We start from the raw sequence: 57,671 nt of genomic DNA, 5'->3' as shown, positions 1-57,671 counted from the left end.
TGTTCTTGGATCTCTTTTTTGAGTATGGATGAAATCAGGGAATTTATAAGCATCACGGATGAAGAATGTCGGAGTGTTATTTCCTACCAAGTCCCAGTTTCCTTCTTTGGTGTAAAATTTAATAGCAAAACCTCTCACATCGCGTTCAGCATCTGCTGCACCTGCTTCACCTGCAACAGTAGAAAAGCGTAGGAAAAGAGGAGTTATTTCTCCTTTTTGAAATATTTTTGCCTTAGTATAAGCAGATAAATCAGCGGTGATTTTTATTTCTCCATAAGCCCCACTTCCCTTGGCATGAACGGTTCTTTCTGGAATTCTTTCTCTATTTTGATGAGCAAGTTTTTCAAGCAAAAGATAATCTTGCATAAGCAAAGGTCCTTTTGCGCCTGCACTTAATGAATTTTGGTTATCGGCTATAATGTTTCCAAAATCGTTAGTTAATTTTTTCATTGTTTTCTCCTAAATAATAAATTTTATTAATTGGTAAATTATATCTATTAAAAATTAAAATTAACTGAATAATTGCATTTTATTGATAATAAATTTCAAAATAAATTTAGTTTTTTTATATTATAATAATAATTATCAAAATATATTTTAAAAATCACAAAGGAGAATTTATGTCAGTTTTGGTTATTGGTGCAGATGAAATCACTCCTATTAGAGCTGTTTTACATGATTTAGGTGCTAAAAAAATAGAACACTGGGATGCACGTAATGAAAATAGAGTTAATCGCAAGCCGATTCCTTGTGATACAGAATGTATAGTAATGTTAACAAGCTTTTTAAATCATAATACTATGAAAAAAATCAAAAATGAAGCTAAAAAGCGCAAAATTCCATTAGTATGTGCAAAAAGAAGTGTAAGTTGTGTGTATTGTGAATATTGTAAAATTTTTAATCTTAATAAAGAATTTTCTTGCTATAAAGGTTAAAGATGTTATTTGGATTTGATGATAAGCGAGAATTTATACCGCAAATTTATCGCTATTTAAACAATCAAGAGCTTATGTTGACTTTTTTAACTCAATATAATGCGAGCGTTGATAGTGCTCTAAAAATTCCTCTTTTATATGCAAAAAATACCAAGAGTTTAAAAATGATATTTGGAAATTTTTTGCATAATATAATGCATGTTTCATTTGGTAAGATTCAAAATATAAATATCAAGCTTAATACATACGCTTTTTACTTTCAAAAAAGAAAAAGCTTGATTTTTAATACTAAAATATCTAAGAATATCGATCTTTTAAGACTTTTAAGAATTTATCTTTATGGCATTTGTTTTGATGCACAAATTTTATTTAGCTCTTATGTTTATGATAAGGTTTCTTTTCAAAATAATGGAAAAAATATAGATCAAGATGGTGATCTTATTATAATAGATAAGAAATTTGCAATTTTACCACTTTGTAAAGAGATTAATGCACATAATTTAAAAATTGAAAATGAAATTCATGGATTATTGAATTTAATAAAAGAAAACAATTTTGAAAAATTTTATATTGTTTGTCCGCGTAACAAAAATTTCACACATTTTATTGAAATAAAACATTTTTTGTGTGATTTAAACAAAACTATGTTAAAATTAGTTCCGTATAAAATATCAAATCAAATTATAAGGAGAAAATAATGTCAGTAGCAGTAATCTATGGTAGTGCTATGGGAAATACAGAAGGAGCGGCTAATACAATTGCTTCAAAACTTGGAATTAGCGATGTTTTTAATATCTCAGATATTGATGCGGCTAAAATGAATTCTTACGATAAATTAATTTGTGGAACTTCAACTTGGGGAAGTGGTGATTTACAAGATGATTGGGATGGTTTTGATTTTTCAGGGCTTAGTCTTGGTGGAAAAACTGTAGCTGTATTTGGTATGGGTGATAGTGAAAGTTATTCTGACACTTTTTGTGGCGGCATGGGTAAATTAGCTCAAAATTTAAAAGATGCAGGTGCAAATTTGGTAGGAGAAGTTTCAACTGATGGTTATACATTTGAAGCAAGCGATGCGGTTGTAGATGGTAAATTTGTTGGACTTGCTCTTGACAATGATAATCAAGAAGATCAAACTGAATCAAGAATTGATGCTTGGGTAGAACAAATCAAACCTTATTTTGCTTAATAATTCTTAAAATCAAGAGTTTTTATACTCTTGATTGTCTTTTCTTAAAAATAAAAAAAACTCACTATTTGATTTATAATTTTATTTTCTAAAGATAATTGACAGCGTTCTTTATTTCCAAGATAAGCTGTTCTTGCAAGAAGACTTGTTTTTTGAGAATTGTGATTTTTAGAGTTGATTTGTAAATTAACTTGCATAGTATAGTAGTTTTCTACCATCCATTCTCCATCACTTTCCAAAGGATCAAAATCATAAAAAAATCTTGCTGAAGTTGTGATTTTTTGAGCATAAGAATGCTTTTTCATATCTACAAGATTGATTAAAATTTCATAATCTGCATTCTCTTTTACTTCTTTTAAGCCTAAATTTTTAAGTTTTAAAGCCAAATCTCTATCCAAAGTAGTTCGAAGTTGGCTAGGATTTTGAAAGGAAATTTTAAAACTTTGTTGTTTTTGTGATCTGATAAAAATGCCTTCATTGCTTGTTTGAATAAAGCTTTGTATGAAAGTTGCATTGGTGCAAGCACTCATAAAGAGTGCTATAAAAAAGCTTAAAATTAAAGTAATTTTAGACATTAGGTTTATTTAATAATAGTTGGAGTAGCGCTAAGACCTAATGAGCGATATTTTTCATATAAGGAAAAAACTTCTTTTAATTCTGTATCGCTTACTTTTGGATAATTTTTGATATTTGCATCATAGTATTTGTTTAAAATTGCGATTTTTTCTTTGTCATTTTTTGCTTTTTTTGCTTCTTTGTAGATTAGAGCGGATTTTTCAAAAGCAGATTTTCCATGTACTGGAGTTAAAATATAATTAACTTGATAGTTTTTAAGTTCATCATCAATTTGAGCTAAATGTTCTCTACAATAAGGACATTCAGGATCTGAAAAAACATAAATCGCAGGTTTATTTTTATCTCCCAAAGCTATTACCATGGTTTCTTTTTGTGCTACAGCTTTAGCATTTTTTGTAAAATTTTCTCTTGCTTCTTGAAATTTTTTCATTTCATATTCTTGAGCATAAGAAATTCCCGTTTTCAAGTCGATAAGATCAGGGGTAATAAGACTATCTTTTGTAAAAAGAATGTTTTCTTGTTTTTGCCCATTTAATTCAACGCTTACAATAACACTTTCAAAACCCGTATTACCAACCTTTTGACGATTTGATACACTAACGGTAGCATTTGGAAATTGTGCTTTAATGCTTTTTGAATAAAAATCACTAATTTCTGAATTACTTGCAGCAAACAAAGATGCTGAACAGGCAAGAATTAAACTTAATTTTTTCATAGTTTATAAATCCTTTAAATAAATTATGTTTAATTCTATAATGATTTTCTAAATGTTTGTTAAAAATCTTTTTTCAGCTTCTTTGTTTACTTGAGGAAATTTGTCTAAGTATTCTAAATAAGCAATAGCATATTTTCTTGAAAGATTGAAATATTCTTTCATACTTTGCACATCAAGACTTTGATTTTTTAATAAATTTAAACATTCTTGCATAAGTTTTTCAAGAGCTTGTTTTTCTATAAAAAGATTGTGTGAAAGTCTTACAACCAAGCCTTTTTGGGTAAGTTTTTTGAGTATATTATCTCCGCTTTTTCTGTCAAGTTCTAAAAAATCATAAAGATTATAAGGAGCTTCGGGTTTAATACCTTGTTTTTTTAAAATTTCATACATTTGGTTATTGTTTTTTTCTTGAAGTTTTTCAAAATCTATACCTTTTTTAAAATAAATTCCATTTTGAAAATCCAATAAATTTGACATTTCTTTAAGCCCAAGTTCGCAAAAATTTTCACTTGCCCAAGTAATCCTTAAAGCTAAAGAATGTGCTGAAAGCATGGCATAAGGATTTTTTTCAAGTATGAATTTGATGAAATTTTTAATTTCTTCTAGACTTTGTAAATGATATACATTAAGATTTTTTTCATCGACAAATACTTGATTTAATTCTTTCGCTAATTTCAATGCTTTTTGATGAGAGAGTTTAAATCTCTGATAGCTTGAAAGCAAACCAAAGCCGTATTTATGTGCGTCTTTTAAGAAAGAAAAAGCTGCTTTAAAATCTTTATTTTTCAAAAACATTAAAAATTTATTTTTTTGTTCTTTTTTTAAAGGTTCGCTTAAAGGATTTAAAACCTTACCACCGCCTATAACACGATTGTTTTGTAATAAAATAAAAGCCTCATCAAAACTTAAAAATACATTTTTATCAAAACTAAAATGCACAAAAAATTCATCATTTTCTAGTTTTTTTAATATATTTATTTTGCATTCTATTTGTCTTGAACCCACGCAAAAAATCATTTTGCTATTTTGTAAATTTTTTGCTTTAACTAAAGCATCGCATTCTTTAAAGGCTTTAAAATAACCTTTTTTACTTAGCAAATAACCTTTTTTCAACTCTTTATAATCACAATTTAAACTTAAAGCCACACGGTTACAAGCTTTGATTTGCTCTAAATTAGTATCGTGATTTTGTATATTTTTAACAATGAGTTCTTTTTGAGTGTCTAAACAGATGATTTTTTCATTTAAAGTGATACTTCCTTCATTCAGGCTACCTGTGACGACAGTTCCTATGCCTTTTAGAGAAAAAACTCTATCGATATAATAATGAAAAATCAGTTCTTCATTGTTTTCTTTGTTTTCTATGGTATAAAGATAATTTTTTAATTCTTCTATGCCTTGATTATTTTTTATACTGGTGTGAAATACTTTTAAAATGGGATAATCTAAATTTTTTAACTCTTCTAAAATTTCTACACTTTTTTGCTCTATATTTTCACAAAGATCACATTTGCTAAGCACTAAAATGATATTTTTAATATCAAGAATTTTTAAAATTTCTAAATGTTCTAAACTTTGTTCTTTTAAACCCTCGTTAATATCTACGACAAATAAACAAATACTAAAGCCAAAAGCTCCACTTACCATAGTTTTAACCAAATCTTTATGCCCTGGAACATCGATAAAAGAAATGTTTTTATCTTTTAATTTAAGATTTGAAAAACTTAAATTAATGGTGATTTGTCTTTCTTGTTCTTCTTTTAAGCTATCGCCTTCAAAACCATTTAAAGCTTTAATGAGTGAAGTTTTTCCATGATCAATATGTCCTGCGGTTCCTATAATAACAGATTTCATAAGTTTTCCATTTGATTGATTATAAGAATAAGTTTTTGAAGTTCATTTTCTCGTATAGTTCTAAAATCAAGAACAAATTCATCATTTTCAATGCGTCCTATGATATTTTCTTTTCTAAATCGAGTTTGTAGTTTTAAAGCATCTCCTTGAAAAGTCAGTATATAAGTATCTAAACTTTTATCAGGCATAGAACCTCCTCCTACTAAACTTTTGCTTTTTTTAAGCTGGGTTTGAAATTTTAATTCTTTTTGCACTCTTAAAGCTTTTTTTTCTATAAAGGATAAGTCATCATTTAAAAGTTTTAAGGTAATAATTTTTTCATAATCTTTTTGCAAATAAGCTTTTAAGCTTTCGTTTAAAAAAGATAGAGTTAATTTATCCACTCTTAGCATTCTTAAAAGTTGATTTTGTTTAAGTTTTTCTATGAGTTCTTTTTTTCCAAGTATAATGCCTGCTTGCACACTACCAAAAAGTTTATCTCCACTAAAACTTAAAATATCACATTCTTGTACGAGTTTTTTGATTTTAGGTTCATTTTTAATCAGTTTTTCATTTAAATTTTCACACCAGCCAGAACCTAGATCATAATAACTCAAAAGCCCTTTTTCTTTTGCTAGTTCATGTAGATCTTTTATATTTACTTCACTGTGAAAACCCATAAGAGCGAAATTAGACTTGTGGGTTTTTAAAATTAGAGCGGTATTTTCACTGATAGCTTGTTCATAGTCTTTTAAGTGTGTTTTGTTGCTAGTTCCAACTTCGCAAAGCTTTACACCTGCAGCTTTTATTACTTCAGGCACGCGAAAACTGCCACCAATTTCTACAAGTTCTCCTCTTGAGCTTATGATTTCTTTATTGTAACAAAGAGAATTAAGTACTAAAAAAACTGCCGCAGCGTTGTTATTGACCACTAAAGCATCTTCGCATTCAAAAAGCATTTTAAGTTTTTCTAGCACCAAAGCATAGCGAGAGCCTCTTTTTCCATTTTCTAAATCAAACTCTACATTAGAATAATTACAAATGATATCTTTACACGCTTCATAAAGTTCTTCATGGATTACACTTCTACCAAGGTTTGTATGTATAACCACTCCGCTTGCATTAATCACACTTTGTAAATCTTTGCGGTAAAAAGTTTTGATTTCTTTTTTGATTTCTAAAAGTAGTTTATCTTTAGAAATTTCATCTTGGGAAAAATTTTCTTTTAGTTTTGCGACAACTTTTTTACAAAAAAATGCTTTGATATAAAAAGGATAGGATTTTAAACTCTCATCTTCAATAAGAGTGTTAATTTGTGGAAAAGTTCTAAATTTGTTCATCTTAAGCCTTAAGAAAATATTTGGTTATTTTAACATAGAATTTATAAAATGATGTTTTAAAGAGATTAAGGAAGACAATGCAAGATTTTGTTTATATAAAAAATGATGTTTTAATCCCTTTGCCCGATGCTATTGAAATTTTAGATCAGGCAAATGATAAAGAAGTATTAGTTTGCAATGATAAAAATCAAAAAGCACAAATTTATGCCCCTGAGATTAATTTTTATCTTAAAAATTCTCAAGATGAAATTTTAGAGCAAAGTAAAAATGTTTTAACGCTTTATAAAGCAAGAGCTAGTGTTTATGATTTAGGGCTTGATTTAGAACAAAGCAAAGAAGTGCAAAATCGTTTGATTTTAGCAGACAGCGATACTCAAACCGTAGAGTTTTTAAAAGAACATGGATTTAAGGTTATTGCTTTAAGCAGTGTAGAAATTTTAGCTGTTTTTGGAAGTGTAGGGGAGCTTTGTGCTGTGGTTAAAAATCAAGGCGAAGAAGTGGAAATAGATTTTGATTTTTTACTTTTTAAAGCTGAGGATTTAAGCGCTGTGCGTAAAGATTTTACAAGACAAAGTGGATGTTATAATCTTTTAAATTTTGAAAATCTTGAAGTATTGTTAGAGTTTTTGCAAAGCAAAAGTCCAAAATATCATTATAAAACTTATATTAGCTATAATGCTAGCGTGTGTCAATACCACGAAAGACGCAGTGAGCATTGTGCAAAATGTGCTGAAATTTGTCCTACTGTGGCGATTTTAAAAGATGATGAAAAAAAGCATTTAGAATTTTCTCAAGTGGATTGTTTGGGTTGTGGAGGATGTATTAGCGTGTGTCCTAGCGGATCACTTGATTATGCTCCTATGCCAAGAGAAAGTTTTTTTACCCTTTGTGAGTTTTATAAAGATAAAAAAATTTTAATCATTCCTAAAAAAATGTCTTTAGAAAATTTAAATCTTGCTTTACCAAAAGATGTTTTACCCTTTATGATAGAGGGTGAAAAATGGCTTTCTTCTATGCATTTTTTAGCCCTTTTGCAAAATAGTGGAGCAAATTTAGTTTTTTATACGGATTTTGTATCTCGTGGTAGTAATGAGGCTATTGTGCTTTTAAATACTTTTTTTGAGAGAAAATTTCAAAAAAAAGCTATTTTTGTTGCTAAAGATGAAAAAGAATTGCAAAATGTTTTAAAAGAGCAAGAATTCATACAAGATTTAAAATATGATTTTCATAACAACACCTTAACTACAAGAGAAAATTTTGCCAAAAGAATGCAAGAAATGATAAAAAATGAAGATTTTGGCAGTATAGAAAGTGGCGAATGGTTGCGTTATGGTAAGGTAGAAATCAATCCTAACACCTGTACGCTTTGTCTTTCTTGTGTGGGTGCCTGTAATGTAGGAGCTTTAATCGCTGATAAACAAGAAAATGCTTTGAAATTTAATGCCTCTCTTTGCACGACTTGTGGGTATTGTGAGTTAAGTTGCGCTGAAAAAGATACTTTAAAATTATTTCGTAGTGGAATGGAGTTTAGAGCTTCTTATTTTGAATATCAAACCATGGCAAAAGATGAGCTTTTTGCCTGTATAGAATGTGGTAAAGAATTTGCCACCAAAAAAGCTGTAGAAAAAATAGCCAATTTAATGAAACCTAAATTTGGTAATGATGAGAATAAAATCAAAACACTTTATTGCTGTGCAGATTGCAAGGCAAAAGTGATGATAAAAGCAATGGGTTTTGCGGGGCAAAATTAGATTTAGATCTTAATTTTGCCTTCTAATTCTTCTTTATTTATAAGTTTGCTATCAAATTTAACAACAAGATTTTTAGAGTTTTTATAAATATCTACAACCCCTAAATTTTCACTAAAAGTACTGAAACTTAAAGGCGTTTCTAAAGGTAGATAAAGGTTTTTAAAATCAGCTGGATTTTTTAAGAAAAATAATGCCACAAGCCAAATTAGAGCTAAAATTACTAAAATAATAGCCAAAAGATTTAAGGCATCTAGATGTAAAAATATCCCTCCGATAATACCACCTATAAAACTTCCACCATATCCAAAAGCATTAAACAACCCTAATGCTGCACCTTTTTCATGAACTTTACAAAATTTTGATGCACAACTTTGCATAATAGGTTCGTGTAAATTAAAACCTATAAAAAAAATCACAACTGCTATGATAAAAAAAACTATAGAATTACTAAAAGCAAAAAAAAGATAAGAAAGTATGAAAAAAACAATTCCTAAGAGTAAAATTTGTTTAGCTAAACCTCTTTTTTCGCCTAAACTTCCAGCAAAGCCCATAGCGATAAAACCTGCCACCATAGAAGCGCTATAAACAATCCAAAGTTTATCAGAAGCAAAGCCTAAATGTTTTACTAGAATAATAGGAATACTTAAAAATGCTATACTCATAAGCATTTTTTGCATGAAATTAGTAAGATTCATAAGGGCTAAATTTTTTTGTTTAATAAGATGAAAAAAAGGAGTTTTTTCATTTTCATGAGTGATTTTGTTTTCTTTAGGTACAACGGTATAAAGTAAAATTATACATAAAAGAGACAAAGCTGCACTAAGATCAAAAAGGCTAGATAAACCCCATTTTGCACTCATTAAAGGAGAGATTACCATAGAAGCTGCAAAACTAAGTCCTATAAAAGAACCCATTACTGCCATGGCTTTACCACGATTTTCTTCTGTGATAAAATCACTTATCATTGCTGTAGCCACAGCTCCAATAGCCCCTGCACCTTGGAGCATTCTCCCTAAAAGCATGGTGTAAATATTTTCTGCAAACGAGCAGATTAAAGAGCCTATTATAAAAATAATCAGTCCAATGAGCATGGTTTTTTTACGACCAATTTTATCACTTAAAATCCCAAAAGGCATTTGTAAAATCATTTGGGTTAAGGCGTAAACACCAACTAAAAGTCCCACTAAAAATTCATTAGCACCTTCAAGTTTTAAAGCATAAAGACTTAAAACTGGCAAAACTATAAAAAGCCCAAAAAATCTTGTTCCAACTATGAAAGATAAGGGTAAGACATTATTTAGCATTATCAATTTCCTATTAAATTTGAAATTTAAATTAGGATAATTTTACTATGAAATGGATTAAGCATTGATTAACATCGTTTTATCATTTGATATTTAAAAGCTACGCACAAGGATAAATTTTATAAAATCATATTTTTGTTTTTGATATTATTTTGGAGCTTTTGTTATGAAGATTATCCTAGCTACGAGCAATAAACATAAAGTTTTAGAACTTAAAGAAATTTTAAAAGATTTTGAAATTTATGCTTTTGATGAAGTTTTAATGCCTTTTGAGATTGAAGAAAATGGAAAAACTTTTAAAGAAAACGCCTTGATTAAAGCAAGAGCGGTTTTTAATGCTTTGGATGAAAAGCAAAAAAAAGATTTTATCGCTTTAAGTGATGATAGTGGCATTTGTGTAGATGTTTTAGAAGGAAATCCAGGAATTTATTCTGCTCGATTTAGCGATAAGGGCGATGATAAAAGTAACCGTGATAAACTTGTCAATGAAATGATAAAAAAAGGTTTTAATCAAAGCAGGGCACATTATGTTGCTGCTATTGCTATGGTGGGTTTGATGGGGGAATTTAGTACGCATGGAACCATGCATGGAAAAGTAATAGATACAGAAAAAGGTGAAAATGGTTTTGGTTATGATAGCCTTTTTATTCCAAAGGGTTTTGATAAAACCTTAGCCCAGCTTAGCGTGGATGAGAAGAATAATATCTCTCATCGTTTTAAAGCTTTAGAGCTTGCAAAAATCATTTTAAAGATTTTAAATAAAGGATAAAAATGAAAAATTTTTTAAAATATATAGCTATTATTGTTTTAATATATGCTCTTTATATTGGTTTGGAAACTTGGTTTTCTTAGAATAAATAGTGATTAAAAAGCTTGGTAATAAGAACAAACTTCCACTTAAAAGCAAAATCATTACAAAAACGGTTAAAATTCCAAAATAAATTGTTGGAATAAAATTGCTACTCACCATAACACTAAAACCTAAAACTATGCTAATTGTGGTATAATAAAGTGCTGAACCTATACTAAGGTGAGAAATCATAATGGCTTCTTCTAGGCTTTTGTTTTTAATTTCTTCTCTAAAACGATAAATATAATGTATAGCATCATCAACACCTATGCCTATAGCAATAGCAGCTATAGTAATACTCATCATATCCAAAGGAATACCTAAAAGCCCCATAAGAGCAAAAACCACACTTAAAGGAATAACATTTACCAATATAGCCGCAACTGAAAATTTTAAATCTCTAAAAACAATGATAAAAAGTATAAAAATAGCTAAAATTACAAATATAAGAGTATCAAATTGCGATGAAAAAAGACTTTGGAGCATATTATTATAAAGCACCATTATGCCTGTGATTTGAACTTCTACTCCATCGTTTTTTACAAGCTCGTTGAGCTGTTTTTTAAGATCTATTAAAAACTCATTACGTCTTAAATTCGGATCAGAATCAACAATACGCATGCTAAATCTTAACTCGTTATTTTCTATGCTTACAAAAGGTGAAAGCAAGTCTTGTTTAAATTTAGCAGGTAAATTCTCATTTAAAAACGCAAGGGCAAAATCATCTAACTCTTTTCCATCGTTGATATTTTCCCCTAGGGTTAAAAGACTATTAAGACTTAAAACCGAGCCTACAAATTCTTTGTTTTCTAAAAATTCATGAACTTTTTTTGCAATACGTGTTTTTTTAGAGTCAAACCAATAAGTTTCTTGTGTGGCTAAATTTTCAAATTCACTTTCAAAACTATCAAGAGTATCACTTGTATTTTGATCGTTTTTATTATTTGGAAAACGAATGATGACTTCTAAAGGCAAGGTTCCACCTAGATTTTTATCAATAACCAAAAGTCCTTTTTTGATTTCACTACCATCTTTGAAATAATTGACAAAAGAATTTTCAACTCTGAGTTTTAAAATGCCTATTAAAGCTAAGATTATAGCAAGAACTGAAATTCCATAAATCATGCGACGCTTTTTAGGATCAAGAGCGGTTTTGGCGCAAAAGGCTAAAAGATTAAATTTAAACTCTTTTTTATGATAATTTTTTGGTTTTAAAAGAACTAAGATACTTGCTAAAAACAAATAACTAAAGATAAGAGCTAAACCTATACCTATACTCATCATAATGCCAAGTTTTATGATAGGTTCGATATTTGATAGGATTAAAGAAAAAAATCCTATCATCGTTGTAACAATGGCATAAAGGCTAGGATTTGCTTTGGCTAGTAAGGTTTCAAGCACTATGCGCTCAACTTTAGCTTTGGGATGATTTTGGGTGCTTTCGATAAAATGCGTGATCAAATGAACAACTACACTTAAGGTGATAATTAAAACCAAAGCAACATAATTTGATGAAATAACTGTGATTTGAAAATTTAAAAGTGCAAAAACTCCGCTAGCTGCACTTAAGCTTATAAAACAAATAAAAAGAGGTAAAAAAACAAAACGCCATGAACGGAAAAAATAATAAAGTGCAAGTCCTAGTAAAAACACAAGAGAAACACCATAAAGCACAAGATCAGATTTTATATAAGCTATCATATCATCAGCGATCATGCTTACGCCACCAAGGTAGAGCGTATCTTTATTTTTTTCATAATTTCGAACTATGCTTTTAATAGTATCTAGACTTTGTTTCGTGATAACTTTTTGCTTGTCTTGATGTTCTTTTATGGCAAGACGAATTTGATCTTTTTCTTTTTCATCACTAGCAAGATCGCGTTTTTCTATAAGATTATTATAAACTGTATCAGGCTTTAAGTAAATAATAAGCCCTGTTACTTTTCCATCTTTTGAGATGATATTATTTTTATAAAAGGGACTATTTAAAATTTCATTTTGGGCTTTTGTGCGGTTTATATCTTGGCTTTCTATATTTGGGATATTTTTTAAAAGTTCTTTTAAATCCGTATTTTGCGAACTTTGAAGCAAAGGGGCATTGATGATACTAAAAACGCGTTCTACTAAAGGGGCTTTTTCTAATTCTTCATGAAGTTTTTTTAATTTGGCTAAATTTTCATTTGAAAAAGGTTTTTCATCATAGGGTTTGAAGGCTAAAAGTAAAAAATTATCACTTTTATAATGTTTTGAAATTTCTCTAAAAGTTTTTAAATCTGCATCATCTTCTAAAAGTAAACTTTCAGCACTTGCATCTACACTAAGCTTAAAAGCAAAAAAGCTTAAAAACAGACATATAAACAAGGTTCCAAAAAAAGTACTTTTTGGACGAGAAATAAAAAACTTTAAAAGCTTTGCAAACATTATTCTATGACAATACTTTCAAGTTTTTGAAGTAGGGCATCAAAGCCTTGGTTGGCTAAAATATCTCCAAATTGTGATCTATAAGTTTGTACTATACTCACACCTAAAACATCTACATCATAAATAAGCCAGTTGTTATTATCATTGTAAAATTTGAAAATGATATTTTTTTCTTCCCCATCTACTACCGTAGAAGTGGTTAAAAAATAACGTTTTTCATTTTTTAACTCACCATTTTTGACCTTTAAAACCTGATCTTTATAAAGACTGAGTTTATCGGTAAAACTTTTTTTAAGACTTGTTTCAAAGGCTGTGGTAAATTTTTCTTGTTCTTTTGGGGTTAATTTAGAATAATTTTTCGAAAGACTCAGTTTTGCCATGAGTTTATAATCTATTATGCTATCAAAAAGTTTAAAAATTCCATTAGCAGCTTGTTTTTTATCTTCTTTACTATCTTGTAAAAGTTTTAAGCTTGCATCAATGTTTTTTTGCATAGTGCTAGAAATTTCATCTAGTTGTAAGGCAAAAGCATTAAAAAATAAAGTCAAGATTAAAAATATTTTTTTCATTAATTTCCTTTATTTGCTAAGTTCATTGCGTCTTTGCTCGTAAGCATCACGCAAGAATGGATATAAATTAGGCGTGTTGTGATAAATTTCATCAATTTCATCAAGCCTAAAACTAAGTTCATTACCAAATCCATAAGCACTTATAGCTATACTTGCCCAAGTAGGATCAATGTAAGCGGTAAAACTTGTATACCAAGTTGCAGGTAAAGTAAGAGTGTCTCTAAGATTACTAGGGCCGAGTATAGGTAAGACAATATGAAAACCGCTTCCTACACCCCAGTGAGCCAAAACAGTTCCTAAGTCCGCGGGATGTTTTTTAAGACTCATTTTTGATGCCACATCCATAAGTCCACCAAAGCCCATAATAGTATTGGCAGCAAATCTTTTAAATTCTTCTCCCGCTTCTTCAAATTTAAACTGCAAAACATTGCCTACAAAACGCAAAGGAGCAAGTAAATTATCAAAGAAATTTCTTGCCCCTAATCTTATAAATTCGGGAGTGATAGCGTTATAGCCCTTAAGAACGGGACGCAAACCATAATCATACAAAGCCACATTAAAACTTGTCATAGCTTTGTTATATCCTGAAAGTGGATCGTTTACTTGATAGTTTTGGTATTCTTGTTCAAAATCATCTAAATTTTGTTCTTTAGCAAAAGCAAAAATAGTAAAAAAAATTAAAATAAAAGATATAAATTTTATTCTCAAGCAAAAACTCCTAAAAATTTTAAAAGTAAAATTATAGCAAATTTTTAATCAAGATTTATATCCCAGTAAAAATCCACCCATTCAGTAGCTTCTTTTACTTTAAAATCAGGCTTCAAAAGAGCAGTTTTTTTATAAAAAATGGTTGCAATTTTAAGTTCTATATGAGGAAATTTTTCAAGCAAAACTTTTTTTATTTCTGCTAAACTTTCTCCACTATCTACTATATCATCAATGAGTAGAATTTTTTTGTGCTTGCTTAAATCAGGAATGTTAAAAATTTCAATTGTATCAAGTTTTTTTGTATCATCGTAATGAATTGAGTTTAAAGCAAAAAGCTGACGCGTTTTTAAAGCCACTGCTAAAGAATGCCCCAAACTCATCCCTCCTCTTGCTATAGCTAAAAGTGCATCAGGATTAAAATCTTTTTTAATTTCTTTAGCAAGAATTTTTACATCTTCTTTAAATTCTTCATAGGAGTAAAATATCATTATATATCCTTATTTATTGTAGTGCCATAAGTAAAAAATTACCCAAAGATAATAAACTTAAAACTATAATGCCAAGATTGATTTTATCCCATTCGCGTTTAAAAATTCTTACAAGTAAATAAGAAAGAAAACCAAAAGCAAAACCTGTGGTGATGGAGTAAGTAAAAGGCATCATGATAATAGTAAAAAAGCTTGCTACAGCTATAGCACTATCTTTAAAATCTATATTTTTAACTTCCATAAACATTAAAATTCCAACCATTACAAGTACGGGGTATATTGCGTTTGCAGGAATGGCTTTAAAAAGTGGCAGTAAAAAAAGTGTAAAAGCAAAACAAATAGCTACAACTAAAGCTGTAAGTCCAGTTCTTCCCCCGCTTTCAACCCCTGTAGTGCTTTCTACAAAAGCTGTAACTGTAGAAGTGCCTGTCATAGCTCCTAAAGCCGATCCTGTTGCATCTGCCATTAATGTTTTGCTTAGTTTTTTTTCTCCATTTTTTGGATCATCAAAAATCTTTCCTCTTTCACCCACACCTGTGATAGTTCCTATACTATCAAAAAGTTGAGTGATAAAAAAAGTAAGAATTATAGGTATCATAGTAATATTTAAGGCACTTTTGATATCAAGTTGTAAAAAGATGGCTCCTAGGCCATTTTCCATGCTAAAATTTGGCAAAGAAAAGATTTGCACAGGAAAACTTGCATTGTCTAAATGGAAAATCCAAGCGATAATAGAGCTTACTAATACCCCAAAAATAAAAGCTCCGCGAAGTTTTATAGCCCAAAAAAAGATGATTAAAGCTAGAGTGAAAATTCCAAAAAGCACATGAGGACTTTTGAAATTTCCTATGCTTACTAAAGTATCTTTATTATGCATGATCACACCCATTTGACTTAAGCCTAAAAAAGCTATAAAACAACCTATACCCGCACAAATTGCAAGGCGTAAATCTTTTGGGATATTGCGGATTACCCAAAGGCGAAAATGCGTAAAAGAAAGTATGAGAAAAATAATACTTGAAATAAAAACAGCTCCTAAGGCACTTTGCCAAGCTATGTTTTGACCTAAACAAACCGCAAAGGTAAAATAAGCATTTAAACCCATTCCTACACTCATAGCTACAGGAGTATTGGCAAAAAAAGCATTAAAAGCACTTGCAACTATGGTGATTAAAGCTGTTGCGGTGATTAAAGCTTCTATGGGCATTCCTGTATTTCCTACTATGCTAGAATTTACGGGGATAATGTAAACCATAGCCAAAAAAGTAGTAAGCCCTGCTATAACTTCGGTTTTAAAACTCGTATTGTTTTCTTTGAGTTTAAAAAAGTCCATTTTTTCTCCTTAGTAGGTTTTTAGCTCGTTATATAAACTATCGCGTTCTACAGGAATAAGATTTGAAGTTTTTATCATATCGATAAAAGTTTTTAAACTTGTGCCTTTAGCAGATTTTGCACCACCTGCACTTTGTATGCTTTCTTTTTCTATGGTACCGTCTAAATCATTAGCTCCAAATTCTTGTGCTACCATGGCTAAATTTAAAGTCATTGTTGCCCAGTAAGCTTTGATATTTTTAATATTATCAAGCACTAAACGAGCAATGGCAATGGTTTTTAAAATTTCTTCACTATCCATGATTTTATCAGTTTGTATAAAGCTATTATCCCTTTGCCAAACTAGAGGGATAAAAGCATTAAATCCACCGGTTTGATCTTGAAGATCACGCAGTCTTAACATATGATCGATCCTGTGATGTCTTTCTTCTATATGCCCAAAAAGCATGGTAGCATTACTTTGTTTGCCTTTTTCATGCCAAAGTTTATGAATTTTAAGCCAATTTTCACTGCTAACTTTTCCATGACAAATTTTCTTACGCACTTCTTCATCAAAAATTTCAGCCCCACCGCCTGGCATGGAATCAACGCCGTATTCAAGCATTTTTTCTATCACTTCTTCATAGCTCATTTTAAAACGACGATGTAAAAAATCAATCTCAGCAGCAGTCATAGCTTTTACATGAAGATTAGGATATTTTTCTTTTATCATTTTAAAAATTTCTAAATACCATTGCCAAGTTGTATCTTTGTTGTGAGCTGAAACGATATGTACTTCTTTGGTTTCTCGTTTTACGGTTTCATCGACAATTTTCATAATCTCTTCATGAGTCATCAAATAAGGATTAGGATTTTTACGGTGTGCTGAAAAGGCGCAAAATTTACAGGTATCTGCACAGATATTAGTTGGGTTGATATGACGATTGATATTAAAATAAACTTTTTTTCCATGAAGTTTGGTGCGTTTTTTGTGAGCGTATTTGCCTAAGGTAAAAAGATCTAGATCCCAAAGTGCATTGGCTTCTTCTTGGTTTAATCTTTCTTCATTTTCTAGTTTGGTAATTAAATTTTTCATTTTAATTTTACTCTTTTGCTGTTTTTAAATAAAGCATTATAATTTTTGCTTACTGAAAAAGAGTTTATAGAAAAAGCCAAAATAAAAGATATTTTTGTTAAGATTATTATTAAAATATTAAAATTTAAAGAGAGTAGAAATTTTGTTAAATAAAGAATTAGAAATTTTTAAAAAAAATCTTAGTTCCTATACCCAAAGTTGTAGAAAATTTTTTCTTAAGCAAGGGGCGTTTAGCTTATATCATTCTAAAAATATGGATAATTTCATAAAAAAAGCTTATGATATAGTTCTTAAAGATTATTTTGATGATTTTTCACCTCCAAGTGATAATATCCCTTTTTGTGTTTTAGCAAGCAAAGCATATGCAAATAATAGTCTTTGTTTTAATGAAAGTATTTCTTTGATTTTTGTTTATAAAGATATTAAGGCTTTTCATTTAAAACCTATGATTAAGGCTTTTATCGAAATTTTAAATGATGCGCATTTGCAAATTGACTCTGTTATCTTAGAATTTAACGGACTTTATAATGCTAGCAATGAGCTTAAGACTTCTATAATACAAACTCGTTTCATATGTGGTTCTAGGATTTTATTTAAAGGGATTAAGACAAAATTTGAGAGTATTTTAAAAGAAAATAAAAATGATTTTGCCAAGCTTTTGCTAGAAAATTTTAAAGAATTTGATATTCCATTTATAAAGCAGGAATTTAATATCTTAAAAGATTTTGGCGGATTAAATCATTTAAGATCCTTAGAGAGTTTGCTTGTTCTTTTTAAGACTTCTCCAAAAAATTATGCCTTAAATTTTATAGATGAAAAAAATTTAAGCGAGTTGCGTTTAGCTGGAGATTTTTTACTTTCTTTAAAATCAGCGATGAATTTATTAAGCGCTAAAGATGAGGATGAGTTTTTACTTATTAATGTTCATGATTTGAGTGAATTAATGTATAAAAAAGCTAAAAAACATTTTGGAGCAAATGAGTTGTTGGTTCAAAAGGCTTTGCAAAGTATGCATACTATAGGTTTTTATACGCACTTTCTAGCAAAGCAAATTCAAGATGGATTAAATCATACTCTTAAACAAGAATATAAATTTAAAACTCTTGTGGAAGTTTTAGAATACTTATTAAAACTTGAAGATAAACAGGTTATTTTCGATCTTAACTTGGTTTTTGCCCTAAGAAGATTGAAATACAGTAAAAAAGATATAGAAAAAGCTTTAATACTTTTTGAGAAAATTTTTTATAAAAGGCATAGTTTTTGTGTTTTAAAACTTTTGCTTGATAGTGGAATTTTAAAAGATTTATGCAAGCCTTTTTGGACAGTTCGTTTTTTAAGCGATGAAGAAGGAAATTATAGTTTTGATGAGCAAGTTTTTCTTATGTTAAGTGAATTTGAAAAATACGAAGATGAGCTTGAGATACTCCAAAAACTTAAAACCGATGAAAAAATGATTTTAAAGCTTGTGATACTTTTAAGCGCTATAGAAAGTGAAAATGAAATTTCTTTAGCAGGCATATATAGAGCGTATTGCTCCAAATTTGATTTAAAGAATGAAATTTTAGAATGGGGTCTTAAGATATTTAAAAACAATAATGCCTTAAAAGATCTTGTAGAAAAAGAAGATATATACAATCCTATTGTTGTAAGTAGCTTGGTTTCTAAGCTAGAAAATTTAGAAAATTTAGAGCTTTTATACACTTTAACTTGGCTAAAGGCTAAGGCTTTAAATTATAATGCTTTTTATTTTAGAGTTCTTGATAAACTTTTAGAAAATGCAAAACAAGGTTTTGAAGATGAAAATCTACTTGAAGAAAGCGCAAGAAGAGTAAAAAAAGAATTAACACTTAAAAGAAGTAAGATTTTTTTAGAGCAAGATGAAATTTTGCAAGATAAAATCATACATATCAAATCAAATCTTTTTATTATAAAAAATACTTTTGAAGATATTGTTATGATTTCTAAATTAGCCAAAGAAAATGATTTTAAATTTTGGTTTAGCAATGAAACAAATCTTAGTTTGCAAATTGTTGCACCACTTCATTTTAATATTGCCATTATTTTAAGTTCTTTAACAAATTTAAATCTTGTTTTCATGAATTTTTTTGAACTTTTTGATGATAAAATTTATTTAAGATTTGAATATGATAATATTATTAGTGATGAGCAAAAACTAAAACTTTGCGAGCTTTTAAATTCAAATCTTTCTGGTTTTAATTTGAAAAAAATTAAAAAGCCAATCATTAAAAAAGATGAGTTAAAATTAGACTTAAATTATTCTAAAATGTATGCCAAATTAGGTCTTAATACTAAAGATCAGCAAGGTTTAATGGCGTATTTGATGAATGTTTTTAATGAACTTGAACTTGTTTTATGTGCAGCAAAAATTCAAACCATAAGACAAAGGACGCGTAATATTTTTATTTTTCAAAAGAATGAAAAATTAGAACATAGCGAGCAAAAGTTAGTTAATTTATTAATAAGTGAGTAAAAAAATGTGTGGAATCGTAGGCTATATAGGAAATAATGAAAAAAAACAAATTATACTAAATGGACTTAAAGAATTAGAATATCGTGGCTATGATAGTGCGGGTATGGCAGTGATGCAAGAAGGAGAGCTTAGTTTTTTTAAAGCTGTAGGAAAACTTGAAAATTTGGCGAATAAATGCACGGATTTTGAAAGTCAAGGTTATGGTTTTGCTATAGGTCATACAAGATGGGCAACTCATGGTAAGCCTACTGAAATCAACGCACATCCTCATTTAGGACAGTATTCTTGTGTGATTCACAATGGTATTATAGAAAATTATAAAGAAATCAAAGATAAACTTGAAAAAGAAGGCGTGAGTTTTTTAAGTCAAACGGATACTGAAGTTATTGTCCAGCTTTTTGAATTTTATGCAAGAAATTTGGGAGTTTTTGAAGCTTGGCAAAAAACCATCAAAGAACTTCGCGGTGCTTTTGCTACTTTGTTAGTAACAAAAAAAGATCCCAATCATGTGTATTTTGCAAAAAATGCTGCCCCTTTGATTATCGGTAAAAATGCAAATAAAGAATGGTATTTTTCTTCAGGTGATGCACCTTTGATAGGAAGTTGTGATGAGGTAATGTATCTTGAAGATTTAAGCTTGGGATACGCGAGTAAAGATGAGCTTGTCGTTTATGAAAATGATGTTTTAAAATCACTTTCTTTTTCTAAGCTTTCAGGCGATAAGGCTTATGCAAAAAAAGACGGCTTTCGTTTTTTTATGGAAAAAGAAATTTATGAACAAAGTCGTGTGATGAGTGAAGTGTTAATGGGACGTATTCAAGGCGATGAAGTCGTTTTTGATGAGCTAAATAATGAAGATTTAAGTCAAGTAGATGAAATCACGCTTTGTGCTTGTGGAACAAGCTATCATGCTGCAATGGCAAGTGCTTATTTGTTTGAAAGAATTGCTAAAGTTAAAGCTAAAGTAGAAATTGCAAGTGAATTTCGCTACCGTGAAGCAATTATAAAAAAAGATTCTTTATTTATCGTTATTTCTCAAAGTGGAGAAACAGCAGACACTTTAGAGGCTTTAAAGATTGCAAAAGAGCAGGGCGCTAAGACTTTTGCAATTTGTAATGTGGATAATTCTAATATAGTGCGTTTAGCACACCTAAGTCTTTTAACTCGTGCGGGTATAGAAAAAGGAGTTGCTTCAACTAAAGCTTTTGCCACTCAGGTTTTAACACTTTGGATGCTTGCTATTTTTATGGCACAAAAAAGAAATTTAAATGTTTTTGCTGAAATTAAAGCACTTTTGCATACTCCAAATTGCGTGAGTGTAAAACAGGCTTTACATGAAAAAATTCATCGTTTATCTAAGCGTTATTTAGATGGACATGGCTTTTTCTTTATAGGCAGAGATGTGTTTTATCCTTTGGCTTTAGAAGGAGCTTTGAAACTTAAAGAATTATCTTATCTTCACGCTGAGGGTTATCCTGCAGGAGAGATGAAACATGGCCCTATTGCTTTGGCTGATTCTAAGCTTTATACTATAGCTTTAATGCCAAAGCACATGCTTTATGAAAAAACAAAATCAAATGTTGAAGAGCTTATTGCTAGGGATTCTACAGTGCTTAGCATTTCACCTTTAGAATTTGATTTAAGTGATGATTTTATAAAAACCAATGAGCAAGATCATTATATGTGTGAATTTTTTGAAATGATGATCATTACTCAACTTTTGGCGATGGAAATTTCCATAAGACTTGGTAATGATGTGGATATGCCAAGAAATTTGGCTAAAAGCGTAACAGTCGAATAATCCGTGCAGTTTAAATAAACTGCACATAACTTTCAAATACTTCAAAAAAATATAAATAAATTTTAAATTATAAGCTAACTTTATGCTTATTTTTGTTTAAATAATTCTAACAATATTTCTAGAAAGGAAACACTATGGAATATAGAGTTGAACACGATACTATGGGTGAAGTTAAGGTCCCAAATGACAAATATTGGGGAGCTCAAACTGAAAGAAGTTTTGAAAATTTCAAAATCGGTTGTGAGAAAATGCCAAAGGTTTTAATCTATGCTTTTGCAAATCTTAAAAAATCTTTAGCTTTAGTCAATAACAAACTTGGCAAACTTGATGATGCTAAGAAAAATGCTATAGTTCAAGCTTGCGATGAGATTATCGCAGGTAAATTTGATGATAATTTTCCACTTGCGATTTGGCAAACAGGTTCAGGCACACAAAGTAATATGAATATGAATGAAGTTATTGCAAATCGCGCCACTGAAATCATGGGTGGAGATTTTCGCAAAGAAAAGCTTGTACATCCAAATGATCATGTTAATATGAGTCAAAGTTCAAATGATACTTTTCCAACTGCTATGAGTATCGTTGCGGTTGAGCAAGTAGAGAAAAAGCTTATCCCTGCGCTTGATGAGCTTATTGCAACTTTTGAAAAAAAAGTAAAAGAATTTGATGGTATTATCAAGATAGGACGCACGCATTTACAAGATGCTACGCCACTTACTCTAGCACAAGAATTTAGTGGATATCTTTCTATGCTTTTGCATTCAAAAGAGCAAATCATCGCTTCTTTACCAACTTTAAGAGAACTTGCCATAGGAGGAACTGCAGTAGGAACAGGGCTTAATGCACATCCAGAATTAAGCCAAAAAGTAAGTGAAGAGCTAACTCAACTTATAGGTACGAAATTTGTTTCAAGTCCAAATAAATTTCATGCTTTAACAAGTCATGATGCGATTAATTTTACTCATGGAGCTATGAAAGGTTTGGCTGCAAATTTAATGAAAATTGCAAATGATATAAGATGGTTAGCTTCAGGCCCAAGATGTGGTCTTGGTGAGCTTATCATCCCTGAAAATGAGCCAGGAAGTTCGATTATGCCAGGTAAGGTAAATCCTACCCAGTGCGAAGCTGTTACTATGGTTGCTGTACAAGTGATGGGAAATGATGCAGCTATCGGATTTGCAGCAAGTCAAGGAAATTTTGAACTTAATGTGTTTAAGCCTGTGATTATTTATAATTTCTTGCAAAGTCTTGATTTGTTGGCTGATTCTATGCATTCATTCAATATCCATTGTGCTGTAGGTATAGAACCAAATCGTGCAAAAATCGATCATAATCTTCATAATTCTTTAATGCTAGTTACTGCTCTAAATCCACACATAGGTTATGAAAACGCTGCTAAAGTAGCCAAAAATGCTCATAAAAAAGGTATTTCTTTAAAAGAAAGCGCAATGGAGCTTGGTTTGGTTGGCGAAGAAGATTTCAATAAATTTGTTGATCCTACTAAAATGATAGGCCCAAAAGCCTAGAACATAAAACTTGCCTTTTTTAAGGCAAGTTAAATTAAATTCTTATCTTTTAAAATCACATACATTCTTAAAGTTGATACAAAAAAGGTTAAAATCGCAGGACCTAGTATAATACCCCAAAAACCAAAGGTTGAAATTCCTGCTATCATAGCCAAGAAAATTAAAAGTTCGTTGATTTTGGTAGGGGTTTTTACAAGTTTTTTGTTGATCCATTTGATAATTAAAGGTTTGATTAAAGTATCTGCTATAAAAGAAATTACAATTACAGAATAAATAAAAATAACAAGAGCTGAGTTAAGATTGTTTGAGGCAAATTCATAAAGACTTACAGGCACATAAATTAAAGCTCCTCCTATAGCAGGTATGAGAGAACTTACAGCAAAAATTACTCCCATTAAAATTCCATCATAACCATAAAACATTGTGATTAAACCAAAAAGTGCACCTTGAAATATTGCTACAATTACCATAGAGTAAAGCACAACAGCCATAACATTACCCACTTCGCTTAAAACATCATCGAGTTCTTTTTTATCAATGGGAATGATGGATTTAAGATAGATAACAAGTTCTGTTCCATATAGATTTGCAAAGAAATAAAACACACAAATTAAAACCATATCTATAAGAAATTTAGCTCCTGATTTTGTAAAACTTGAAGCATAACTTAGAATTTGTTTAGAAATGCTATTTAAATCTATAGAAGCTAAAAATTCTTTGATTTTAGGTTCTAAAAAATTAAAGCTTTCAGGCAAAGTAAATTGATAGTTTTTGACATAATCAAGTGTTTGTGTGACTAAATTAATATCAAAATTTTTTAAAGCTTTGGCAAGTTCTATCATAGCATAAACAAAAGGTGCAAAGAAAAGCAAAACCATACAAGTTGTTGTAAGAATGGAAGCTAAAAATTTATGCCCTTTAGTAAGATTTAAAAATTTCGCATTGATATTTGAGGTAGCTACCGCCATTAAACTAGCTATGATAATTACAAGTAAAAAACCTTTAAAAAGGTAAAGCAAAAGAAATAAAATGACTAAAATAAAGCTTATAAGAAAGAATTTTCCATTTTGCAAAATTTACTCCTCAAATAAAGTTTTTTCATAGTTTAGTTTTAAAGCACTATAGCTTTTTGCACTCGCTATACGCCCTTTTGCAGTGCGTTCTATATAGCCATTAGCTAGTAAATAAGGCTCGATTACATCTTCTATGGTATTTTCATCTTCGCTTAAAGCCGCAGCAATACTTGCAAGTCCGATAGGTTTTTGCTTAGCAGCGGTTAAAAGTTCAAGATATCTTAAATCCATCGCATCAAAACCAAGCTCATTAACTCCTAAAGAATTTAAGGCCTCATTAGCTCTTTTTTCTGTGATAATCTCTTCATCATTAACATCAGCAAAATCTCTAACTCTTTTTAAAAGCCTTAGAGCTATTCTAGGAGTTGAACGACTTCTTTTAGCGATCTCAAGTGCGGCTTTTTCTTCACAAGTTTTATTAAGTTTTAAAGCTGCTTTTTGCAAGATTAGGGCAAGTTCGCTATCTTTGTAAAATTCTAATCTAAATTGCATACCAAAACGATCACGTAAAGGATTGCTAAGCATACCTGCACGCGTTGTAGCCCCTATAAGAGTAAATTTTGGTAAATCGATTTTTATAGTTTGAGCAGCTGGGCCACTACCTATAATGATATCAAGGCGGTAATCCTCCATTGCAGGGTAAAGCACTTCTTCGATAGCAGGGCTTAAGCGGTGAATTTCATCGATAAAAAGTATATCTCCTTCGCTAAGATTGGTTAAAATGGCTGCTAAATCTCCGCTTTTTTCTATCATAGGAGCGGCGGTTGTTTTGATATTTGCACCCATTTCATAGGAGATGATATTAGCTAGTGTTGTTTTTCCAAGTCCTGCAGGACCGCTAAAAAGTATATGATCTAAACATTCATTGCGTTTTTTAGCTGCAGCTATAAAGACATTTAAATTTTTTTTAATGCTTTCTTGACCTATATAACCATCAAAATTTGAAGGACGCAACGAAGTTTCGTAAGTTTCATCAAAGGAGTATTTTTCTATTTCTACTATTCTATCCATATCTTTGCTTATATTTTGGAAAAATTAAAATAAGATTTTAGCTAAAATTTGCTAGAATTTACATTAAACTTTAATGATTATGGTTTAAAAATGGGAATTTTAACAAAATTAGAATTAGATTATGAAATTGACGATATAGAAAAATTTTTGCAATTTTTTAGAACCATGTGCGATAGGTTTGAACCTTTAATCATCAAGCTTGGAAGCGATAGTGTGCGTTATAAAGAAGCCATAAAAGAGCTTGAAACTTTAGCACACAATACCGCTTGGGCAGCAAGACGCTTAAATCTTGAAGAAGTGACTGATTTTTGTGTATTTTGTGAAGAGATGATGGCGCAAGCAAATCGCTTTAATGGGCCTGCTAGTGATGAATTTACGGATTGGATGCTTTTGATGAGTGATCAGTTTGAAAAATATTGTCGTTCATATGAAAATGATGATTCTGTTTTAGCGGTTTTTAATCCTTTAATTGTTAATGTTCCAAATATTATTTCTAAATAAGGGAGCGACTTGGCTTCGACAGGAGTAAGTCTGCTTAGATGGCATGTCGCTTTGGGCAAAGCGTAAAAAGCCCAAATAAAATTAAACGCAAACAACGTTAAATTCGCTCCTGCTTACGCAAAAGCTGCGTAAGTTCAGTTGAGCCTGAAATTTAAGTCATACTATCTAGCTTAATTTTCGGTCATTTTTGATAGTGTAGCCTTGCGTTTGACAAGCGTTGAGGTGAAATAAAGTCTTAGCCTTGCTTTTGAGTTTTGGAAGATGAGCGAAGTAGGGTGAAGTAGTCATCTTTGCTAAGCATGTAGAGGTCTTTGTGGGATTATTTTTGGACAGGGGTTCGATTCCCCTCGCTTCCACCATCACGCTAATTTTAAGTAAATCATAAGTTTATTTCAAATTTTTAGAATTTTTTATATGAAGTTAAGATCGATTTATTACCCTTAAAGCTTTGATATATTAGGTTTTATAATTTTTCATTAAAAATTTATAGTTTTATTTTTAAGCTTATTTTTAGGGGGGGGGTATAATTTTTCCTTCAGTTTAAATTTATTGAAGGAGAAACTTATGAAGAAAAATGCTTCGAGCAAGATATTGCTAAGCTTAGGTGTAGCAACTTTGCTTTATTCGGGTGCTTTTGCAGCAGAGATTACTTTTAATGGCGATAGTGATTTAGACAAATATTTTGATATCAATGAAAAAGACAATGTTGCTACTTTTAAAAATGAAAATTATAAAAACAAGCAAGATGTAACTTTTAATATCAGCACTTCAGCTTTTGATGATGCCCCTGAAGATACTAAAATCAACATTGATTTAGGCAATAATTCTTTAACTTTGAAAAACCAAATGGATTATCAAGGCAAAACAGCTGCTTTAGTAAAAAATTTCAATGTAGATGCCAAAGATTTTAAAACTACTGATATAGGACTTAGTTATTTTAATGCAGGAATTATTAATGCTAATTTTACAATGGAAGGTTCAGGTAAAGATTTTGATCTTGGCAATATAGATAAAAATAAAGCTTCATCTTTGTTAATTTTTAATGGTAGCAGAGAAAATACTAACGATACTGTAAATGGCAGCTTAACTGTAAATGGAGACTTTAGCACAACAAATAGTGCTATTGTTTCAATGAAAAGCGATACTTTTAAAGTCAATGGAACAGCAACGCTTAAAGAAGCAGGTCTTGGATTTTTATCTCAATCTTATTCTAATTTAGATGTAAATGATTTTATTGCTTTAAGAGCGAAAGACATAAAAACAGATACACTTAATGAAGACACTAACGCAGGAGCTTTGATTTTAAAAACTGCAAGTTCTTATATAAATGAAAACTTGCTAAATGGCGATGATTATGCTGCTTATCTTGATGTTACAGATGATAAGAAGTATGGAGGTGCCTTTGTGGATTATAAACTTAGCCTTAAAAACTGTGGTGGTGATAAATGCTTAGTGATTAATGGAGGTGCTACTGCAGCGGCTAAAAATTTAACTAATCAAATCGCAGTAGATCTTGAAGCTATCACTAGAATCATAGATGGTTTAGATAATGAGCAAGCCAAAAAAGCCCTACAAGAACAAAAAACTGAACTTGAAAAACTTCAACAAGAAGCTATGCAAAACGGTGGCAAAATCGATGATGAAAAATACATTGATTTAGTAAATAAAAATTCAAATTTAAATCTTAGTGCTAATGATAAAGCTTCTATTCTAGTACTTCGTTCTATCACAGAACAATTAGGAAGTATAGGCGCAGATTTAGCAAGTAGAGAAGGTGTAAAACTAGCCCTACAAATCAAAAAAGACACAGACAATACAGGTAAATCTGTATCTAATTTCAATTCAGCTTCTAGTGCAGTTAATACCACTATGAATATTTCTAATGATGTTTCTATAGGTTCTCGTGTAGCAATGTTAAACAATCCTTTTGGAACTTATGCTTCTAAAATGAATGGCCTTAAATTTGCTGCTTTAGATAGTGATATGAGACCAAGCTATGTAAATGAATATACCAATAGTGTTTGGGCTAATGCTTTTGGTGGTGCTAACATTATCGATGGAGATAGTGGTGCAATGTATGGTGCTACCGTGGGAGTAGATAAACAAGCTAATGATAATGTTTTATGGGGTGCTTATTTTACTTATGCAAATGCTAAAATCAAAGACAATAATCTAGAACAAAAAAGCGATAACTTCCAATTAGGTATGTATTCTACTATCAATATAGCTCCGCAATGGGAACTTAATCTTAAAGCTTATGCTCAAGTTTCTCCAACTAAACAAGACAATGTTCAAGTAGATGGTGCATATAACTCAGATTATACAAGTAAATTCTTAGGACTTAGTGCTAATGCAGGTCGTGTATTTGATCTTAGTGATAATACTTTATTTATTAAACCTTTTGCGGGAGTAAATTATTATTTTAGTTATACTCCATCTCATACAGAAAATGGTGCTATTGCCAAAGATATTGATTCTATGAAAAATAATTCTGTAAGTGTTGAAGTGGGTGCTGAATTTAGAAAATATATGAATGAAAACTCTTATATTTTTGTAACTCCAAAAATAGAACAATTTGTTATCAATAGTGGTGATGATTACACAGCTAACCTAGCTGTAAATAATGCTTTCTTTACTAGTGTAGAAGCTAACAACAAGAAAAAAACATACGGACAAATTATCGTAGGGGGTAATGTAGATTTTACAAATCAACTCAGTATGAATCTTGGCTTTGGTGCTAAACAAATACTAGCAGGTAAAGTAGATAATAAAAATGAAACTTACTTAAGTGGTCAAGTAGGACTTAAATATAAATTTTAATCTTAAAAATCATTTCTAAATCTTTTTATAGTTTAGAAATGATTGTTTATTTCTATGGGAAATCTCCTAGGGCTTTATCTTAAAGCCCTTTTTTATAACAAACAAGTAAATAAGTCTTTAGAGTAAAAACCCTAAAAACTTTTAGTTTTCTTTGAAAAGTTTGGAAGCTAAGTGCGTTGCACGACTTTGATCTGTATCTTTTTTAAGTGTTTTATAAATTTTACTTACATATTCTTCTAAGGTTTGTTGAGAATCTATGATTTTTTCAGAAGAAGGAATTTTTTCATACTCTCCATTGTTTTTAAGCTCGTAAGCTAAAACATTATCACTAAGTTGCAAGCGTAAAAATTGAGCTAATTTAGCTTTACTTCTTTCATCATATATAGGAGTCATAAGTTCTAAGCGACGCTCTAAATTTCTTGGCATCCAATCTGCACTCGATATAAAATAATTTGGCTCACTATGTTTAAAATAAAATACTCTAGCATGTTCTAAGTATTTTCCTATGATGCTTCTAACGCGTATGTTTTTGCTGTATTCTTCATCAGGTTTTAAGCAACAAATTCCGCGTATGATAAGATCGATTTGCACTCCTTCCATACTTGCTTCATAAAGCGCTTGTATGATATCACTATCCACAAGAGAATTCATTTTAGCTACAATCACACCTTCATTTTTCTTGCTTGTTTCAATGCGTATCATTTCTAAAACTTTTTCTTTGATTTGATTTGGGCTCATTGAAAGAGTTTGAAGGCGACGATTTTTACTAAAGCCCGATAAGATGTGAAAAAAGCTTGTCGTATCTCTTGCAAATTCTGCTTTGCTTGTAAAATAACTCACATCAGTATAGATTTTAGCACTGCTTGCATTATAATTTCCTGTGCTTAAATGCATATAAAATTTAAGTTTATCTCCTTGTTTGCGTATGACTTGAGAAACCTTAGCGTGGACTTTAAAACCTGTAATGCCATAAATAACATGAGCTCCGGCATTTTCTAAAGCTTTCGCCCAATGAAGATTATTTTCTTCATCAAAGCGTGCTTTTAATTCTACCATCACAGTTACTTGTTTTCCATCGCTTGCAGCATCAATTAAAGCTTGAACTATATTGGAATTTTTTTCAACTCTATAAAGTGTCATTCTTATGGAAATTACTTCAGGATCTTTGCTTGCTTCTTTGATAAATTTATAAACTGGATCAAAACTTTCAAAAGGTTGTATGATGAGTATATCTTCTTTTTCTACAGCATCAAAAATAGATAAATTCTCATCAAAAGGTGGTAAAGTTTTAGGTGTGTAAAGTGGGCTTAAAAGATGCGTAAAGGTTTTATTTCCTGCGATTTGCCAAAGGCTAGGGAGATTGAGTAAAATAGAATATTCATAAACATCTTTATGAAAAATTTTCATGTGAGTATTAAGAAATTCTACGATTTGTTCATCTGCATCTTTTTGAATTTGTAATCTTACAAAAGCTCCTTTTCTGCGAAGTTTTAAGCCTTGTTCTAAAATCATCATAAAATCATCAGCTTCTTCCTCTTCTATTACCATATCTGCATTTCTAGTCACTCTAAATGCTGCTGAAGCTAAGAGTTTATAGCCTGGAAAAATTTCTTCTGCGTGTTGATGGACTATACTTTCTATAGGAACATAAATATTTGCACTTACTTCATAAAAACGAGGTAAAACTCTTGGAATTCTAATCATTCCAAATTTTACAAGTTCAGGATGCGCTTTATCGCAAATTTTAACCGCTAGTGAAAAAGATAAGTTGTTTAAATGCGGAAAAGGGTGAGTAGCATCAACAGCTATTGGAACAATAACAGGAAAAATATTGGAGAAAAAATACTCATCACATTTTTGTTTTAAATTTTCATCTAAATTTTCATAATGTTTTATGAAAAGATTTTCTTTTTCTAATTCACTTGTGATTTCATTAAAATAACGCTCCAAAAGCTCTTTTTCTTGATGTAAGTATTTGCGTATGGCTTTTAATTGTTGTAACGGGGTCATTTCATCGCTACTGCTTGCATTAACTCCAGCTGAAAAAAGTTGTTTTAAGCCTGCGACGCGTATCATATAAAATTCATCTAAATTGGTGCAATATATAGCTATAAATTTTAATTTTTCTAACAAAGGTAAATTTTTAGAACATTGGTCTAAAACACGAGAATTAAAGCGAAGCCAAGAAAGTTCGCGATTGATAAACATATCAGGACTTGTTTGCATTAATTTTTCCTTTTTTAGTTGTATTTTATCATTTATTTTGAAATTATTGAATAAAAGTTTTAAATTTTTAGGTTAATTAAGAGTAAATATATCTTTAAAATTATATTAAATTCATCTATGTTAGAATCACAAAATTTATTTCTGGGAAATTCTGTGACATTGTTGTTTCATTGAAGATTTTAAGAAATGATAATTTTAAGGAGGAAAATTTTGAAGAAAACTTCGAATCTTTTTACTATTTTTCTTGTTTTGCTTTTTGTTTTCTTTGCGGTTGGCTTTTATACCTTTTATAACGCTAAGGGCACATCTTATTTAAGCAATGCAAGTGAATCTTGTAATAACTGCCATATTATGAATGAAGTTTATAACGAATACATGGCAGGGCCGCACTCTCAAAAAGTCAAAGGCGAACCAAGAGCAACTTGCGTGGATTGCCATTTGCCACATAATTTTGTAGCTAAGTGGATAGCTAAGGCTCAAAGTGGTTTAGGGCATGCTTATGCTTTTACTTTTAAACTTGATGAGTTGCCTACAAATTTGAGTGCGACTGAAAAAAGCAGAAAAATGGTGCAAGAAAACTGCATACGCTGTCATGCAGATTTTGCTCAAACAGCTATCAATGCTACAACAAATCCACATGCAGACAAGTCATTAAATTGTGCTTCTTGTCATAAAGATGTTGGACATAAACACGGAATTTAATAAGGAGAAGATGAATGAAAAAAAATATTTTACGCTTAGGTATTGTCGTTTTGGTTTTACTTATAGCGGGAGTTTTATGGCTAAATAATGATATCAATCAAAAAAAAGAAGATGAAGCAAATAAAAATGCCATTGCAGCAAATGCTGATTTTTCTTTGCTTAGCGATGATGATCCAAATTTTGAAAAATGGGGTAAGGTTTTTCCAGAGCAACTAAAAATGTATTTAACGGTTGAAAAAGAAGAGCCTAAGGCTACTGAATTTGGTGGTAATTTAGCTTATTCAAAATTGATTCGCTTTCCTCAATTAACCATACTTTGGGCAGGATATCCTTTTAGCCTTGATTTCAATGAAGAAAGAGGGCATTTTTGGGTTCAAATAGATCAAATGAAAACAGCAAGAAACAACAAAGATTTTCTTAATGCCCATGGACTTGCTGCTTTTAAAGGTCAACCCGCAGCTTGTATGAATTGTCATAGTGGATGGACTCCATGGCTTATAAAAAATGTTGCTAAAGGAGATTTTACTGCTTTTAACTCTACAAATTATTGGACTATGATTAAAAATATCCCAGCTGTTGATGGTATAGTAGAAAATTCACCTGAACATGCAGGCCCACATGGTGGTAAAAGAATGGGTGTAACTTGTGCAGATTGTCACAATCCAAATGATATGAGTTTAAGACTTACTCGTCCAGCAGCTATTAATGCTTTAGTTTCTAGAGGATATGAAAAAGATCCAGTACAAGGCGTAAAAGCTACAAGAGAAGAAATGAGAACTTTAGTTTGCTCTCAATGCCATGTTGAATACTATTTTAAACCAACAGGGGAAAAAGTAAAAGTAATGGGTGAAACTATTGTAGATGATAGTTCTAAAAAATGGTGGAATGGAACTCAGAAAAATTATGATGAGTATGAATTTTGGAGAGATGGCAATAAAGCTAAAGAGATTGAAACCGATGGTATAGTTTTAACTTTTCCTTGGAGTGAATGGAAAAAAGGACAACCATTTAGAATTGAAATGCTAGATGATTATTATGATAAAGTTCGTGGAGTATTTGGAGCTGATTTTACTCATAAATTAACAGGAGCGCAAATTATTAAAATTCAACATCCAGAAAGTGAACTTTATAGTGGCGGTGTGCATGCTGCAAATGGGGTAAGTTGCGTGGATTGTCATATGCCTTATGTTAGAGAAGGAGCTAAAAAGGTTACTCAACACAATATCACTTCTCCTTTAAGAGATATTAACTCTGCTTGTAAGTCTTGTCATAAACAAAGCGAAGATTATTTAAAAGCTCAAGTGCTTGACATACAAAATAGCGTTGCGCATGATCAAAGAACTGCAGAGTACGCAATTGTTAGTTTGATTATGGATACTAAAAAACTACGCGATGAGCTAGGTAATATGGAAAAATTCCAAAGCGATGGAAAAGCTGATACGAAAAAAATTAGTGAAGAGCTAAAAGAAGTTTTAGAACTTCATCGTAAAGCTCAAATGAGAGCGGATTTTGTTAATGCTGAAAACTCAACTGGTTTCCATAATCCTCGCGAAGCTTCAAGAATGTTATTGCAAGCTGTTGATATGGCAAGAATGGGACAAACTAAACTTGTAGAAATTGCAGCGGCAAATGGAATTAAAGATTTTAAAACTTCAAATTTAGGTTTTGAAGATATTCAAAAATTTAATCCAGGAGAGCTTTATTATAAAGTAGATGTTAATAATCATAAAGCTGGAGAGCGTTACTATGCAGATGAAAAAGATGTTAATGGCAATCCTCCAAAAGAACTTTTAGAGCATGATAAAGAGCTTGCTCCTTATAATTATCAAGTGATTGATAAAAAATAATTCTTAAGCCCTATAATCATAGGGCTTTTTCTTTTCTTTGTTTTAAAAAATATAAACTTTTTATTTAAAATTCACTTTTGCTTCACTTTGTTTTGTCAAAATATCACAAATTTTGATAATCAAAAAGGAGTTAAAATGATCAATAAAAATAAATTGTTTAGACAGGTTCATATCTATCTTAGTTTGTTCTTTTTGCCTTGTGCTTTGCTTTTTGCTTTAACGGGTATAGCATATATTTTTGGTATTAATCAAGATGTGGGCTTAAAAGTTGAGCAATATCAATTGTCAAAAGTTATAGAAAGTGGTAAAGAAAGAGAAGCTTTAATAGAGTATTTAAAAACAAATGGTTTAAAAGTACCATCTAATACAAATATAATTAAAAGCAAAGATAAAGGTATAACAATAGGTGGAACTCATTATAGTGCTAATATAACTCAAAATTCTACTAATGAATACAATATTACCTTAAAAACAAGATCTTTGCTTGGAGATATGATTATGCTTCATAAAGATAAGGGTGCTTGGTATTTTTCTGTGCTTAGCGTAGGTTTTGGTATTACTTTATTTATGCTTTATATTTCAGGGCTTATGATTACTTTGTTTGCAAATAAAAAAGATAGAAGTAAACAATTTGCAGTTCTTGGAGTAGGGGTTGTTGTAACTTTGCTTTTGGCTTATCTTAGCCTTTGATTTTTCCTAGCTTTTTAAGCTAGGTATTATTTATTTTTTTGTATAATCACACTTTACTTTATTGGACAGATGGGTGAGCGGCTGAAACCACACCCCTGCTAAGGGTGCAGATCTTAACGGGTCTCGAGGGTTCAAATCCCTCTCTGTCCGCCACTAAAACTTTCTTGAAAATTCCAAGTATTTATATATCAACATTATATATTTGAAAAAAAAGAATAATCTAGAACTATAATAAATAAATATTATTCTAAAATTGGAAAATAATCCATTAGAAAATAAGATATTTTGGAATTATTTAAGAAATTAGATGAAAAAGAATGCTAATATGGAAGTAAGAATTCTAAAAAAATAAAATATAAAATCAATCCCAAAGATTACTTTTATATATGCCTAAAATCACAATTTCATTTTTACTTTTATCGATAAGATAAGGGATAATATAACCTTTAAAAATCAAATCTCTTATATTTTCATTATCAAAAGACAAAGATTTTCTATTTTTATAAGGCATAAAAGAAAGATTTTTACAAATTGAATTAATATCATTAAGAAATTCTTTAGCATAAAAAGAACTATCTAATTTTATAAAATTAACAATATGCCTAAGCTCATTTTTAAATTTAGGAGTTGGAACAATTTTCATTTATTCTAAATCTTTTCTAATATCATTAAAAGTTTCATCAAAATCTAAAGTCTTTAATTTATCTTGCTTGTAAAGTTCTATATCCTTTTTATAACCATCAATTCTTATTTTATGTTCTAAATAACTTAAAGCAAGTTCTAAAACTTCTTTTTCACTTAAATTGTTATCTTTACAATAATTGGTTAAAAAATGTTGAGTTTCTTTTGAAAATTCTAAGTTCATTTGTTACTCCTTTTTAAAGATTTATTATAACATAAAAACATTTTTTATTTAAAAAAAGGGTTCAAATCCCTCTCTGTTCGCCACTAAAACTTTCTTGAAAATCCCAAATATTTTATTAAGTATTAAAGCAAGAGACTAGCCCTTGCGAAGTTATATTATTTTACAGCGTTTTTGATTTCTAAAATCATAGTTTTTAAAGACTCTAGTCCATTTCCACTTGCTAAATACCAGTATTCTGGATCAAGATAGATGATTTTTTTGTTTTGTGCTGCTTTGGTTTTAGCGACAAGCGCATTATCGAGTATGCCTTGAGCCCGTTCTTTGTTGCCTACAATGATATTTCTATCAATAACAAAAATATAATCAGGATTTTTTTCTAATATAAATTCAGAATTGATACTTTTACCGTGAGTGCCTACTTTTATATTCTCATCTACCGCGTTAATCCCTAAAACGTCGTGAATAATCCCAAAGCGAGATTGAGGGCCAAAGGCTGAAATTTTGTTAGAATTTGTAAGAATAATAAGAGCTTTTTTATCTTCATCAACTATGCTTTTGGCTTTTTCAATTTCATTTTTAATATCTGAAATTTTTTCCAAAGCTTCTTTTTCTAAACCATAAAGTTTTGCAACGCTTAAGACATTGTTTTCAAAAGAGCTTAAAAAATTTGCATTATCAAGACCTACAAATAAAGTTGGAGCTATTTCTTTTAATTTGTCATAAAATTTACTTTGGCGTCCAGAAATGATGATAAGATCAGGTTTTAAAGCATTAATGGCTTCAAAATCAACTTGTTGTACTCCACCTACACTAGGTTTGTTTTTAAATTGTTGTAGGTATTTTGGTAAATTTTTAGCAGGAACGCCCGCGACTTTATCGTTTAATTTTAAAGCATCAAAAGTATCTAAAATTCCAAGATCTAAGATCACTACCTTAGAAGGATTTTTAGGGATTTTATTTTCTCCTAGGCTATCCTTCACTAAAAAACTATCACCCTCATCACTCATGCTAATAGGCAAAACTTTCATCGTAGCAGTGTTGGTTTTTGTTGTAGAACTTGCGTTGTTTTCATTTGAATTTGAATTACAAGCTGTTAAGATTAGACTTAAAAAAATGCAAAAAATGCAAAAACTAAAGATTTTTTCATATTTTCTCCTTTTTAAAAATAAATACAAATTTTCTTACCATCAATTTGACTTACAGGTATATCCATATCATAAATTTGTTTTAAATTTTCTTGATTGATGATTTCATCTTTTGAGCCTTGTTTTAAAAGCTTCCCATCTTTTAAGGCTATGATTTCATCAGAATAAATCGAAGCAAAATTAATATCATGTAATACAACAGCTATACTTTTGTTAAAGTCTTTGACTAAATTTTTCATTAGTTGCATGATTTGTACACTATGCTTCATATCAAGATTGTTTAAAGGTTCATCAAACATTATAAATTCAGTATCTTGAGCGATGATCATGGCTATAAAAGCTCTTTGTTTTTGTCCGCCGCTTAATGTATCTAAAAATTCATTTCTTAAGTTGCTAAGCCCCATGTATTCTAAAGCTTCATTGATTTTGATTTTATCGTTTGCATTAAGTCTTCCTTGAGAATGTGGAAAACGCCCAAAAGCGACTAATTCTTCAACTTTTAATCTTAAATTGATATTGTTTTGTTGTTTGAGAATGGAAATTTTTTGTGCTAAGATTTGCTCTTTATAGTCTTTTAATTTCATTCCATCGATATAAATTTCTCCACTACTAGGTTTTATTAAACGACTTGCTAGAGCTAAAAGAGTGGATTTTCCAGCGCCATTGGCTCCTATTATAGAAGTGATTTTGCCTTTATGAAAATCAAGGCTAAGATCTGAAATAATGGCTTTATTATCATAAAATTTGGTGATATTTTTTAGTTTAATCATAATTTATTACCCTTTAATACAAGATAGATAAAATATATCCCACCTAAGAAATTAATAACTACGCTTATAGTGGCATTATAATCAAAAACTCTAGAGACAAAAAATACCCCTCCAAGTAAAGCTAAAATGCTAATGAGTATGCAAGCGCTTAGTAAAATACTATGCTTTGCAGTTTTAAATAGCTCATAAGTGATATTTGCCACCAAAAGCCCCAAAAAGGTTATAGGACCTACAAGTGCAGTGCTAATAGAAGTTAAAATAGCTATGATAATCATCAATTGTTTTGAAATTTTTTGATAATTTATCCCTAAATTTATCGCTAAATCTTTGCCTAAATTTAAAGGATCTAAAAATTTCATATAGCGAAAAATCCATATAAAACTTAAAAAGCTAATGATATAAGCAAGAATTAAAATATCAAAAGCAATATTATCAAAACTAGCAAACATTCTTCCTTGTATTACCATGAATTCATCAGGATCGATTAATACTTCAAAAAAAGAGCTTAAAGTGCTAAAAAGTGTTCCAAAAACTAAGCCTAAAAGCATTATAAGATAAATACTTCTATCGCTACTAAATAAAATTTTATAAAGTCCTAGTGAAAAAACCACCATACAAACTAGAGTGATTAAAAAATTGATATCGTTTTTATAAACACTTAAATTAGCTGCACCAAAAGAAAAGATAAGAGCACTTTGAAGTAACATATATAAAGAATCTAATCCTATGATAGCAGGGGTTAGAATTTTGTTGTTGCATAAAGTTTGAAAAATCACTGTTGAAACAGCGATGCAAATAGCTACTATAATAATAGCTGCAATTTGTAAAAAACGACTTTTTAAGGCATACTCATCAAAGCCATTTAAACCCACAAGTATAAAAATCCCTATCATACCAAGTGTTAAAAAGCTCAAAATCAGCATTTTTTTACGCATAAACTTTCCTTTTTAGCAAAAGAAAGATAAAGATTAAAGATCCTAAAACACCTGTAGTGATACTTAAAGGCATTTCAAAAGGAAAGATGACAAGTCTTGAAATGATATCGCAAACAAGTAAAAACAAAGCTCCACAAAGTGCTATATAGATAAGATTTTTTCTAAGATTATCACCTAGATAAAGAGCTACTAAATTTGGGATAATTAGCCCTAAAAAAGGGATAATCCCAACGCTTACAATCACTAAACTAGTGATAATGCTTACAATCATCAAGCCTAAAAATAATATACCATTATAAGAAATTCCAAGATTTAAAGCTACATCTTCGCCCATGCCAACTATGGTAATTTTATGAGCTAAAAAATAAGCAAGTATAAAAAGTGGTAAAGAAATGTAGAGCAATTCATAATTTCCCTGCATAACATTTGCCATACTGCCTTGTAGCCAACCTTGGATATTTTGTATATAATTTAAAGCATAGGCAAAAAAAGTGGTTATAGCACTAATAATACCTCCAAACATCAAGCCTATCAAAGGTACAAAAATCACATCTTTGAGTTTGATTTTTCTTAAAATTTGGATAAATATAAAAGAACCCAAAAGTGCAAATATAGAAGCAATGATAGCTTGAGTGAAAAAAGACGCTCCAGCAAAAAATATTAAAGAAATAAGTATGCCAAATTTAGCACAATCCATGGTCCCTGCTGTAGTTGGGGAAACGAATTTATTTTGCGTGAGTTGTTGCATGATAAGCCCACATATACTAAGACTCATTCCTGTGAGTAAAATTGCTATAAGTCTAGGAATTCTTGTGAGAGTTATGATTTCTAGTTGAGTGGAGTTAAGATTAAGAATATCTTTTACATTGATACTGATAACTCCTATAAATAAACTTATCATTCCAAAAAATAAAAGTAAAGCTATAAGCACTTTTAAACTCAATATATGCTTAAAAAACAAATCTTTCCTTATAGTAATAATAATTATCAAAAATGAAATTGTAATGAAATTTGTTTTAAGAAATGATAAAACTACAAAGGATATTTTAGTAAGAAATCAAAAATCCAGTGGAAAGTCTTTGCAAGTGTTTGTTATAGTCTATAAGGCTTTCTCCATAGCCATTAAAGTATTGTAAATACCAATAAATTCCGTTATTAAAAATATCATATCCTAGATCAACCTGTATAGCACCTTTGTTATCGTGGAATTTAAGATTATTTCTTAGCATAAGATTGATAAAATAATCATCGCCCAAATACGCTAAATTCACATCAAAAATTCCCATATAATGCAAGATAGCAGGATTATCATCATCTTTTTTGCTTTCAGGAATTCTATACCAAAGGCGTGGAACAAATAAAAATTTATTATATAAAATAGCCGTAGATACATAAATTCTATTCCATGAGCGAGATTGTAAATTCTCATCTCCCTTGCCATTGCTTTCATGCAATATACCTACGCGTAGATTGTTAAAAAATTCATAATCTTTAAGATACAAAGGAAAATCTATAAAAAATTCTGGTTGATAGTTGGTTTCTCTAAAAGGAGAAGAATGCTCATAAATTTGCCACCAAGAAGTTTGAGTATAGGCTATATAATATTTTTCATCTAGCCCTAGTAAATTTTCAAAAAGTCTTTTTTTAACACTAAGTTGGAATTTCGCCTCACTCTTATTATTATTTACTCCTAAAGAATTAAAACTATAAGCAAAAGGTAAAAAATAATTCATCTTATAAGAGCTAATGCCAAGGGGATTAAAGCTTTCATTTTCACCAAGATAATTAGCCAAAGCTAAGCGAGAAAAGTCTTGTTTTTCTTCTTTTTTTATAGTGATAGAATTTTGCGTTTGTGTTGCTTTGCTTGAGTTATTTTGTTCTTGAGAAATCAAAACAGATGAATTTTTTAAAGCGAGTTTTTTGTAAATTTCCATAGCTTTTTTATAATCGCCTTGTTTTTCATACTCTAAAGCTTGTTGTAAATCACTAGCCCATATAAAAACGCATAAGCTTAAAAATAAAGCAATTTTTCTCATTTTAACTCGCTTTTAAATTTTTCATATTCTTCATAAAAATTAAGATTTAAAAAAGCATCTTCATCTTCAAATTCTACAAATTTGGTTTTAATCTCAGAAAATAAAAGTCCTATTTTTTGTTCATTTTTTTCTAAGAAATTTTTACAAGTTTGAGCTAAAGAGCTGTGATAAAAGCCACATAAGGGATGTGTATGTAAAGGGGTTTTGGCTATGATTATTTTATAGTTTTGTTCTAAAAAAGGAAGCATTTTTAAAAGCTCATTTTCACCTACTTTAGGACTATCTACACTTAAAACAAAAACAAATTCATTTTTAAAATTTGAAAGTATAGAGTAAAGCGCAAGCATAGGAGAGTAAACTTCAAATTCTAAAGAATCTTTTATCAAGCTAAAATGGTTTTCAAATTTGTCTTCTTTCGCACTCACATAGACATTTTTAAAAATTTTAGAAAATTTCTCTACTTGAAATTGAGTTAAATTTTGATTTTTAAGAATCAATTTGCTTTTATCTTGTCCCATACGACTAGATTTGCCACCACATAAAATCACGCAATTTAGCTCATTAAGCTGCACAAATTTCCTTTTTTAATGTAATTCTACCACAAATTCGCCAAAATATTTTATAATTTCTTTTATGAAATACACAGAACTTTTACAATTGCAAACTTTTTTTTCTCAGTTTAAAAAAATCGATTTTATCAAGCGTATCAATGACAATATTTTGGAATTAAGCTTTGATAGAAAAAGATTTATTTTTGATCTTACTCGTGCAATGAGTGCGATTTATACAGCTAAATTTAATGCAAAAAATTATAATGCACCTTTTGATTTTATGCTTAAAAAGTATTTTAGCAATGCTTTTATAAAGGAAGTTAAAGTCCTTGAAGGCAATCGTATTTTATGTTTTAGCGTAAAAGCTAATAAGGCTTATAAAAGCTATGAGAGCAAGATTTATTTTGAATTTACGGGTAAAAATACCAATGTTATTCTTACAGATAAAAAAAAATTGATCATAGAGGCTTTAAGGCATATTGATAAAAGTTATCGTGTTGTAAAACCTAATGTGATTTTAGAGCCTTTAAAGCCTTATAAAATGGATGAAAATTTTGAGGAAATCAAAGACTTTGCAGATTATTTTTCTCGCAAATTTACAAGCATTTATGAGAGTAAAATCAAACAAATAAAAAATTTAAAACTTGCACAAGTAGATAAAAAAATACAAAATTTACAAGAACTTTTTTCTAGTCTAGATGAAGAAAATTCTTTACTCTTAAAAGCTTTAGAATACAGAAAAAGGGCTGATGTATTGTTTGCAAATTTGAGTGTTTTAAAAGATTATGAAAGGGAATTTAAGCTTGATGATTTTGAAGGCAAAGAGCTTGAATTTAAGCTTGAATTTAGTCCTAAGCAAAGTGCTAATTTATATTATAAAAATGCCAAAAAATTAGAACAAAAAGCTAAAAATTTAAACATACAAAGGCAAAATTTAAAAGAAAAGTTAGATTTTACCTTGAGTTTGAAAGAATTATTGCTTCAAGCTAAGAGTGAGATAGAGCTTGAAATTTTACTACCTAAAAAAAATAGCAAAAAAAATCAAGATTATAAACAAGAAGATCTTGTGGCAAATTTTTATTACAATGAGTTTAAAATTTGTGTGGGTAAAAATGAAAAAGGCAATGAATTTTTACTTAAAAATGCTAAAAAAGATGATTTGTGGCTTCATGTAAGGGATATTCCTAGCGCACATACTTTGATTGTATCAAACAAGCAAAAAATCAGCCTCGATGTGATAGAATTTGCTGCAAGGCTTTGTGTAAGCTTTTCTAAGTTAAAGAAAGGTTCGTATTGGGTCGATTATACCTTAAAAAATTTTGTTAAGGTTCAGCAAAAGGCGTTTGTAAATTATACAAATTTTAAAAGTATTAATATCACAAAGGATTAAAATGCCAGTTAGCCCTTTAGGAAATATCAATTATATAAATCAGAATATGGCTTATCCAGCTACACAAGCAAGCAATGAGCTTGCAAAAGAAGGTTTTGCAGCTACGCTAAATATGGCTGAATTTAATGAAAAAGAAAAAACTTTAAACAAGCTTGAAAAAGTCAATGAGACTCATGAAATCAAAGAAGAGATCAAAGAAAAAGCCGAACAAGAAGAAAAAAAGAAAAAACACAATCAAGAAGCTAAAACCAGCGATAATGAGAAAAATGAAGAAGATGAGTCTAAAGATCCAAATTTTAAAGACGCACAAAGCATTCATCGCCTAGATATTAGTATATAAGGAAAAATATGTTTAATACAACTAGAATTATTTCAGCTCTTGTGATGATAGGGGCTATTATTATTATCGCGTTGATTGATCAATTTTTTATCAATTTTATCGTTTTTGCGGTTTTATTGTATTTATCTTTTAGTGAAGCAAAAAAACTTTTTGCTTTAGAAAATATTTCTATTATCCCTTTGGCTATAGCTTTTATTTTGGGAAGTTTATCGCATAAAGCTTTGCTTTTTGGGATTTTAGCTTTGTTATTAGTCGTTGGATATTTGGTTTATAAAAAGGCTTCCTTAAAACCAGCTCTTATTTATATTTATCCTAGTTTGCCTATTTTAGCACTTTGGCAAGTGTATTTAGATCAGGGTATGTTTGCGCTTTTTTGGCTTATCATTATCGTTGCAGCTTGCGATAGTGGGGCGTATTTTATCGGAAAACTTATGGGTAAAACTCCTTTTTCTCCAACAAGTCCAAACAAAACCTTAGAAGGTGTTATAGGTGGCTTGATTTGTGCGAGTGTTATTGGAACTATTTTGGGAATTTTTGTTTATAGTTTTTGGCTTTCTTTACTTTGTTCGTTTTTTGTAGCGATTTTTGCAGTGATTGGAGATTTGTTTGAGAGTTATTTTAAAAGAGAAGCAGGTGTAAAAGATAGTGGAGATCTTATCCCTGGTCATGGGGGCGTGCTCGATAGAATCGATGCAGTGATCATTGCTGCTTTTGTGATGGTTACTTTTTTATGATACTTTTTGGAAGCACGGGCAGCATAGGAATAAACGCTCTTAAACTTGCTGCTTTAAAAAACATTCGTATTTCTGCTTTAGCTTGTGGGGATAATATCGCTCTTTTAAATGAACAAATCGCAAGGTTTAAACCCAAATTTGTTGCCATAAAAGATTCAAAAAATAAGCATTTAGTTAAACACGATAGGGTTTTTATAGGGCAAGAAGGTTTAGAGCAAATTTTAACAGAATGTCAAGATAAGCTTTTACTCAATGCCATTGTAGGTTTTGCAGGACTTAAAAGCACTTTAAAGGCTAAAGAGCTTGGCAAAAGCATAGCTTTAGCTAACAAAGAAAGTCTTGTAGTAGCTGGGAGTTTTTTGAAAGGGGCTAAATTTTTACCCGTTGATAGTGAGCATGCAGCTTTAAAATTTTTACTCGAAGGTAAAAAAAATATAGCAAAACTTTATATCACAGCAAGCGGCGGAGCTTTTTATAAGTATAAAATCAAAGATTTAAATCAAGTCAGTGTCAAAGATGCTTTAAAACATCCTAATTGGAACATGGGAGCAAAGATCACTATAGATAGTGCGACTATGGCAAATAAGCTTTTTGAGATTATAGAGGCTTATCATTTATATGATTTTAAAGAAATTGATGCTTTAATAGAACCAAGATCTTTAGTGCATGCAATGTGTGAATTTAAAAATGGAGCTAGCACGGCGTATTTTTCAAAAGCAGATATGAAACTAGCTATTTCAGATGCTATATTTGAAAAACAAGATACGCCTATTTTAGAGGCTATTGATTTTAGCAAAATACCTGCTTTAAAATTTCATCCAATCAGCACAAAAAAATATCCTATTTTTAAGCTTAAAAATGCATTTTTAAAAGAGCCAAATTTAGGTGTTATCATCAATGCTGCTAATGAAGTTGGTGTTTATAATTTTTTAGAAAATAAAAGTGGATTTTTAGATATCACTAAATGCATTTTTAAAGCCCTTGATCATTTTGGAGTGCCTAAAATTTCAAGTATAGAAGAGGTTTTTGAGTATGATTTTAAAACAAGAGAGTATTTAAGGAGTTAAAATGAAAATTTTTTTAACAATTTTATTTTTTATAACAAGCATTTTTGCTTTAGAGCTAGACTTTAGCGTAGGAGAAAATGGAAAAAGTCTAGATGATAATAATACAGTTTTAATTTTTGGTGGAATTCAAGGTGATGAGCCTGGTGGATTTCATGCGGCAAGTTTGCTTTTGAGTGATTATAATATCACCAAGGGTAAGATTATAGTGGCTCCAAATTTAGCTTTTGATAGCATTATCAAGCGTTCGCGTGGGAATAATGGGGATTTAAACCGTAAATTTGCAAGCATTAGCCCAAAGGATCCTGATTATAAAACCGTACAACGCATTAAAGAGCTTATTTTACTTCCTGAAGTTAGTATGGTGATCAATCTTCACGATGGTTGGGGTTTTTATAAACCTACTTATATTGATGCGATGCAAAATCCTAAGCGTTGGGGAAATTCAAGCGTGATTGACACAAGTGAAATCAATGCAAGCAAATACCCTGATCTTGAAAATATCGCCACTCAAACCGTAAATAGTGTCAATTCTTCACTTGCTGATCCAAAGCATGCTTATCATCTTAAAAACACCAAAACCCAAGAGCTTGGCGATACGGAAATGCTTAAAGCTTTAACTTATTTTGTGATTTCAAATCACAAAGCTGCTTTTGCAAATGAAGCGAGTAAAAATCTGCCTGTAAATTTAAGAGCTTATTATCATCTTTTGGCAATTGAAAATTATTTAAAAACTGCAGGAATTGAATTTAGCAGAGATTTCGAACTCACTCCAAAAGGGGTTGATAAAGCCATAAACCGAGAGCTTGAAGTGAAGCTTTTTAATGATAGAATTTTACTTTCTTTAAAAAATCCAAGAAAGGTTATCAACTATGTGCCTTTTCCGGTAAATAAAGAGTTAAATTATAACACAAGCAATGAACTTACGGCTGTTATCGCAGAAGGAAATTCTTTTTATATCCAGTATGGCAATCGTTTTCAAACAAGATTATATCCTGAGTATTTAGAATTTAGCGATGCTTTTAATGAAGTGACCTTTCAAGTTGATGGCAATGAAACCACCGTTCCTTTTGGAACCAAGGTAAAAGTAAAAGAGAATTTTCTTATCCCAAAGATAGCTAATGTGCGCGTAAATATCATAGGCTTTGATCATGGAAAAGATGAAAGTGGTATTTTAGTTCATAAAAAAAATATGCAAACACAATATTCTTTAGATATGGCAGGTAAAATTTATAGAGTGGAATTTTATGAGTTAAGAGGGGCAAATTTGCAACAACTTTTAGAAGCAAATACCAATAGCAAGTTGATCAAAAATGCTAAAAATTTGGATTTAAACACTCTTAAAGTGGCAAGATCAAAAGATAAATTCTTAGGTTCTATTTTAGTGGAATTTGAATGAAAAATCTTATCCTAGCTATAGAAAGTTCTTGTGATGATAGTTCTATAGCTATCATTGATAAAAATACATTAGAATGTAAATTTCATAAAAAAATTTCCCAAGAATTAGAGCATAGCATCTATGGGGGAGTGGTGCCTGAACTTGCTGCAAGACTTCATAGCGAGGCTTTGCCAAAGATACTTAAGCAAAGTAAAAAATATTTTAAAAATCTTTGTGCCATAGCTGTGACAAATGAACCTGGGCTTAGCGTTTCTTTGCTCAGTGGAATTTCTATGGCAAAAACCTTAGCAAGTGCTCTAAATTTACCCTTAATCCCTATAAATCATCTTAAAGGTCATATTTATAGTCTTTTTTTAGAGGAAAAAATTTCTTTAGATATGGGAATTTTGCTTGTTAGTGGTGGGCACACTATGGTGCTTTATCTTAAAGATGATGCAAGTTTAGAGCTTGTAGCAAGTACAAATGATGATAGCTTTGGAGAAAGTTTTGATAAAGTGGCTAAAATGATGAATTTAGGTTATCCTGGTGGGGTCATCATAGAAAATTTAGCAAAAAACGCCAAACTTAAAAATATCTCTTTTAATATACCTTTAAAGCATTCTAAAGAACTCGCTTATAGTTTTTCAGGGCTTAAAAATGCAGTGCGTTTGGAAATTTTAAAGCATGAAAATTTAAGCGATGATATAAAAGCAGAAATAGCTTATGCCTTTGAAAATACAGCTTGTGATCATATCATGGATAAATTAGAAAAAATTTTTAATCTTTATAAATTTAAAAATTTTGGCGTTGTAGGTGGAGCTAGTGCAAATCTTAACTTGCGTTCGCGTTTGCAAAATTTATGTCAAAAATATAATGCAAATTTAAAACTAGCTCCTTTAAAATTCTGCTCTGATAATGCTTTGATGATAGCAAGAGCTGCGGTTGATGCTTATGAAAAAAAGGAATTTGTAAGCATAGAAGAAGATATTTTAAGCCCTAAAAATAAAAATTTTTCAAGGATATAGATGAAAAAAGCTTTTACCATATTAGAACTTGTTTTTGTGATTGTTATTTTAGGAATTTTAGCGGCTATTGCTTTACCAAAAATGAGTTCAAGTAAGGATGAAGCTGAAGTTAGTAAGTCTTTAAATAACCTTAAAACTTTGATCAATGATATAAGCATTTATACTTTAAAAAATGATCATTTAAGATCTATAAAAACGATGAGTAATGTAAGCGGGATTGAAAATGTCGATCTTGGCAATTTTAATGGCGCAAAAGAAGTAAATTTTCGCGTAGGCGATGATAAAGAATGCTTAAAACTTGTTTTTGTAAATAAAGCTGATTTTATACTCATGGGAATTTCAAGCAATGAAGCAAGTAAAAATGCTATCATCAACGCAGTCAATCAAAGCCATGAAGATTTAGAAAATATAGACTTTACAAGCTCTTCTAGCAATAAAGCTTGTGTGATTTTAAGCAAGAATGAAAATTTTAAAAACCTAGCGAGTAAAACTTATCTTTTAATAGGGGGAATGTAATGATAGTGAGTAAAACTTATGAGATTGACTCTTGTGATGATGTAGAACTTGATATAAAAAGAGAATCAAAGCTTGAATTTAAGCTTTGGTATGATGATGAAAAAACACCTGAAGCCTTGGTGTTTGTGGTGCAAGGTATGGGCGATGATATATCATCGATCCAATATGTTGGTGATTATATGGTAAGGCAATTTAATACTGCTGTAGTTGGAGTAAATTATCATTGTATTGGTAATCGTCCTCAAACTGGATCAACTTTTTATTTAGATGATATAGACAAGCTTATTTTAAAAGTAAGTTGTGAAGCTGCGGATATCAAGCTTCCTTATGATGTTGATAAAATTCAAGATTATAAACAAATGAGTGAGATTTTTCATTTTGTAAATAATCAAATAGTTGAAGGCAAGCAAAAAGGTAATTTTACACCAAATTATTTTTTAAATTTACATGTGAGTTTACAACCTGCAAAAAACGAATATCAAAATTTTGGGATTATGCAAGCTCAAGATCTTTTAAATGTTGCACTTTATCTTAAGAAAAATACTCCTTTTGATACTATGGGGGGGGGTATACCAGTTATCATGATAGGGGGTTCTCACGGGGGATATTTAGCACATTTGGCGGCTAAGATTGCACCTTGGTTAATAGATGGAGTGTTGGATAATTCTGCATACGCTAAGTTTTTATGGAGAGTTGTAGGTTTTGGAAAGGAAATAGATTTTATGCAGTATAGCGAATTTGCTACTTTTGATTTTTTTCATCATATTAAAACACATTGTTCGACAAAAACTTTTTGGACAAGTAATTCTTCATCGCCTTGTTTTTTTTCTCCCGCAAGAAGAAAAATTCGAAATCTTTTAGAGGAAGATCATCTTTTAGAACAATCAAAATATTTAAAAACTTGCTTTATAAGTTATCATTCGTTATATGATGAGTATGTTTCTTTAAAAGAAAAAACTATGCTTTATGAAGAGCTTGAGAAACTTGGCTTTGATGCAACTTTGTGTTCTGTTACTAAAGAATCTCAAGTTGATGGAAAATTTATTAAAAACTTAAATCATGGCATGGGAATTCCAGTAAAACTTTTGATTAAAAAAGAACTTCCTTTAATGTTAGAAAAAATAAAACAAAATCTAAAAAAAGATTATAAAGAAAAATGTATCTCTTATCCTTGTGAGGATTTGTTGTATCAATTTAGCGAAAAAGATGACAAAATATTGTTAAAGATAGATAAAATTTAAGGAAAACTTTCATGACCATACTAGAAAAAAACATACAAGCTTTATTAAGTGGGGTAAATGAACCCTTAGGAAATAAACTTTTAAATTTCATACAAAATAAAACTTGCTCTCGTTTTAATATAGATGAAAATTTAAATATCTATGATAAAACTCATAATGTTTTTATGTATGAAAACTTAGAAGAAGAAATAAATTTTTTCTATCAAAGTATTTTAGAAAAAACTCCTAGATATCCTTTTATATGTATTTATGGCATAGGCAATGCTTTACTGATTAAAAATTTAGCTAAACACTATAAACATCTTTTTGTATTTGAAAGTGAAATAGAACTTTTTATCCTAGCTTTAAGTACACTGGATTTGAGTGAAGAGCTTTGTAGTGGAAAAATTTATCTTGTGGATATCGAAGAAGAAAGAGTGGATATTCAACTGCTTATACTTTTTGATATGAAGGATATGTTTGAGTATCTAAGTTTATATGAAATGTTTTTCAATGCTTCTTATTATCTTCGTTTTTATGAAAAACAAATTTTGTTTTTAAATGAAATGTGTTTAAAAACCATAGGAGTAGCAGTAAGAAATGCTGATATTTCTTGTTTTTTGCCTTTATTGACTTATGAGCAGTTTTTACAAAACATCCCTTCTATGCTTGAAAGTATTCCTTTTCAAAGAATCTTAAGTGAAAGAAAAAACAAATTTGAAAATGCTATAGTAGTTTCTGCAGGACCTAGTTTAGCTAAACAACTTTCTTTGCTTAAAGTTTATCAAGATAAAGCAGTGATATTTTGTGCTGATGGAGCTTTAAGTATGCTTGAGAAAGAAGGCATAGCGCCTGATTATGTTACCAATTTAGACTATAGTGATTGGCCAATAAAATTTTTTCAAAATAAAGAAAATTTAAAACAAAGCATTATCGCTCTTGAGTGTGCTACGCATCCTAATGTCGTGTATAATTTAAAGGCTGAAAACTGTATGATTGTTTTAAGAAATAAAGCCCTTTACCAACGCTTCAATCTTAATGATTTTGGCTATATAGATACAGGCACTCATGTAAGTCATTTTTCTTATACCTTAGCTTTGGCTTTAGGATTTAAAAATATTATTATGATAGGACAAGATTTAGCTTTTGATGAAAAAGGAAATTCGCATTCAAAAGGTTTTAGTTACGGGGAAAAATATGAAGGAGGGGCTAATATAGATAAATTTAAAATCCCAGCTTATGCAGGTAAAGGAGAAGTTTTAACCCATATTGCTTGGAATGATTATCGCACAAAACTTGAATATCTTTTTGCTTGTAATAATCAAAAGGCTAAATTTTACAATGCCACCGAAGGTGGAGCAAGGATTAATTTCACTGAAGAACTTTCCTTTAAAGAATGTTGTGAAAAACTCCTTACAAAAGAAAAACCCAAATTTGATATTCCAAAAAGTTTAACTAAAAATAGAAGTGATAAACTACTAGCTAAATTCAAAGAAAAAATACAAAAAGATCAAGATAGTGCTAAAAGATTTTTAGACGATGCTTTAGCTTTAAAACAAATTTTAGAAAATATACTCAGCAAAGATTTTATTTTACCTTTGGAATTTTTAGAAAAAGTTTATCAAAATATAGAAAATTTTAATCACTCTTTAGATGAAGATGAGTTTATACAGGATGAAGTTTTAAGAGGGGCTTTTGCTTATCGTGGAAAAATGATTGCTGATGTATTAAAACTTCATATCAAAGATAAAATACATTTTATCACATCTTACATCAAGGCTTACCATGAATGGTTGCTTTATTTTATAGAAAAATTAGAGCAAAAAATAAATATTATTATAAATTTTCCTAAGGAACTTCCATGAATTTGCTAGAAAAAAACATACAAGCTTTATTAAGTGGGGTAAATGAACCCTTAGGAAATAAACTTTTAAATTTCATACAAAATAAAACTTGCTCTCGTTTTAATATAGATGAAAATTTAAATATCTATGATAAAACTCATAATGTTTTTATGTATGAAAACTTAGAAGAAGAAATAAATTTTTTCTATCAAAGTATTTTAGAAAAAACTCCTAGATATCCTTTTATATGTATTTATGGCATAGGCAATGCTTTACTGATTAAAAATTTAGCTAAACACTATAAACATCTTTTTGTATTTGAAAGTGAAATAGAACTTTTTATCCTAGCTTTAAGTACACTGGATTTGAGTGAAGAGCTTTGTAGTGGAAAAATTTATCTTGTGGATATCGAAGAAGAAAGAGTGGATATTCAACTGCTTATACTTTTTGATATGAAGGATATGTTTGAGTATCTAAGTTTATATGAAATGTTTTTCAATGCTTCTTATTATCTTCGTTTTTATGAAAAACAAATTTTGTTTTTAAATGAAATGTGTTTAAAAACCATAGGAGTAGCAGTAAGAAATGCTGATATTTCTTGTTTTTTGCCTTTATTGACTTATGAGCAGTTTTTACAAAACATCCCTTCTATGCTTGAAAGTATTCCTTTTCAAAGAATCTTAAGTGAAAGAAAAAACAAATTTGAAAATGCTATAGTAGTTTCTGCAGGACCTAGTTTAGCTAAACAACTTTCTTTGCTTAAAGTTTATCAAGATAAAGCAGTGATATTTTGTGCTGATGGAGCTTTAAGTATGCTTGAGAAAGAAGGCATAGCGCCTGATTATGTTACCAATTTAGACTATAGTGATTGGCCAATAAAATTTTTTCAAAATAAAGAAAATTTAAAACAAAGCATTATCGCTCTTGAGTGTGCTACGCATCCTAATGTCGTGTATAATTTAAAGGCTGAAAACTGTATGATTGTTTTAAGAAATAAAGCCCTTTACCAACGCTTCAATCTTAATGATTTTGGCTATATAGATACAGGCACTCATGTAAGTCATTTTTCTTATACCTTAGCTTTGGCTTTAGGATTTAAAAATATTATTATGATAGGACAAGATTTAGCTTTTGATGAAAAAGGAAATTCGCATTCAAAAGGTTTTAGTTACGGGGAAAAATATGAAGGAGGGGCTAATATAGATAAATTTAAAATCCCAGCTTATGCAGGTAAAGGAGAAGTTTTAACCCATATTGCTTGGAATGATTATCGCACAAAACTTGAATATCTTTTTGCTTGTAATAATCAAAAGGCTAAATTTTACAATGCCACCGAAGGTGGAGCAAGGATTAATTTCACTGAAGAACTTTCCTTTAAAGAATGTTGTGAAAAACTCCTTACAAAAGAAAAACCCAAATTTGATATTCCAAAAAGTTTAACTAAAAATAGAAGTGATAAACTACTAGCTAAATTCAAAGAAAAAATACAAAAAGATCAAGATAGTGCTAAAAGATTTTTAGACGATGCTTTAGCTTTAAAACAAATTTTAGAAAATATACTCAGCAAAGATTTTATTTTACCTTTGGAATTTTTAGAAAAAGTTTATCAAAATATAGAAAATTTTAATCACTCTTTAGATGAAGATGAGTTTATACAGGATGAAGTTTTAAGAGGGGCTTTTGCTTATCGTGGAAAAATGATTGCTGATGTATTAAAACTTCATATCAAAGATAAAATACATTTTATCACATCTTACATCAAGGCTTACCATGAATGGTTGCTTTATTTTATAGAAAAATTAGAGCAAAAATACAAGTCTTTGTCAAAAGTATGAAATTTTATTGCTAAAGTATAAAATATTTTTTTGATTGCACGATATAGGATTTAACAAGTTCATGGATGAGCTTGAATTTTTTTAAAAGGATTTAAAATGGGATTTCGTATTAACACAAACGTTGCAGCATTAAATGCAAAAGCAAACTCTGATCTAAACAGCAAAGCATTAGATCAATCACTTGCAAGACTTAGTTCAGGTCTTAGAATCAACTCCGCAGCAGATGATGCTTCAGGGATGGCGATAGCAGATTCTTTGCGTTCACAAGCTTCTACTTTGGGTCAAGCTATATCAAATGGTAACGATGCTTTAGGTATCTTACAAACTGCAGATAAAGCTATGGATGAGCAACTTAAGATCTTAGATACTATTAAAACTAAAGCAACTCAAGCAGCTCAAGATGGGCAAAGCTTAAAAACAAGAACTATGCTTCAAGCAGATATCAACCGCTTGATGGAAGAACTTGATAATATCGCAAATACCACTTCATTTAATGGTAAACAACTTTTAAGTGGAAATTTTATCAATCAAGAATTTCAAATCGGTGCAAGTTCAAATCAAACTGTAAAGACTACTATAGGAGCAACCCAATCTTCTAAAATCGGTTTAACACGCTTTGAAACAGGAGGAAGAATTTCTGAAAGCGGTGAAGTGCAATTTACTTTGAAAAACTATAACGGTATAGATGATTTTAAATTCCAAAAAGTTGTGATTTCAACTTCAGTTGGAACAGGACTTGGGGCTTTAGCTGATGAAATAAATAAAAATGCTGATAAAACAGGTGTTAGGGCTACTTTTACAGTAGAAACTAGAGGTATGGGTGCAGTTAGAGAAGGTACAACTTCAGATGATTTTACTATCAACGGGGTAAAAATCGGTAAAGTAGAATATAAAGATGGCGATAGCAATGGTGCTTTGGTTGCTGCGATCAACTCTGTAAAAGACACTACAGGAGTAGAAGCTTCTATAGATGAAAATGGTAAACTTTTGCTCACTTCAAGAGAAGGTAGAGGGATTAAAATTGAAGGTGATATAGGCAGAGGTGCTTTTATTAATCCAAATATGAAAGAAAATTACGGTCGCTTATCTTTAGTAAAAAATGATGGTAAAGATATTTTAATTAGTGGAACAGGATTAACTGCTACTGGATTTGGTGTAAATAGTTTCATTTCGCAAGCTTCTGTTTCTCTAAGAGAATCAAAAGGTCAAATTGATGCTAATGTTGCCGATGCCATGGGATTTAACTCAGTTGATAAAGGAAATATTTTAGGTGGTAATTTTTCTTCGGTTAGTTCTTATATGAGTAGTGCTGGAAGTGGATTTTCTTCAGGTTCGGGTTTTTCTGTAGGTAGCGGTAAAAATTATTCCACAGGTTTTGCAAATGTGGTTGTTGTATCAGCAATTTCTCAAATGTCCGCAGTTTATAATATTTCAGCTGGATCAGGTTTTTCTAGTCAAAGTGGATTATCTCAGTTTGCAACAATGAAAACTTCAGTTGGAAATACTCTTGGTGTAAAAGATGAAACAGCAGGTGTTACCACACTTAAAGGCGCTATGGCTGTGATGGATATAGCTGAAACAGCTATAACAAATCTTGATCAAATCAGAGCCGACATTGGTTCAGTGCAAAATCAAATCACATCAACTATAAATAACATCACTGTAACTCAAGTAAATGTTAAATCAGCAGAATCTCAAATCAGAGATGTAGACTTTGCAGCTGAGAGTGCAAACTATTCTAAGGCAAATATCCTAGCTCAAAGTGGTTCATATGCTATGGCTCAAGCAAATTCTAGTCAACAAAATGTTTTAAGATTATTGCAATAGTTAGACTTAAACTACTCTATATTCTTTTAAGAATGCTGTGATACATACAAATCCAAGCCTAGTTTAAATACTAGGCTTTTTATTTCTTAAGCTTTAAATTTTTTGATTAACTAAAACTTGGAACACTTCTTGCTTTAATCTTTTCGATGCAATATTTTGAAAGGATTTAAAATGGGTTTTAGGATAAACACCAACATCGGTGCATTAAATGCACATGCAAATTCAGTTGTTAATGCTAGAGAACTGGATAAGTCTTTAAGTAGACTTAGTTCAGGTCTTAGAATCAACTCCGCAGCAGATGATGCTTCAGGGATGGCGATAGCAGATTCTTTGCGTTCACAAGCAGCTACTTTAGGTCAAGCTATATCAAATGGTAACGATGCCATAGGTATCTTACAAACTGCAGATAAAGCTATGGATGAGCAACTTAAGATCTTAGATACTATTAAAACTAAAGCAACTCAAGCAGCTCAAGATGGGCAAAGCTTAAAAACAAGAACTATGCTTCAAGCAGATATCAACCGCTTGATGGAAGAACTTGATAATATCGCAAATACCACTTCATTTAATGGTAAACAACTTTTAAGTGGAAATTTTATCAATCAAGAATTTCAAATCGGTGCAAGTTCAAATCAAACTGTAAAGACTACTATAGGAGCAACCCAATCTTCTAAAATCGGTTTAACACGCTTTGAAACAGGAGGAAGAATTTCTGAAAGCGGTGAAGTGCAATTTACTTTGAAAAACTATAACGGTATAGATGATTTTAAATTCCAAAAAGTTGTGATTTCAACTTCAGTTGGAACAGGACTTGGGGCTTTAGCTGATGAAATAAATAAAAATGCTGATAAAACAGGTGTTAGGGCTACTTTTACAGTAGAAACTAGAGGTATGGGTGCAGTTAGAGAAGGTACAACTTCAGATGATTTTACTATCAACGGGGTAAAAATCGGTAAAGTAGAATATAAAGATGGCGATAGCAATGGTGCTTTGGTTGCTGCGATCAACTCTGTAAAAGACACTACAGGAGTAGAAGCTTCTATAGATGAAAATGGTAAACTTTTGCTCACTTCAAGAGAAGGTAGAGGGATTAAAATTGAAGGTGATATAGGCAGAGGTGCTTTTATTAATCCAAATATGAAAGAAAATTACGGTCGCTTATCTTTAGTAAAAAATGATGGTAAAGATATTTTAATTAGTGGAACAGGATTAACTGCTACTGGATTTGGTGTAAATAGTTTCATTTCGCAAGCTTCTGTTTCTCTAAGAGAATCAAAAGGTCAAATTGATGCTAATGTTGCCGATGCCATGGGATTTAACTCAGTTGATAAAGGAAATATTTTAGGTGGTAATTTTTCTTCGGTTAGTTCTTATATGAGTAGTGCTGGAAGTGGATTTTCTTCAGGTTCGGGTTTTTCTGTAGGTAGCGGTAAAAATTATTCCACAGGTTTTGCAAATGTGGTTGTTGTATCAGCAATTTCTCAAATGTCCGCAGTTTATAATATTTCAGCTGGATCAGGTTTTTCTAGTCAAAGTGGATTATCTCAGTTTGCAACAATGAAAACTTCAGTTGGAAATACTCTTGGTGTAAAAGATGAAACAGCAGGTGTTACCACACTTAAAGGCGCTATGGCTGTGATGGATATAGCTGAAACAGCTACAACAAATCTTGATCAAATCAGAGCCGACATTGGTTCAGTGCAAAATCAACTTCAAGTGACTATAAACAACATTACCGTAACTCAAGTAAATGTTAAATCAGCAGAATCTCAAATCAGAGATGTAGACTTTGCAGCTGAGAGTGCAAATTTTTCTAAATATAACATCCTTGCGCAATCAGGTTCTTATGCTATGAGTCAGGCTAATGCAGTGCAGCAAAATGTTTTAAAACTTCTTCAATGATTTCTTAGATGCTTTTATGCATCTAAGATTTTTAAAGTGCTTTTTTCTTTTCTAAAAAGTCTTGCAAAGGTAAAATAGCGATTTTAAGTCTTTTATCTTGAGTTTCTAAAAGCTCTACGATATTTTCCATCAAAGATTCATGCGCATAAACCCAAGCAAAAAGTTTATTTTGTTTATCGGAATCATCTTTGATATCTTTAAGATATAAAGGTGTTAATATACTTTGTTCATGATGTAAAGTAGGGCCTAAAATTTCTTGTAAAAAGAGATATTTTTTATTTGAAAGTTTTTCTTTGATCTTATCTATATTTTGATTTATTTGTTCAAGAGAGAGTTTGTTCTTTCCATGGGTAAGATTGTGAATTTGTTTTTGAACTTTTTTGCATTCTTTTTTAAAATTTAAAGATAAATTCATATTTTTTTTGATTTTTTGATAGATTTTTAATCCAAGTTCTACTTGCTCTTTAGTATTTAAAACTTGTAATTTTTTAAATTTTTTATCTTTTTTATTTTCTAGTAAATTTTCGCAAAGTTCTTTAAAAGGTTTTTCTATAGCGCTTTCTATCCTAGCACCTCCTTCAGTGCAATTATAAGTTTTACTTTTGCTAAAAGCAATGAAATTTTCAAAAATTTGTCTAAAAAGTGTCCAAATTTCAGAACTTTGAACTTTTCCATTTCCTCCATAAGCTGTAGTGCTAAATCTATCTAAGTCCCTTTCATAGTCTCCATTGTGTAAATTAGCATGGATAAAACCTTGAGAGTGTGTTTGCCCATCTTTGGCATAAGCTAAATCCTGACCTATGAGAATGATGTTTTTATGTCCTAAATTTTCAGCCAGTTCATAAGCCATATGAGATACACTCATACCCGCGTTAATATATCCATAATCGTCTAGCTCCAAGTATCTAGCAAAAGGCTGGCCTTTTATGATTAACATATATTTTCTTTTATTTTTTTCAAGATAAGAAATGGTTTTTTTATGCACCAAAGAAGCTACTAGAAAAATGATGTCTTTATCAAAATCTTTAAAATCATTATTAAAACATTCAGCTACTATTTCATCGCGTTCCAACATACAAACATAATCAGGCTTTATACCATGTTTAGCTAAAATAGGATAAGAAGAATCTGCACAAAAAATTGTAGCTTTACTAGCATACTTTTTTAATAAAGGAAGTTGTTTAGTAAGAGATGGTCCTGTAGAAACAATGATAGCTGTATCACTTATACCCTTTCTTTTAGAAAGCAATTCTTTATAACTAGGATGAGTGATCATTTGAGAAAGATTATAAACAAATTGTTCTATACCTTGCATGGCATCTTTAGGATCATTACCATGCATAAGATTGTGATTTTTGATGATTTGCATGTTGAGTTTATTAAGTTTTAAAATATCTTCTTTATAGTGTTCATAAAAATCATTAGCAATGTGTAGGTTATAAGAACGATAAAACAAATCCCCTATCAAACGAAAAACTTTATCCATTTTAGGAAGATTAATATCGTCATGATGTAAAATAATGAGTCGCCCTAAGCTTAAATCTTTGCTAAAATCTATGAAATTTAAAGCTAAAAAGATAAGTTCTAATTCTTTTTCAAAGATGATTATTCTTTTAAGTGCTTGATTTTGAAGTAGAATTTTATATAAAATTCCATTTCCAAAACCATAAAAAAAAAGCACAGGATAGCGTGCAAAATCTTTAAAATATTCTAAATTTTTTTCAAGTTCTTTGATGGGATCTTGATACATTTTTTTTAAATTTCTTTTTTTTATGATATTGATATCAAGATTATCTTTTCCTTGAGTGAAAGTAAATTCTCTAAGCTCTTTTAGATCCTTAAGCTTTTTGCGTAAGTTGTTATACTCAAAACCGCTCAAAGCTTTTAAATTTTTGTTAAAATTATTTTCTTCTCTCACCTTCTCACCCTTTCCATCCATTTATCTAATTTTCTTTCTTTAATTTTTTCTTCTAAAGGAAGTATATTTTTAATCAAAGCATTTTCTTGTGCTTTAATATGTCCATAAACTAATTCCATAAATTCTAAATGTTCTTTTATCCAAAGAATATTTTTATTAAAAACATCTTCTTTAGTTTTAGGATTTAAAACATAAATTCTAGCAAGATTAAGTTCAAATTGGGTTAGCAAAGGACCTAAAATTTGTATCAGATCTTTTTGATTATTGTAAAGTTTGTCTATTTTGGTTTTGATTTTATCTATATCTTTAATGATTTCTTTAATCAAAATTTCGTTTTTTTGAGAATTTTGTAAATTTATAAAAGAGTTTTTTGTTTTATTATAAACTTTAATAAAATTATCGTTAAAATCTCTACAATGTTCAATACTTTTACAAACTTTATAATAAGCTTTAAGTAAAAACTCATTTTGTTTATTTAAACTTAAAGGTTCTAATTTCACAAAAGGTTTATTTAAATCTTTATCAAGTAAATTCTCACAAGCCCAAAGAAAAGGTTTTTCTATAGTTCCTTCTATCCTTGCTCCACCTTCGGTACAGTTGTA

Annotated in this window: 48 protein-coding genes, 1 tRNA gene, 1 other RNA gene and 2 pseudogenes (1 of these 52 cut by a window edge); 27 read left to right on the top strand and 25 right to left on the bottom strand. The window is 30.3% G+C overall.

The window, feature by feature from the left end; translation table 11 throughout:
• A protein-coding gene (locus SR63_RS06640; RefSeq protein ID WP_002869571.1) for a catalase crosses the window boundary here: on the bottom strand, positions 1–450 show its 5' end (the start). Its footprint begins 975 nt before the window's first position; 450 of the gene's 1,425 nt are visible here — the first part of the coding sequence; the start codon lies at positions 448–450; its stop codon lies off the left edge, out of view.
• 170 nt (positions 451–620) lie between these two features.
• On the opposite strand from SR63_RS06640, the gene SR63_RS06635 reads away from it, so the two are divergent.
• From SR63_RS06635 to fldA, 3 genes are read left to right on the top strand one after another with little or no spacing between them, the layout of a single operon-like run.
• Positions 621–935, top strand: coding sequence for a DUF2325 domain-containing protein (locus SR63_RS06635; RefSeq protein WP_002855637.1), 315 nt, complete (start codon positions 621–623; stop codon positions 933–935).
• A gap of 2 nt (positions 936–937) precedes the next feature.
• The gene (locus SR63_RS06630) at positions 938–1,633 is read left to right on the top strand and encodes a hypothetical protein (protein ID WP_002866701.1); all 696 of its coding nucleotides are present in this window, start codon (positions 938–940) and stop codon (positions 1,631–1,633) included.
• Positions 1,633–2,124: a flavodoxin FldA gene (gene fldA / locus SR63_RS06625; RefSeq protein ID WP_002855629.1), complete on the top strand. Its 492-nt coding sequence runs from the start codon at positions 1,633–1,635 to the stop codon at positions 2,122–2,124. The genes SR63_RS06630 and fldA overlap by 1 nt, the downstream gene beginning before the upstream one ends.
• 44 nt (positions 2,125–2,168) lie before the next feature.
• Here the strand turns inward: fldA and SR63_RS06620 are convergent, their stop codons facing one another.
• Genes SR63_RS06620 through selA form a run of 4 tightly spaced genes read right to left on the bottom strand, consistent with a single transcriptional unit; the run spans position 2,169 to position 6,588 of the window.
• Complete coding sequence (locus SR63_RS06620; protein ID WP_002866702.1) at positions 2,169–2,699, bottom strand: hypothetical protein; 531 nt, start codon at positions 2,697–2,699, stop codon at positions 2,169–2,171.
• Between the two features lie 5 nt (positions 2,700–2,704).
• Positions 2,705–3,415, bottom strand: a complete 711-nt coding sequence (locus SR63_RS06615) for a thioredoxin fold domain-containing protein (protein WP_002866703.1) — start codon at positions 3,413–3,415, stop codon at positions 2,705–2,707.
• Between the two features lie 48 nt (positions 3,416–3,463).
• Positions 3,464–5,269, bottom strand: coding sequence for a selenocysteine-specific translation elongation factor (gene selB, locus SR63_RS06610; RefSeq protein WP_002877364.1), 1,806 nt, complete (start codon positions 5,267–5,269; stop codon positions 3,464–3,466).
• A complete protein-coding gene (selA, locus tag SR63_RS06605) occupies positions 5,266–6,588 on the bottom strand; it encodes an L-seryl-tRNA(Sec) selenium transferase (protein ID WP_002866705.1) in 1,323 nt (440 codons plus the stop codon). The genes selB and selA overlap by 4 nt, the downstream gene beginning before the upstream one ends.
• 77 nt (positions 6,589–6,665) lie before the next feature.
• On the opposite strand from selA, the gene SR63_RS06600 reads away from it, so the two are divergent.
• The gene (locus tag SR63_RS06600) at positions 6,666–8,339 is read left to right on the top strand and encodes a 4Fe-4S dicluster domain-containing protein (protein ID WP_012006762.1); all 1,674 of its coding nucleotides are present in this window, start codon (positions 6,666–6,668) and stop codon (positions 8,337–8,339) included.
• Between the two features lie 2 nt (positions 8,340–8,341).
• Here the strand turns inward: SR63_RS06600 and SR63_RS06595 are convergent, their stop codons facing one another.
• Positions 8,342–9,643 (bottom strand): MFS transporter, encoded by a 1,302-nt coding sequence (locus tag SR63_RS06595; RefSeq protein ID WP_012006761.1) that lies wholly within the window; start codon positions 9,641–9,643, stop codon positions 8,342–8,344.
• 166 nt (positions 9,644–9,809) lie between these two features.
• On the opposite strand from SR63_RS06595, the gene rdgB reads away from it, so the two are divergent.
• Positions 9,810–10,412, top strand: coding sequence for an RdgB/HAM1 family non-canonical purine NTP pyrophosphatase (gene rdgB, locus SR63_RS06590; protein WP_002866708.1), 603 nt, complete (start codon positions 9,810–9,812; stop codon positions 10,410–10,412).
• Between the two features lie 30 nt (positions 10,413–10,442).
• Here rdgB and SR63_RS06585 read toward each other — a convergent pair whose 3' ends face one another.
• The 6 genes from SR63_RS06585 to mqnE are packed head-to-tail and all read right to left on the bottom strand — an operon-like array spanning position 10,443 to position 17,086.
• On the bottom strand, positions 10,443–12,914 hold the full coding sequence (locus SR63_RS06585) for an efflux RND transporter permease subunit (protein WP_022552389.1): 2,472 nt from the start codon (positions 12,912–12,914) through the stop codon (positions 10,443–10,445).
• The gene (locus SR63_RS06580) at positions 12,914–13,483 is read right to left on the bottom strand and encodes an ABC transporter substrate-binding protein (RefSeq protein WP_002866711.1); all 570 of its coding nucleotides are present in this window, start codon (positions 13,481–13,483) and stop codon (positions 12,914–12,916) included. The genes SR63_RS06585 and SR63_RS06580 overlap by 1 nt, the downstream gene beginning before the upstream one ends.
• Positions 13,484–13,492: 9 nt before the next feature.
• Complete coding sequence (locus tag SR63_RS06575) at positions 13,493–14,191, bottom strand: VacJ family lipoprotein (RefSeq protein WP_063674750.1); 699 nt, start codon at positions 14,189–14,191, stop codon at positions 13,493–13,495.
• A 44-nt stretch (positions 14,192–14,235) separates the two neighbouring features.
• On the bottom strand, positions 14,236–14,679 hold the full coding sequence (locus SR63_RS06570; RefSeq protein WP_002866713.1) for a phosphoribosyltransferase: 444 nt from the start codon (positions 14,677–14,679) through the stop codon (positions 14,236–14,238).
• A 13-nt stretch (positions 14,680–14,692) separates the two neighbouring features.
• Positions 14,693–16,012 (bottom strand): NCS2 family permease, encoded by a 1,320-nt coding sequence (locus SR63_RS06565; RefSeq protein ID WP_002877354.1) that lies wholly within the window; start codon positions 16,010–16,012, stop codon positions 14,693–14,695.
• 9 nt (positions 16,013–16,021) lie between these two features.
• Positions 16,022–17,086: an aminofutalosine synthase MqnE gene (mqnE, locus tag SR63_RS06560; protein ID WP_002862042.1), complete on the bottom strand. Its 1,065-nt coding sequence runs from the start codon at positions 17,084–17,086 to the stop codon at positions 16,022–16,024.
• A 142-nt stretch (positions 17,087–17,228) separates the two neighbouring features.
• Here mqnE and SR63_RS06555 point away from each other — a divergent pair, with 142 nt between their 5' ends.
• The 3 genes from SR63_RS06555 (at position 17,229) to fumC (ending at position 22,904) form a co-directional block, all read left to right on the top strand.
• On the top strand, positions 17,229–19,577 hold the full coding sequence (locus tag SR63_RS06555; protein WP_147498409.1) for a nucleotidyltransferase: 2,349 nt from the start codon (positions 17,229–17,231) through the stop codon (positions 19,575–19,577).
• Positions 19,578–19,581: 4 nt separating this feature from the next.
• Entirely contained in the window at positions 19,582–21,378 is a 1,797-nt protein-coding gene (gene glmS, locus SR63_RS06550) for a glutamine--fructose-6-phosphate transaminase (isomerizing) (protein WP_147498408.1), read from the top strand.
• 134 nt (positions 21,379–21,512) lie between these two features.
• Positions 21,513–22,904, top strand: coding sequence for a class II fumarate hydratase (gene fumC / locus SR63_RS06545; RefSeq protein ID WP_002877339.1), 1,392 nt, complete (start codon positions 21,513–21,515; stop codon positions 22,902–22,904).
• Between the two features lie 29 nt (positions 22,905–22,933).
• Here fumC and SR63_RS06540 read toward each other — a convergent pair whose 3' ends face one another.
• Both SR63_RS06540 and ruvB read right to left on the bottom strand, forming a co-directional pair.
• Positions 22,934–23,977: an AI-2E family transporter gene (locus tag SR63_RS06540; protein ID WP_002862038.1), complete on the bottom strand. Its 1,044-nt coding sequence runs from the start codon at positions 23,975–23,977 to the stop codon at positions 22,934–22,936.
• A 3-nt stretch (positions 23,978–23,980) separates the two neighbouring features.
• Positions 23,981–24,988, bottom strand: coding sequence for a Holliday junction branch migration DNA helicase RuvB (gene ruvB, locus SR63_RS06535; protein WP_002866780.1), 1,008 nt, complete (start codon positions 24,986–24,988; stop codon positions 23,981–23,983).
• 90 nt (positions 24,989–25,078) lie between these two features.
• Between ruvB and SR63_RS06530 the strand changes: the two genes are divergently transcribed.
• The 3 genes from SR63_RS06530 (at position 25,079) to capC (ending at position 28,309) form a co-directional block, all read left to right on the top strand.
• On the top strand, positions 25,079–25,489 hold the full coding sequence (locus SR63_RS06530; protein WP_002783915.1) for a hypothetical protein: 411 nt from the start codon (positions 25,079–25,081) through the stop codon (positions 25,487–25,489).
• Positions 25,490–25,848, top strand: a transfer-messenger RNA (tmRNA) gene (gene ssrA / locus SR63_RS06525).
• Between the two features lie 205 nt (positions 25,849–26,053).
• The gene (gene capC / locus SR63_RS06520) at positions 26,054–28,309 is read left to right on the top strand and encodes an autotransporter adhesin CapC (RefSeq protein WP_002866779.1); all 2,256 of its coding nucleotides are present in this window, start codon (positions 26,054–26,056) and stop codon (positions 28,307–28,309) included.
• A gap of 141 nt (positions 28,310–28,450) precedes the next feature.
• Here capC and SR63_RS06515 read toward each other — a convergent pair whose 3' ends face one another.
• On the bottom strand, positions 28,451–30,535 hold the full coding sequence (locus SR63_RS06515) for an RNA degradosome polyphosphate kinase (RefSeq protein WP_002860421.1): 2,085 nt from the start codon (positions 30,533–30,535) through the stop codon (positions 28,451–28,453).
• Positions 30,536–30,721: 186 nt separating this feature from the next.
• Between SR63_RS06515 and nrfH the strand changes: the two genes are divergently transcribed.
• The 4 genes from nrfH to SR63_RS06495 all read left to right on the top strand — a co-directional run bounded on the left by nrfH (position 30,722) and on the right by SR63_RS06495 (position 33,927).
• Entirely contained in the window at positions 30,722–31,237 is a 516-nt protein-coding gene (gene nrfH, locus SR63_RS06510) for a cytochrome c nitrite reductase small subunit (protein WP_010891930.1), read from the top strand.
• A gap of 14 nt (positions 31,238–31,251) precedes the next feature.
• The gene (locus tag SR63_RS06505) at positions 31,252–33,084 is read left to right on the top strand and encodes an ammonia-forming cytochrome c nitrite reductase subunit c552 (protein WP_002866777.1); all 1,833 of its coding nucleotides are present in this window, start codon (positions 31,252–31,254) and stop codon (positions 33,082–33,084) included.
• Positions 33,085–33,219: 135 nt separating this feature from the next.
• On the top strand, positions 33,220–33,774 hold the full coding sequence (locus SR63_RS06500) for a membrane protein (RefSeq protein WP_002855904.1): 555 nt from the start codon (positions 33,220–33,222) through the stop codon (positions 33,772–33,774).
• A 63-nt stretch (positions 33,775–33,837) separates the two neighbouring features.
• Positions 33,838–33,927: transfer RNA gene (locus SR63_RS06495), tRNA-Ser, on the top strand.
• Positions 33,928–34,135: 208 nt separating this feature from the next.
• On the opposite strand, the gene SR63_RS06490 is transcribed toward SR63_RS06495, so the two are convergent.
• The 8 genes and pseudogenes from SR63_RS06490 to SR63_RS06455 form a co-directional block, all read right to left on the bottom strand.
• Entirely contained in the window at positions 34,136–34,417 is a 282-nt protein-coding gene (locus SR63_RS06490; protein ID WP_002866775.1) for a type II toxin-antitoxin system RelE/ParE family toxin, read from the bottom strand.
• Positions 34,418–34,639: a hypothetical protein gene (locus SR63_RS06485; RefSeq protein WP_002853781.1), complete on the bottom strand. Its 222-nt coding sequence runs from the start codon at positions 34,637–34,639 to the stop codon at positions 34,418–34,420.
• Positions 34,640–34,794: 155 nt separating this feature from the next.
• Positions 34,795–35,786, bottom strand: a pseudogene (gene ceuB / locus SR63_RS06480) (enterochelin ABC transporter substrate-binding protein CeuB).
• A 12-nt stretch (positions 35,787–35,798) separates the two neighbouring features.
• Positions 35,799–36,554, bottom strand: a complete 756-nt coding sequence (locus SR63_RS06475) for an ABC transporter ATP-binding protein (RefSeq protein ID WP_002866772.1) — start codon at positions 36,552–36,554, stop codon at positions 35,799–35,801.
• On the bottom strand, positions 36,551–37,489 hold the full coding sequence (locus SR63_RS06470) for an iron chelate uptake ABC transporter family permease subunit (protein ID WP_002866771.1): 939 nt from the start codon (positions 37,487–37,489) through the stop codon (positions 36,551–36,553). The genes SR63_RS06475 and SR63_RS06470 overlap by 4 nt, the downstream gene beginning before the upstream one ends.
• A complete protein-coding gene (locus tag SR63_RS06465; protein ID WP_022552384.1) occupies positions 37,482–38,450 on the bottom strand; it encodes an ABC transporter permease in 969 nt (322 codons plus the stop codon). Before SR63_RS06465 ends, SR63_RS06470 begins: the two co-directional genes overlap by 8 nt.
• Before the next feature lie 85 nt (positions 38,451–38,535).
• The gene (locus SR63_RS06460) at positions 38,536–39,525 is read right to left on the bottom strand and encodes a phospholipase A (RefSeq protein ID WP_022552383.1); all 990 of its coding nucleotides are present in this window, start codon (positions 39,523–39,525) and stop codon (positions 38,536–38,538) included.
• Entirely contained in the window at positions 39,522–40,097 is a 576-nt protein-coding gene (locus tag SR63_RS06455) for a molybdenum cofactor guanylyltransferase (protein WP_022552382.1), read from the bottom strand. Before SR63_RS06455 ends, SR63_RS06460 begins: the two co-directional genes overlap by 4 nt.
• A gap of 61 nt (positions 40,098–40,158) precedes the next feature.
• Here SR63_RS06455 and SR63_RS06450 point away from each other — a divergent pair, with 61 nt between their 5' ends.
• From SR63_RS06450 to SR63_RS06395, 12 genes are all read left to right on the top strand, one after another.
• A complete protein-coding gene (locus SR63_RS06450; RefSeq protein ID WP_147498406.1) occupies positions 40,159–41,466 on the top strand; it encodes an NFACT RNA binding domain-containing protein in 1,308 nt (435 codons plus the stop codon).
• A gap of 1 nt (position 41,467) precedes the next feature.
• Entirely contained in the window at positions 41,468–41,806 is a 339-nt protein-coding gene (locus tag SR63_RS06445) for a hypothetical protein (RefSeq protein WP_022552380.1), read from the top strand.
• Between the two features lie 8 nt (positions 41,807–41,814).
• The gene (locus SR63_RS06440) at positions 41,815–42,540 is read left to right on the top strand and encodes a phosphatidate cytidylyltransferase (RefSeq protein WP_002858027.1); all 726 of its coding nucleotides are present in this window, start codon (positions 41,815–41,817) and stop codon (positions 42,538–42,540) included.
• Complete coding sequence (gene dxr, locus SR63_RS06435; protein WP_052776152.1) at positions 42,537–43,607, top strand: 1-deoxy-D-xylulose-5-phosphate reductoisomerase; 1,071 nt, start codon at positions 42,537–42,539, stop codon at positions 43,605–43,607. The genes SR63_RS06440 and dxr overlap by 4 nt, the downstream gene beginning before the upstream one ends.
• A 1-nt stretch (position 43,608) precedes the next feature.
• Positions 43,609–45,003 carry a M99 family carboxypeptidase catalytic domain-containing protein gene (locus SR63_RS06430; protein WP_052777897.1) on the top strand — a complete coding sequence of 465 codons (1,395 nt, stop codon included), beginning with the start codon at positions 43,609–43,611 and terminating at the stop codon, positions 45,001–45,003.
• Positions 45,000–46,007 (top strand): tRNA (adenosine(37)-N6)-threonylcarbamoyltransferase complex transferase subunit TsaD, encoded by a 1,008-nt coding sequence (gene tsaD, locus SR63_RS06425; protein WP_052785486.1) that lies wholly within the window; start codon positions 45,000–45,002, stop codon positions 46,005–46,007. Before SR63_RS06430 ends, tsaD begins: the two co-directional genes overlap by 4 nt.
• Positions 46,008–46,523: a type II secretion system protein gene (locus SR63_RS06420; RefSeq protein WP_147498405.1), complete on the top strand. Its 516-nt coding sequence runs from the start codon at positions 46,008–46,010 to the stop codon at positions 46,521–46,523.
• Positions 46,523–47,764: a DUF2920 family protein gene (locus SR63_RS06415; RefSeq protein ID WP_052785485.1), complete on the top strand. Its 1,242-nt coding sequence runs from the start codon at positions 46,523–46,525 to the stop codon at positions 47,762–47,764. Before SR63_RS06420 ends, SR63_RS06415 begins: the two co-directional genes overlap by 1 nt.
• A gap of 11 nt (positions 47,765–47,775) precedes the next feature.
• Positions 47,776–49,608: a motility associated factor glycosyltransferase family protein gene (locus SR63_RS06410; RefSeq protein WP_075888389.1), complete on the top strand. Its 1,833-nt coding sequence runs from the start codon at positions 47,776–47,778 to the stop codon at positions 49,606–49,608.
• Positions 49,605–51,422: a motility associated factor glycosyltransferase family protein gene (locus SR63_RS06405; RefSeq protein WP_111947112.1), complete on the top strand. Its 1,818-nt coding sequence runs from the start codon at positions 49,605–49,607 to the stop codon at positions 51,420–51,422. Before SR63_RS06410 ends, SR63_RS06405 begins: the two co-directional genes overlap by 4 nt.
• Before the next feature lie 96 nt (positions 51,423–51,518).
• Positions 51,519–53,249 (top strand): flagellin A, encoded by a 1,731-nt coding sequence (locus tag SR63_RS06400; RefSeq protein ID WP_075888387.1) that lies wholly within the window; start codon positions 51,519–51,521, stop codon positions 53,247–53,249.
• Between the two features lie 171 nt (positions 53,250–53,420).
• The gene (locus tag SR63_RS06395) at positions 53,421–55,151 is read left to right on the top strand and encodes a flagellin A (RefSeq protein ID WP_147498404.1); all 1,731 of its coding nucleotides are present in this window, start codon (positions 53,421–53,423) and stop codon (positions 55,149–55,151) included.
• Positions 55,152–55,182: 31 nt separating this feature from the next.
• Here SR63_RS06395 and SR63_RS06390 read toward each other — a convergent pair whose 3' ends face one another.
• Together SR63_RS06390 and SR63_RS06385 are read right to left on the bottom strand one after the other, a co-directional pair.
• The gene (locus tag SR63_RS06390; protein WP_075888386.1) at positions 55,183–57,069 is read right to left on the bottom strand and encodes a motility associated factor glycosyltransferase family protein; all 1,887 of its coding nucleotides are present in this window, start codon (positions 57,067–57,069) and stop codon (positions 55,183–55,185) included.
• Positions 57,066–57,671 (bottom strand): annotated as a pseudogene (locus tag SR63_RS06385) (motility associated factor glycosyltransferase family protein); the annotation flags it as partial. The pseudogene SR63_RS06385 and the gene SR63_RS06390, both read right to left, overlap by 4 nt.

The organism is Campylobacter sp. 2014D-0259 (assembly GCF_008000505.1).
In the GTDB taxonomy this organism is placed as follows: Bacteria; Campylobacterota; Campylobacteria; order Campylobacterales; family Campylobacteraceae; genus Campylobacter_D; species Campylobacter_D jejuni.
This window is presented reverse-complemented; position numbering and strand designations above follow the sequence as displayed.

Excerpts from the sequence above, each read along its gene's own strand:
- SR63_RS06635 (WP_002855637.1), top strand. The coding sequence starts at position 621 with ATGTCAGTTTTGGTTATTGGTGCAGATGAAATCACTCCTATTAGAGCT.
- SR63_RS06630 (WP_002866701.1), top strand. The coding sequence starts at position 938 with ATGTTATTTGGATTTGATGATAAGCGAGAATTTATACCGCAAATTTAT.
- fldA (WP_002855629.1), top strand. The coding sequence starts at position 1,633 with ATGTCAGTAGCAGTAATCTATGGTAGTGCTATGGGAAATACAGAAGGA.
- SR63_RS06620 (WP_002866702.1), bottom strand. The coding sequence starts at position 2,699 with ATGTCTAAAATTACTTTAATTTTAAGCTTTTTTATAGCACTCTTTATG.
- SR63_RS06615 (WP_002866703.1), bottom strand. The coding sequence starts at position 3,415 with ATGAAAAAATTAAGTTTAATTCTTGCCTGTTCAGCATCTTTGTTTGCT.
- selB (WP_002877364.1), bottom strand. The coding sequence starts at position 5,269 with ATGAAATCTGTTATTATAGGAACCGCAGGACATATTGATCATGGAAAA.
- selA (WP_002866705.1), bottom strand. The coding sequence starts at position 6,588 with ATGAACAAATTTAGAACTTTTCCACAAATTAACACTCTTATTGAAGAT.
- SR63_RS06600 (WP_012006762.1), top strand. The coding sequence starts at position 6,666 with ATGCAAGATTTTGTTTATATAAAAAATGATGTTTTAATCCCTTTGCCC.
- SR63_RS06595 (WP_012006761.1), bottom strand. The coding sequence starts at position 9,643 with ATGCTAAATAATGTCTTACCCTTATCTTTCATAGTTGGAACAAGATTT.
- rdgB (WP_002866708.1), top strand. The coding sequence starts at position 9,810 with ATGAAGATTATCCTAGCTACGAGCAATAAACATAAAGTTTTAGAACTT.
- SR63_RS06585 (WP_022552389.1), bottom strand. The coding sequence starts at position 12,914 with ATGTTTGCAAAGCTTTTAAAGTTTTTTATTTCTCGTCCAAAAAGTACT.
- SR63_RS06580 (WP_002866711.1), bottom strand. The coding sequence starts at position 13,483 with ATGAAAAAAATATTTTTAATCTTGACTTTATTTTTTAATGCTTTTGCC.
- SR63_RS06570 (WP_002866713.1), bottom strand. The coding sequence starts at position 14,679 with ATGATATTTTACTCCTATGAAGAATTTAAAGAAGATGTAAAAATTCTT.
- SR63_RS06565 (WP_002877354.1), bottom strand. The coding sequence starts at position 16,012 with ATGGACTTTTTTAAACTCAAAGAAAACAATACGAGTTTTAAAACCGAA.
- mqnE (WP_002862042.1), bottom strand. The coding sequence starts at position 17,086 with ATGAAAAATTTAATTACCAAACTAGAAAATGAAGAAAGATTAAACCAA.
- glmS (WP_147498408.1), top strand. The coding sequence starts at position 19,582 with ATGTGTGGAATCGTAGGCTATATAGGAAATAATGAAAAAAAACAAATT.
- fumC (WP_002877339.1), top strand. The coding sequence starts at position 21,513 with ATGGAATATAGAGTTGAACACGATACTATGGGTGAAGTTAAGGTCCCA.
- ruvB (WP_002866780.1), bottom strand. The coding sequence starts at position 24,988 with ATGGATAGAATAGTAGAAATAGAAAAATACTCCTTTGATGAAACTTAC.
- SR63_RS06530 (WP_002783915.1), top strand. The coding sequence starts at position 25,079 with ATGGGAATTTTAACAAAATTAGAATTAGATTATGAAATTGACGATATA.
- capC (WP_002866779.1), top strand. The coding sequence starts at position 26,054 with ATGAAGAAAAATGCTTCGAGCAAGATATTGCTAAGCTTAGGTGTAGCA.
- SR63_RS06515 (WP_002860421.1), bottom strand. The coding sequence starts at position 30,535 with ATGCAAACAAGTCCTGATATGTTTATCAATCGCGAACTTTCTTGGCTT.
- nrfH (WP_010891930.1), top strand. The coding sequence starts at position 30,722 with ATGATAATTTTAAGGAGGAAAATTTTGAAGAAAACTTCGAATCTTTTT.
- SR63_RS06505 (WP_002866777.1), top strand. The coding sequence starts at position 31,252 with ATGAAAAAAAATATTTTACGCTTAGGTATTGTCGTTTTGGTTTTACTT.
- SR63_RS06500 (WP_002855904.1), top strand. The coding sequence starts at position 33,220 with ATGATCAATAAAAATAAATTGTTTAGACAGGTTCATATCTATCTTAGT.
- SR63_RS06490 (WP_002866775.1), bottom strand. The coding sequence starts at position 34,417 with ATGAAAATTGTTCCAACTCCTAAATTTAAAAATGAGCTTAGGCATATT.
- SR63_RS06485 (WP_002853781.1), bottom strand. The coding sequence starts at position 34,639 with ATGAACTTAGAATTTTCAAAAGAAACTCAACATTTTTTAACCAATTAT.
- SR63_RS06475 (WP_002866772.1), bottom strand. The coding sequence starts at position 36,554 with ATGATTAAACTAAAAAATATCACCAAATTTTATGATAATAAAGCCATT.
- SR63_RS06470 (WP_002866771.1), bottom strand. The coding sequence starts at position 37,489 with ATGCGTAAAAAAATGCTGATTTTGAGCTTTTTAACACTTGGTATGATA.
- SR63_RS06460 (WP_022552383.1), bottom strand. The coding sequence starts at position 39,525 with ATGAGAAAAATTGCTTTATTTTTAAGCTTATGCGTTTTTATATGGGCT.
- SR63_RS06450 (WP_147498406.1), top strand. The coding sequence starts at position 40,159 with ATGAAATACACAGAACTTTTACAATTGCAAACTTTTTTTTCTCAGTTT.
- SR63_RS06445 (WP_022552380.1), top strand. The coding sequence starts at position 41,468 with ATGCCAGTTAGCCCTTTAGGAAATATCAATTATATAAATCAGAATATG.
- SR63_RS06440 (WP_002858027.1), top strand. The coding sequence starts at position 41,815 with ATGTTTAATACAACTAGAATTATTTCAGCTCTTGTGATGATAGGGGCT.
- dxr (WP_052776152.1), top strand. The coding sequence starts at position 42,537 with ATGATACTTTTTGGAAGCACGGGCAGCATAGGAATAAACGCTCTTAAA.
- SR63_RS06430 (WP_052777897.1), top strand. The coding sequence starts at position 43,609 with ATGAAAATTTTTTTAACAATTTTATTTTTTATAACAAGCATTTTTGCT.
- tsaD (WP_052785486.1), top strand. The coding sequence starts at position 45,000 with ATGAAAAATCTTATCCTAGCTATAGAAAGTTCTTGTGATGATAGTTCT.
- SR63_RS06420 (WP_147498405.1), top strand. The coding sequence starts at position 46,008 with ATGAAAAAAGCTTTTACCATATTAGAACTTGTTTTTGTGATTGTTATT.
- SR63_RS06415 (WP_052785485.1), top strand. The coding sequence starts at position 46,523 with ATGATAGTGAGTAAAACTTATGAGATTGACTCTTGTGATGATGTAGAA.
- SR63_RS06410 (WP_075888389.1), top strand. The coding sequence starts at position 47,776 with ATGACCATACTAGAAAAAAACATACAAGCTTTATTAAGTGGGGTAAAT.
- SR63_RS06405 (WP_111947112.1), top strand. The coding sequence starts at position 49,605 with ATGAATTTGCTAGAAAAAAACATACAAGCTTTATTAAGTGGGGTAAAT.
- SR63_RS06400 (WP_075888387.1), top strand. The coding sequence starts at position 51,519 with ATGGGATTTCGTATTAACACAAACGTTGCAGCATTAAATGCAAAAGCA.
- SR63_RS06395 (WP_147498404.1), top strand. The coding sequence starts at position 53,421 with ATGGGTTTTAGGATAAACACCAACATCGGTGCATTAAATGCACATGCA.